This window comes from Acinetobacter soli (genome assembly GCF_000760595.1).
In the GTDB taxonomy this organism is placed as follows: domain Bacteria; phylum Pseudomonadota; class Gammaproteobacteria; order Pseudomonadales; family Moraxellaceae; genus Acinetobacter; species Acinetobacter soli.
Window position 1 is genome coordinate 57672 of sequence record NZ_BBNM01000010.1, and the last position, 57671, is coordinate 115342.

The 57671-nt window shown below is 40.4% G+C and carries 47 protein-coding genes and 2 pseudogenes (2 of these 49 cut by a window edge); 21 read left to right on the plus strand and 28 right to left on the minus strand.

Annotation, left to right across the window (positions count from 1 at the left end):
• The 4 genes in view from Aso01_RS12180 to Aso01_RS12195 are tightly spaced (at most 51 nt apart) and all read left to right on the plus strand, a layout consistent with a single transcriptional unit that may run on beyond the window.
• Positions 1-826, plus strand: partial view of a ThiF family adenylyltransferase gene (locus tag Aso01_RS12180; RefSeq protein ID WP_004637573.1) — the final stretch only. The gene continues 905 nt to the left of window position 1, outside the view; the window shows 826 of its 1731 coding nt (coding positions 906-1731); its start codon lies beyond the left edge, outside the window; it ends in the stop codon at positions 824-826.
• Entirely contained in the window at positions 819-1310 is a 492-nt protein-coding gene (locus Aso01_RS12185; protein WP_004637571.1) for a Mov34/MPN/PAD-1 family protein, read from the plus strand. The genes Aso01_RS12180 and Aso01_RS12185 overlap by 8 nt, the downstream gene beginning before the upstream one ends.
• A gap of 11 nt (positions 1311-1321) precedes the next feature.
• The gene (locus Aso01_RS12190; protein WP_004932205.1) at positions 1322-2923 is read left to right on the plus strand and encodes an SAVED domain-containing protein; all 1602 of its coding nucleotides are present in this window, start codon (positions 1322-1324) and stop codon (positions 2921-2923) included.
• A 51-nt stretch (positions 2924-2974) separates the two neighbouring features.
• On the plus strand, positions 2975-4780 hold the full coding sequence (locus tag Aso01_RS12195) for a hypothetical protein (protein ID WP_004932202.1): 1806 nt from the start codon (positions 2975-2977) through the stop codon (positions 4778-4780).
• A 112-nt stretch (positions 4781-4892) separates the two neighbouring features.
• Here Aso01_RS12195 and cadR read toward each other — a convergent pair whose 3' ends face one another.
• Complete coding sequence (gene cadR / locus Aso01_RS12200) at positions 4893-5285, minus strand: Cd(II)/Pb(II)-responsive transcriptional regulator (protein WP_000480873.1); 393 nt, start codon at positions 5283-5285, stop codon at positions 4893-4895.
• Between the two features lie 76 nt (positions 5286-5361).
• On the opposite strand from cadR, the gene Aso01_RS12205 reads away from it, so the two are divergent.
• The 3 genes from Aso01_RS12205 to feoB are packed head-to-tail and all read left to right on the plus strand — an operon-like array spanning position 5362 to position 8757.
• On the plus strand, positions 5362-6666 hold the full coding sequence (locus tag Aso01_RS12205; protein ID WP_004932199.1) for a cation diffusion facilitator family transporter: 1305 nt from the start codon (positions 5362-5364) through the stop codon (positions 6664-6666).
• A gap of 11 nt (positions 6667-6677) precedes the next feature.
• Positions 6678-6938: a FeoA family protein gene (locus Aso01_RS12210; protein WP_001048220.1), complete on the plus strand. Its 261-nt coding sequence runs from the start codon at positions 6678-6680 to the stop codon at positions 6936-6938.
• Entirely contained in the window at positions 6928-8757 is a 1830-nt protein-coding gene (gene feoB / locus Aso01_RS12215) for a ferrous iron transporter B (RefSeq protein ID WP_001086231.1), read from the plus strand. The genes Aso01_RS12210 and feoB overlap by 11 nt, the downstream gene beginning before the upstream one ends.
• A 71-nt stretch (positions 8758-8828) precedes the next feature.
• Here the strand turns inward: feoB and Aso01_RS12220 are convergent, their stop codons facing one another.
• From Aso01_RS12220 to Aso01_RS12255, 8 genes are all read right to left on the minus strand, one after another.
• The gene (locus tag Aso01_RS12220) at positions 8829-9191 is read right to left on the minus strand and encodes a copper-binding protein (protein ID WP_000911301.1); all 363 of its coding nucleotides are present in this window, start codon (positions 9189-9191) and stop codon (positions 8829-8831) included.
• Positions 9192-9224: 33 nt separating this feature from the next.
• Positions 9225-12371, minus strand: a complete 3147-nt coding sequence (locus Aso01_RS12225) for an efflux RND transporter permease subunit (RefSeq protein WP_000561669.1) — start codon at positions 12369-12371, stop codon at positions 9225-9227.
• Positions 12372-12384: 13 nt separating this feature from the next.
• Positions 12385-13884 (minus strand): efflux RND transporter periplasmic adaptor subunit, encoded by a 1500-nt coding sequence (locus Aso01_RS12230; RefSeq protein WP_004932191.1) that lies wholly within the window; start codon positions 13882-13884, stop codon positions 12385-12387.
• Positions 13884-15188, minus strand: a complete 1305-nt coding sequence (locus Aso01_RS12235) for a TolC family protein (protein WP_000675248.1) — start codon at positions 15186-15188, stop codon at positions 13884-13886. The genes Aso01_RS12230 and Aso01_RS12235 overlap by 1 nt, the downstream gene beginning before the upstream one ends.
• A gap of 80 nt (positions 15189-15268) precedes the next feature.
• A complete protein-coding gene (locus Aso01_RS12240; RefSeq protein ID WP_000771461.1) occupies positions 15269-15730 on the minus strand; it encodes a hypothetical protein in 462 nt (153 codons plus the stop codon).
• A gap of 45 nt (positions 15731-15775) precedes the next feature.
• Positions 15776-16696, minus strand: coding sequence for a copper resistance protein B (locus tag Aso01_RS12245; protein WP_000557535.1), 921 nt, complete (start codon positions 16694-16696; stop codon positions 15776-15778).
• A complete protein-coding gene (locus tag Aso01_RS12250) occupies positions 16683-18653 on the minus strand; it encodes a multicopper oxidase domain-containing protein (RefSeq protein ID WP_000038713.1) in 1971 nt (656 codons plus the stop codon). The genes Aso01_RS12245 and Aso01_RS12250 overlap by 14 nt, the downstream gene beginning before the upstream one ends.
• A gap of 81 nt (positions 18654-18734) precedes the next feature.
• Complete coding sequence (locus Aso01_RS12255) at positions 18735-19085, minus strand: hypothetical protein (RefSeq protein ID WP_000853615.1); 351 nt, start codon at positions 19083-19085, stop codon at positions 18735-18737.
• A gap of 148 nt (positions 19086-19233) precedes the next feature.
• On the opposite strand from Aso01_RS12255, the gene Aso01_RS12260 reads away from it, so the two are divergent.
• Complete coding sequence (locus tag Aso01_RS12260) at positions 19234-19917, plus strand: heavy metal response regulator transcription factor (protein ID WP_004932182.1); 684 nt, start codon at positions 19234-19236, stop codon at positions 19915-19917.
• Positions 19907-21280 carry a heavy metal sensor histidine kinase gene (locus Aso01_RS12265; protein WP_000149042.1) on the plus strand — a complete coding sequence of 458 codons (1374 nt, stop codon included), beginning with the start codon at positions 19907-19909 and terminating at the stop codon, positions 21278-21280. Before Aso01_RS12260 ends, Aso01_RS12265 begins: the two co-directional genes overlap by 11 nt.
• Before the next feature lie 73 nt (positions 21281-21353).
• Here the strand turns inward: Aso01_RS12265 and Aso01_RS12270 are convergent, their stop codons facing one another.
• Positions 21354-23711 (minus strand): heavy metal translocating P-type ATPase, encoded by a 2358-nt coding sequence (locus Aso01_RS12270; protein WP_004932179.1) that lies wholly within the window; start codon positions 23709-23711, stop codon positions 21354-21356.
• A 278-nt stretch (positions 23712-23989) separates the two neighbouring features.
• On the opposite strand from Aso01_RS12270, the gene Aso01_RS12275 reads away from it, so the two are divergent.
• From Aso01_RS12275 to Aso01_RS16095, 3 genes are all read left to right on the plus strand, one after another.
• A complete protein-coding gene (locus tag Aso01_RS12275) occupies positions 23990-24370 on the plus strand; it encodes a copper resistance CopC family protein (protein WP_000689223.1) in 381 nt (126 codons plus the stop codon).
• 67 nt (positions 24371-24437) lie between these two features.
• Positions 24438-25319, plus strand: coding sequence for a CopD family protein (locus Aso01_RS12280; protein WP_004932174.1), 882 nt, complete (start codon positions 24438-24440; stop codon positions 25317-25319).
• 16 nt (positions 25320-25335) lie between these two features.
• Positions 25336-25569, plus strand: coding sequence for a hypothetical protein (locus Aso01_RS16095; protein WP_004932169.1), 234 nt, complete (start codon positions 25336-25338; stop codon positions 25567-25569).
• A 124-nt stretch (positions 25570-25693) separates the two neighbouring features.
• On the opposite strand, the gene Aso01_RS12290 is transcribed toward Aso01_RS16095, so the two are convergent.
• Genes Aso01_RS12290 through Aso01_RS12310 form a run of 5 tightly spaced genes read right to left on the minus strand, consistent with a single transcriptional unit; the run spans position 25694 to position 31683 of the window.
• A complete protein-coding gene (locus Aso01_RS12290) occupies positions 25694-27136 on the minus strand; it encodes a hypothetical protein (protein WP_004932168.1) in 1443 nt (480 codons plus the stop codon).
• Between the two features lie 16 nt (positions 27137-27152).
• Complete coding sequence (locus tag Aso01_RS12295; protein ID WP_004932163.1) at positions 27153-28238, minus strand: TniQ family protein; 1086 nt, start codon at positions 28236-28238, stop codon at positions 27153-27155.
• Positions 28239-28254: 16 nt separating this feature from the next.
• Positions 28255-29106 carry a TniB family NTP-binding protein gene (locus tag Aso01_RS12300; RefSeq protein WP_004932160.1) on the minus strand — a complete coding sequence of 284 codons (852 nt, stop codon included), beginning with the start codon at positions 29104-29106 and terminating at the stop codon, positions 28255-28257.
• Positions 29103-30992: a TnsB C-terminal domain-containing protein gene (locus Aso01_RS12305; protein WP_000999880.1), complete on the minus strand. Its 1890-nt coding sequence runs from the start codon at positions 30990-30992 to the stop codon at positions 29103-29105. Before Aso01_RS12305 ends, Aso01_RS12300 begins: the two co-directional genes overlap by 4 nt.
• A 1-nt stretch (position 30993) precedes the next feature.
• Complete coding sequence (locus Aso01_RS12310; RefSeq protein ID WP_004932157.1) at positions 30994-31683, minus strand: heteromeric transposase endonuclease subunit TnsA; 690 nt, start codon at positions 31681-31683, stop codon at positions 30994-30996.
• A gap of 114 nt (positions 31684-31797) precedes the next feature.
• On the opposite strand from Aso01_RS12310, the pseudogene Aso01_RS12315 reads away from it, so the two are divergent.
• Positions 31798-32448: pseudogene (locus Aso01_RS12315) on the plus strand (ATP-binding protein); the annotation flags it as partial.
• 43 nt (positions 32449-32491) lie between these two features.
• Here the strand turns inward: Aso01_RS12315 and Aso01_RS12320 are convergent.
• Complete coding sequence (locus Aso01_RS12320) at positions 32492-33304, minus strand: TorF family putative porin (protein WP_004932151.1); 813 nt, start codon at positions 33302-33304, stop codon at positions 32492-32494.
• Positions 33305-33921: 617 nt separating this feature from the next.
• Between Aso01_RS12320 and Aso01_RS12325 the strand changes: the two genes are divergently transcribed.
• Complete coding sequence (locus Aso01_RS12325) at positions 33922-35223, plus strand: OprD family outer membrane porin (protein WP_004932148.1); 1302 nt, start codon at positions 33922-33924, stop codon at positions 35221-35223.
• A gap of 90 nt (positions 35224-35313) precedes the next feature.
• Here Aso01_RS12325 and ppa read toward each other — a convergent pair whose 3' ends face one another.
• Both ppa and Aso01_RS12335 read right to left on the minus strand, forming a co-directional pair.
• On the minus strand, positions 35314-35841 hold the full coding sequence (ppa, locus tag Aso01_RS12330) for an inorganic diphosphatase (RefSeq protein ID WP_004932145.1): 528 nt from the start codon (positions 35839-35841) through the stop codon (positions 35314-35316).
• Positions 35842-35960: 119 nt separating this feature from the next.
• The gene (locus Aso01_RS12335; RefSeq protein WP_004932141.1) at positions 35961-36359 is read right to left on the minus strand and encodes an MAPEG family protein; all 399 of its coding nucleotides are present in this window, start codon (positions 36357-36359) and stop codon (positions 35961-35963) included.
• Between the two features lie 109 nt (positions 36360-36468).
• Between Aso01_RS12335 and Aso01_RS12340 the strand changes: the two genes are divergently transcribed.
• Positions 36469-36855, plus strand: a complete 387-nt coding sequence (locus Aso01_RS12340; protein WP_004932138.1) for a hypothetical protein — start codon at positions 36469-36471, stop codon at positions 36853-36855.
• 44 nt (positions 36856-36899) lie between these two features.
• Here Aso01_RS12340 and Aso01_RS12345 read toward each other — a convergent pair whose 3' ends face one another.
• The 6 genes from Aso01_RS12345 to Aso01_RS12370 form a co-directional block, all read right to left on the minus strand.
• A complete protein-coding gene (locus Aso01_RS12345; protein ID WP_039909741.1) occupies positions 36900-38579 on the minus strand; it encodes an AMP-binding protein in 1680 nt (559 codons plus the stop codon).
• 147 nt (positions 38580-38726) lie between these two features.
• A complete protein-coding gene (gene parC / locus Aso01_RS12350; protein ID WP_004932131.1) occupies positions 38727-40943 on the minus strand; it encodes a DNA topoisomerase IV subunit A in 2217 nt (738 codons plus the stop codon).
• A 154-nt stretch (positions 40944-41097) separates the two neighbouring features.
• Positions 41098-42417, minus strand: coding sequence for a niacin transporter NiaP (gene niaP / locus Aso01_RS12355; protein WP_004932126.1), 1320 nt, complete (start codon positions 42415-42417; stop codon positions 41098-41100).
• 233 nt (positions 42418-42650) lie between these two features.
• The gene (locus Aso01_RS12360; protein ID WP_004932123.1) at positions 42651-43295 is read right to left on the minus strand and encodes a trimeric intracellular cation channel family protein; all 645 of its coding nucleotides are present in this window, start codon (positions 43293-43295) and stop codon (positions 42651-42653) included.
• Between the two features lie 46 nt (positions 43296-43341).
• Complete coding sequence (locus Aso01_RS12365) at positions 43342-43812, minus strand: YchJ family protein (RefSeq protein ID WP_004932120.1); 471 nt, start codon at positions 43810-43812, stop codon at positions 43342-43344.
• A 60-nt stretch (positions 43813-43872) separates the two neighbouring features.
• Entirely contained in the window at positions 43873-45468 is a 1596-nt protein-coding gene (locus Aso01_RS12370) for a TerC family protein (RefSeq protein WP_004932118.1), read from the minus strand.
• A gap of 340 nt (positions 45469-45808) precedes the next feature.
• Here Aso01_RS12370 and Aso01_RS12375 point away from each other — a divergent pair, with 340 nt between their 5' ends.
• The 6 genes and pseudogenes from Aso01_RS12375 to Aso01_RS12400 all read left to right on the plus strand — a co-directional run bounded on the left by Aso01_RS12375 (position 45809) and on the right by Aso01_RS12400 (position 51740).
• On the plus strand, positions 45809-46426 hold the full coding sequence (locus Aso01_RS12375; RefSeq protein ID WP_004932115.1) for an LOG family protein: 618 nt from the start codon (positions 45809-45811) through the stop codon (positions 46424-46426).
• Between the two features lie 127 nt (positions 46427-46553).
• On the plus strand, positions 46554-47945 hold the full coding sequence (gene mdtD, locus Aso01_RS12380; RefSeq protein ID WP_004932111.1) for a multidrug transporter subunit MdtD: 1392 nt from the start codon (positions 46554-46556) through the stop codon (positions 47943-47945).
• Positions 47946-48091: 146 nt separating this feature from the next.
• Positions 48092-48760: pseudogene (locus Aso01_RS12385) on the plus strand (glycoside hydrolase family 25 protein); the annotation flags it as partial.
• A gap of 10 nt (positions 48761-48770) precedes the next feature.
• On the plus strand, positions 48771-49826 hold the full coding sequence (gene dinB, locus Aso01_RS12390) for a DNA polymerase IV (protein ID WP_004932106.1): 1056 nt from the start codon (positions 48771-48773) through the stop codon (positions 49824-49826).
• 222 nt (positions 49827-50048) lie between these two features.
• Positions 50049-51386, plus strand: coding sequence for a shikimate transporter (gene shiA / locus Aso01_RS12395; RefSeq protein WP_004932103.1), 1338 nt, complete (start codon positions 50049-50051; stop codon positions 51384-51386).
• On the plus strand, positions 51387-51740 hold the full coding sequence (locus Aso01_RS12400; RefSeq protein WP_004932099.1) for a RidA family protein: 354 nt from the start codon (positions 51387-51389) through the stop codon (positions 51738-51740).
• Here the strand turns inward: Aso01_RS12400 and Aso01_RS12405 are convergent, their stop codons facing one another.
• The 4 genes from Aso01_RS12405 to Aso01_RS12420 form a co-directional block, all read right to left on the minus strand.
• Positions 51741-52259: a DUF2726 domain-containing protein gene (locus Aso01_RS12405; protein ID WP_004932097.1), complete on the minus strand. Its 519-nt coding sequence runs from the start codon at positions 52257-52259 to the stop codon at positions 51741-51743. It abuts the gene before it with no gap.
• A gap of 392 nt (positions 52260-52651) precedes the next feature.
• Positions 52652-55036, minus strand: a complete 2385-nt coding sequence (locus tag Aso01_RS12410) for a YgiQ family radical SAM protein (RefSeq protein WP_004932093.1) — start codon at positions 55034-55036, stop codon at positions 52652-52654.
• Between the two features lie 208 nt (positions 55037-55244).
• Positions 55245-56504: an esterase-like activity of phytase family protein gene (locus Aso01_RS12415; RefSeq protein WP_004932091.1), complete on the minus strand. Its 1260-nt coding sequence runs from the start codon at positions 56502-56504 to the stop codon at positions 55245-55247.
• A gap of 210 nt (positions 56505-56714) precedes the next feature.
• Positions 56715-57671, minus strand: the 3' portion of a protein-coding gene (locus Aso01_RS12420; protein ID WP_004932088.1) for a glycerophosphodiester phosphodiesterase. 183 nt of this gene lie beyond the right edge of the window; only the last 957 of its 1140 coding nucleotides appear in the window; its start codon lies off the right edge, out of view — the gene reads right to left on this strand; it ends in the stop codon at positions 56715-56717.

Below are 57671 nucleotides of genomic sequence, written 5' to 3' on the forward strand. Positions count from 1 at the left end.
CAATAAAGAACGAGTAATGCCAAGAAGTGGAGCTATTCAAGAACTACAAAACAAAAAAGTTTTGCTTATAGGTTGCGGTTCAGTTGGTAGCCAAATTGCTCATCAACTTGCATCAACAGGTATTGGTCATTTAACCCTTTCAGACTCTGACTCATTTTCCCTAGATAATTTATATCGTCATAGCCTCCCAGCTTCTTATATTAGCTGGCCGAAAACTTGGGGTCTAAAATCAGAATTGACCAAGAAGTATCCTTGGTTAAATGTCGAATTTATGTTTTCAGAACTCTTAAGTCTGAGATCTGAAAATATATTAAATACTTTTGATCTAATCATTATTGCAATCGGCTCACCTACACAAGAACGAATTTTCCATGATTACTGTGTTAAGAACTCAATTGAAACTGCAGTTATAAATACTTGGGTAGAGGGTTATGGGATTGGAGGACATGCTGTAGTAGATATTCCAGATTCAAAGGGATGTCTAAGATGTGCGTATGTTGATCCACTTAACTTTTCACGTGGTCTATCTTCTAATCTTAACTTTTTAAAACCAAATCAAAAACTTACAAAAAATCTAGCAGGTTGTGGAAATGCATTCTTACCTTATAGCAACTTAAGTGCATTACAAACTGCTCTTATTACTTCTAATTTAGCAATCAAGTTTTTAATGGGCCAATTACATAGCTCTTCAAAAATGAGCTGGAAAGGTAGTGATTTTGATGTCGTCCAAGCTGGTTTCCAGGTAACTGATCGATATACACAGTTTTCAAAATCATTAGAAATTCTCCCTCTTCTAAATAGCGGGTGTGATCTTTGCAATGATTGAAAATTATTATTTGCTCCACTCTAAACAGTTTGAACTCTATATTTCCCATGAAGTTATTCAAACATGGATGAGATATAAGCAACTTGATAGAAAAGATCTAGAAGCATGTGGTGTTCTAATTGGTAATCAGAGTTCCTCTAATCCTAATCAATACTGGATTGAAGACTTAACTGAGCCTATGCCAAAAGATTGCAGATCTACGCATAGGTTCACCTTAAAAGATCCGGGACATCAAAAGAAAGTGGATTCGGCATTTTCAAAATCAAACGGAACCTCGGTTTATTTAGGAACTTGGCATAGCCACCCGCAAGACATCCCAACTCCGTCACATATTGATTATGCAGACTGGAAAAGTTGCATTTTGAGGAATCCTGACCGCCAGCTTTTTTTTGCCATAGTGGGCATTCAAGCAATACGAATTTTCTTTTACTCCTCCCTTCAAGGGTGGAATCAAGCAGAAATCAATAATCATCAAGTACGGTAAGGACTATAAGAATGACTGAAGTTACTTTTACTGAAACACTTGTACAAACGGTAAATCCTCCATTTGATTCACTAAAGACTGCACAAGAGTTTACAACTACAATTCAAGATTTCATTACATGGGATACAGTCGGTCTACTTATTGATGAAAGTGGTCAAAACTTAGTTGTTTTATTATTAGAAAATGATGCTGTAATCAGTTCCCTAAGAGCTAACCTGTATGAGACTGATCTACTTCAATTCATATTAGAACTATCTAATAAACAAACCAAAAAAATTATTCTGCATGCTTGGCAAGGTCATACAGTAAATTGTTCTCATTTAAGCGATTTAAAAAAACTTGAGCATATTTGGCATAATAAAAGCGCTTATCAAGCTACAGAATTTATTAAAGTAATTGAAATTAAAAAATTCATCAAAAGCTATTTTAAGCCAGTAAAAAAAATTGGACGAGGTAATCCGTTTACTGCCGAGACAAAGCGACTGGTCATGCAAGATAGTCATGGACGCTGCATGTTCACTGGATGCGGTGATCGACTAGATATCGAACAACTTACAGGCATGAAGGGTAATATAGGATACCTGGCTCATAATGTAGCCTCTTCAGAAAGAGGTGAAAGAGGAATTCCGTACCTTTCCGACATACTTTCCGATGACCCGGCAAACGTACTACTCTTGTGTGATAAACATCACCGATTAATTGATAAAATTGCAGCAAGTGATTACTCAGCACAACAACTGAGCGAAATGAGAAAATCCTATTGTGATTTAGCTAATACTTTACTTGACGCCCTAGCATTCAGCCCAATTCCTGTATATTCAATTTTATGGTCTGTAAATAGTAATGCTGTTGGTCATCCAGAACCAAAAGAGATTGCTTCATGTTTATCACTCTTACAACATCGGATGGATGGCTACCTTCAAAGGTTATGTGATAGTAATACGTTATATATGAAAAATCCTGACCAGTTTTCAAAACAACTCGTCATGATTATCCAGAATGAAGCTGACAAGATTATCCAACAGACAAGTTTAAATGGACATTGTGCTGCAATCTTCGCATTTGGCCCAATGCCTGCATTAATTGGCTTAGGTGCTTTATTAGGTAATAAAGGAAAGTTTCTCCCAATGCTGCGCGATAGAGAAGCAAATAAATGGGGTTGGCCAAACGCTTCAGCTGCGGATCGATCTTATGAAACTATTGGAATTGAAACCCTTCAAAAAGGTCCCGATGTAGTTTTATGCGTAAATTTCACGGCTATTATTGATAAAATTAAAAATAAAGCTCTTGAGCTAAAAACTGAATTGAATGCTGATATTGTTGAAATTAATGCACTTGAAGCATATTTAGGAAGTAAGGCTGTTCCACATCCGCATAATATTTCAAAATTCACTACTGAACTTCAGAAGCTTTTTCATCTATTAAAAGATAAACATGGCGTAAAGAGAGTGCATCTTTTAATTGCAGCTCCAAATGCAGCCTGTATAGCTTTAGGGCAAGCCATTGATTTACATCACCCAGATATCATTATCTATGACTTCGCACAAGATACTATGCTCCCTAATCTAATTATTAGAAATGATTCCCGTGGTAATCATTTAGAACTTCCATAAATAATTATTTTACAAACTTATTTTTAATATTTTAAAAATGGGATAGACCTTATGCCTAATACTTCTACAGATCAAAATACAAATCCTTCTGATGAGAATAATGTAAATAAATTATGGGAAATTCTTAAACCATACAAAGATAAATATTTACAAGTTTGGTGGTATGGAGGGATGGCAAAAGGAAAAAGGCCTGGAGACCAGCCACAGGTCCATGTCTTATTCAGAGAGGTTTTAGAAGATTTCAGTCCCACTAATAACTTTATTCCAATTACAACCAATATCACGGATATTGTATCTTGGAGAGTTGATTCAATTTGGCATCAACAACGAAAGATTGATTCTTTAAACAAGGATATCTATGAATTTGTTATTGATCATACCGATTTCGAATTAAAATTTTTAAAAATATATGAGAATGCCGATGAGAAGAAGAAAATTAACTTTTTCAAAAATCGAGAAGAATGTGCAATAGTAGATTCAAAATCGAAAAAAAATTGTATATCTTTCAAATTGAATCACCCTGAATTTAATGAACTTTTAATACCATGTCTAGAATTTCTCACTAGAGCTTATGGCTTATCAACTGAGCTCATTCGAATACTTACTACTTATAATGAGAATGAACGCGAATCCCGATTATACACTCCCCACATAGGTGAGAAGGGTCTGTGGACTGTACTTCTCGGAGATGGTATTACCCGAGCAGACCATGTTTTTGTTGCATATTATAAATATACTGAAATCGCTAAGAAGGCTTCACGTATTTTATTTAGTAGTATTGTTAAAAATTCTGATTTTAAACAAGCGAATATCTTTCCAGAAGTTGTTCCTTGGCATACTGAAACCTTACCGATCAGGGTGTCGGGATTCCACTTAGCTGGAACAAAAACATTTGTTGTGACAAGAATCAGAGGTATGAAACCCCCAAAGAATGACCATATTAGAATAATTCCTAAAGTTACTGAACGCATTAATACCACCACAGACACTGATCACCCCAATCCACCTTTACCTCAATTAGGTAGTGGTGACATCAATGTTTCCACAAATCTAGGTGGTCGACGTCCACCATCAGACCATGAATTAATAGAAGATGATTTTGAATGGATAGATGGCGGTCCTGCTAATGAATTAAGCAAATACAAATATGTAAAGCAGGTTAAACGCCCAAAACGTAAAAAGAAATTCATAGAAACACAAACCATTGGGACGGGAGCTCCTGACAATTCACCCGAGGTATTAAATACCCAAATACTGCCATCGACAAATAATTCAAAAGAGTTTCAAGCCCCTGTAGATGGCAGAATCATTGGATTATGGAAAGCTTGTGTAAAAGCAATGGAAGTTAATCCACATTTAATTCAACAAGTGAGCTACTACACATTTGAAAAGGGATTTAATTATTCAGAACTCCCGATGTTGATCGGTTTTTTTACAGAATCTGAAGTACAAGTTCACAAAACCTGGTGCTATGCAAATTCATTAAAAACCCAGATAAGAGGAGCTTTAATTATCAGATTAACTTTATCTCAATTAGAACCTGTTTATATTTTTGATATACAGCCCGCCACATATACTTCTACTATACAAGGTGAAACTCTGACAAAAGAAAGAGGACATGCCGGTTTAGTTTTCCAAATGAAACAGGAAAAAGATCTTGAACAGTTTATTTCTGATTTAATGTATCTTCTGCCTCTTCATGAAGGTTCATACTCGCCCTCAGTGTTCCAAAGCTTGCTGGTCACTCAGATATTCTTATTTCGACATTCAAATACAAAAGGGCTCACTGAAGGTGAGTCAACTTTATTGAATGCTTTAAGAAAGATAGGAATTGATAAAATAACGTTTAAGAATTAACTGGAGTTTTTCAAACTGCCGTATGTATATGATAAATCAACTTAATTATGAGTACTTTCTAAAAAAATTCAATAAATTCTTTTAAGCACAGGAGATTTAATATGAATTAAAATCAAGCTAAATTTTTCAACACACCACACTTATCTACTGTACATAACCCATCACAAGTCTTTCTTATTTCTAATAGCTGCTGTATGAGTTTCTGCTGATTCCGAATATTTTCCTCTACATCGTTAATATGTGAATCGATAAGCTCATTAACATCAGAACAATTTAGATTAGGCAGATCCTTATAATTTAGTAATTTTTTAATTTCAGTTAAGTTCATATTCAAAGAACGGCAATTCACAATAAATTTCAACCGATCAATGTAATCTTCAGTATATAGTCTATAGTTACCTTGAGTTCGATCAGGTTTCGGGATTAAACCTTCTTTTTCATAAAACCGTATTGTCAGTACTGAGCACGACGTTTTTTCAGAGAGCTCGCCTATCTTCATAAACATTATGAAATACTCAAAATCCAACTTGACTCTATAGTAGCTATAGAGATTTTAATATGCAATAAGTAAAGATATGACTATGGGCACATCAATGAGTGGTTGCGGTTGTAATAAAGAAAGTTCTTGTGAAGACACTAATCAAAATGAATCAGAAACAAATTCTGGTAACAATAAAGATTTAACTACTGAAGAAAGTAAAAGCTCTTGTTTTGGTAATGAAGAAGTACCTAAACAATCTAAAACAGATGAAAAAGATTCTTGTGCTAGTACTCAGCCATGTTCTACGCAGTCAAACTCATGTTGTGGCCCAAATTCGATAAGTTCATCTGAGACAGTTAGTGATAATGAGGGTGTGGCGACTTTCATCAGTAACTATAACATCCCTAAAATGGATTGTTCCGCAGAGGAACAAATGGTTCGGATGGCTTTATCTTCTTTGGTAAATGTTAAGAGGCTAGTTTTTGATTTGCCGAATCGAAACCTAAAAGTTATACATAATGGTGAAAGTAATGAAATCACTGCAAGACTTGAAGCTCTTGGGTTTGGAGCAAAATTAAATAAAACTGAAGCCGATGTAAATAAAGAGCATGCAAAAGAAGTCAGTACGTTTCTGATTCCGAAAATGGATTGCTCTGCTGAGGAGCAAATGGTTCGAATGGCACTATCTTCAGTGAATGAAGTCAAAGGTCTGACATTTGATTTACCTAATAGGAAATTAAAAGTTTTTCATAATGATGGTCTTAATGAAATTACTAGCAAACTTGAGGCCCTTGGTTTTGGTGCCAAACTAGAAAGTACTGTTACATCTGTCGGTGAAATTCCGGAAAAAGCAGATACATCTGAACAAGCAAAAGTTTTAAAGATTCTTTTAGCAATTAATGCTGCACTTTTCGTTATTGAGTTTATTAGTGGCCTAATTGCAGCATCTACTGGGTTAATCGCAGACTCTCTTGATATGTTTGCAGATGCTGCTGTGTATGGTATTGCACTTTACGCTGTAGGGAAAGCTGCAAAGTACCAGGTTAAAGCAGCTCACTTTGCGGGTTGGATTCAATTATTCCTCGCTATAACTGTAATTGTCGATGTAATTAGACGTTTTATATTGGGTAGTGAGCCTGAATCTTTATTAATGATTGTAATTGGCTTTTTAGCATTGATAGCGAATGTCGCCTGTCTTTACCTAATCTCTGGACATAAAGATGGTGGAGCACATATGAAAGCAAGCTGGATTTTCTCAGCTAATGATGTGATTGTGAATCTAGGTGTAATTATTGCTGGCTTCCTTGTTGCTCTGACAGGTTCCGCATATCCAGATCTGGTTATAGGAATAATTGTTTCACTTTTCGTACTTAACGGTGCTCGAAAGATTTTGGCATTTAAATAAGAGTCGTAAAAATGAATTTATTCCAAGTTAAACCAAATGAATTTGTCAAAATTGTTGACCTAAAAAAAGGTAATCAATATTCAGATACAAATGATCCAGTTCTCGAACGACTTGAATTATTAGGTTTCAGAATTGGTGAAACTTTACAAGTTCTAGCTAAGGGGCTTTTCGGTGGTGATCCAGTATTGGTTCAAATTGAAACTTCTCGATTTGCGTTAAGAAAGAATGAAGCTGAACGAATTTTTGTAGAGATTGTTTCAAATGAACAGTAAAAATATTGCACTTATTGGTAACCCAAATTGTGGAAAAACATCTCTCTTTAATACTTTAACAGGTACTCGTCAAAAAGTAGCTAATTATGCGGGTGTTACTGTTGAGCGGAAAGAAGGTTTCTTTAAACTACCATCTGGTGAATCAGTTAGAGTTTTAGACTTGCCTGGCACATATAGTTTGAAACCTACGAGTCTAGATGAAGAGGTAACAAGAGCTGTATGCTTAGGTGAGCTGGAGGGTGAGGTTTTACCTGATATATATGTATGTGTGGTTGATGCCACAAATTTACATTTACATTTAAGCCTTGTACTTGAAATAAGGGCATTGAATCGACCAATGCTTCTTGTTTTAAATATGATGGATGAAGTCAAAAAACGTGGTATTTCGATAGATATTAATAAGCTATCAGAATTATTGGGTATCCCAGTTATTGAGGCTGTTGCTGTTAAAACTAAAGGCGTGCAGGATCTATTAAATCAATTAGATAAAAAAAATCTATTTGTAACTCCTTATCATTCTGATCTGAATCATTTTGATCAGATTAAAAATATTACTAAACAAGTAATTTTAAAAAATGATAACGGTGATGCAAGAACAGCCTTCTTGGATAAAATTTTCTTACACCCTGTACTTGGTTTAGTCATCCTAACGTTTACCATGTTTGTCATGTTCCAAGCTGTATTTATCTGGGCACAACCTTTTATCTCATTAATTGAGAATTCAATTACATGGTTAGGTGATACAATTGGGCCGCTCATTACTCATCCCTTACTTAGAAGTCTTATTGTTGATGGCGTGATCGCTGGATCAGGTAGTGTTTTGGCTTATATGCCGCAAATCCTTATTCTATTCTTCTTTATTTTAATTTTAGAAGAATCAGGTTATTTACCACGGGCAGCATTTCTTCTAGATAAGTTGATGTCTAAAGCCGGTTTAAGTGGACGTTCCTTTATTCCATTATTATCTAGTTTTGCCTGTGCAATTCCAGGTGTCATGGCAACACGAAGCATTAGTTCGGAAAGAGATCGTCTAGCAACTATTATGATTGCACCATTAATGACTTGTTCTGCAAGATTACCTGTTTATGCTTTACTTATTGCGGCATTCATTCCAAACAAATTAGTTTATGGTTGGTTGAGTCTACAAGGTTTAGTTCTTTTTGGACTATATATGGCTGGCATTGTTTCAGCACTATGTGTTTCTTTATTTTTGAAACTAGTTAGAAAAGATAAAACAGAAAGTATTTTTATCTTTGAGTTGCCTACTTACCGATTACCAGATATTCGAAATGTTGCATTAGGACTTTATGATCGAGCTACGATCTTTTTAAAAAGGGTTGGTGGCATTATCGTAGCATTATCAATACTGCTTTGGGTTTTAGTGACATTCCCTCAACCTCCTGAGCATGCAACAATGCCTGCTATCAACTATAGTTTAGCTGGGCAACTTGGACACTTTATTCATCCTATATTTGCCCCAATTGGCTTTACATGGGAAATCTGTATCGCGTTAATTCCTGCTATGGCAGCACGTGAAGTTGTAATTGCAGCTTTAGGTGTGATTTATGCAATGTCTGGTGATGAAGATACTGTAACTCAAACATTGCTTAGTCAAATTTCGGGACCTGATGGATGGGGGCTAGCAACAGGGATGTCGCTCTTGGTCTGGTATATTTTTGCCCCCCATTGTCTTGCGACACTAGCAACTATTCGACGTGAAACAGGTAGTTGGAAGCAACCAGTTATCATGGCGACATATTTATTCGCACTTGCATATTTCTTCTCATTCATCACATATCAGCTTATTAGTAGACTTTAATCAAAACAAGAATCTTTTATAAAGACAAATGGATGCCTTCGCATCCATTCGTCTTTTAAGTATCAAACCAATTATGAGCTTTTTTTCACAGCAACAATAATCTGATTCTCACTCTCTGTTTTTAATTCAAAGTCAACTTTATCCCCTACAGTTAAACCATTTAATAAGGATGGGTCAGCAACTTTAAAGCCCATCTTCATTGCTGGCCAATTAATCGCAGGAATTGCTTCATGGTCGAGTGTTAAAATATTTTCTTTCGTATCAATAGCAGTAATCACCCCAACGGCTTGAGCCGTTGTAGCGGTAGAAGACTCCTTATTCATCTGCTCCATAGGTGCGTCTGCTTTCTTCTGCTCTGATGCTTCATTTTTACTACATGCGCTTAATGCAGCAATAGTGGTAACAAGAGCAATAATTTTCATGAATTTCAACATAATAAAACCTCTTTAGACGAAATAATAAAACGATCAATGTGTTGATAGTTTTCTTTTGATTAAAAGCTGATATGCAGCTGGGATAACAAACATTGACAGTAGAGGAGCTGAAATCATACCCCCAACCATAGGTAAAGCAATACGGCTCATCAATTCAGAACCTGTCCCAGTCCCTAAAAGTATAGGAATTAAGCCTGCCAAAATGACGGCAACCGTCATGGCTTTAGGACGAACGCGTAGTACAGCTCCTGTTCGGATTGCCTCATTGAGTTGTTGCTCCGTTAAGGGTGCCGTTGAAGAAGATAGGTTTTGCTGTGCATGTTCAACTGCTTGCTTCAAATAGAACAACATGACTACACCAAACTCAGCAGCAACACCTGCAAGTGCGATAAAACCAACTGCAATCGCAACTGAAAAGTGAAAACCGCTCAAATACATGGCCCATATACCACCAATCAAAGCAAAAGGTAGCGTTGCCATAATCAGAACCGCATCTTGTACTTGTCTAAAAATCAAATAGAGCAGTAGAAAAATAATCATCAATGTAATTGGAATGACGACTTTTAAACGCGCATTAGCACGTTCCATAAACTCAAACTGCCCTGAATAGCTAATGCTCATGGCAGAGGAGCGTTTTACTTTTTGATCAATAGATTGCTTCAAATCTTGCACAACCGAAGCTAAGTCACGTCCCTGTACGTCTACATAAACCCAACCGCTTGGGCGAGCATTCTCACTTTTTAGCATTGGAGGGCCATCTGTAATTTGAATATTGGCAACACTACTTAATACAATTTGTTGTCCAGATTCAGTTACAATCGGTAAATTTCTCAAAGCTTCCAGTGAGTCTCGAATCTCTCGTGGATAACGTACATTAATAGGAAATCTTGCTAATGCCTCAACAGTTTCTCCAATATTTTCCCCACCAATCGCAGATGATACAATTTGCTGTACATCGTTGATATTGAGGCCATATCGTGCAGCCTGCATACGGTTAATATCGACATCAACATATCGACCACCTGTGAGTCGTTCAGCTAAAGCCGAGCTAACACCGGGTACCTGTTTAGCCACTTGTTCAATTTGCTGTGCTACCCGATCAATATCTTGCAGATCATTTGCTGAAATCTTAATCCCGATTGGGCTTTTCACCCCAGTTGCCAACATATCAATCCGGTTACGAATAGGTGGCACCCAAATATTCGTTAAACCCGGTACTTGAACAGCCTTATCCAATTCTTTGATCAACTTGTCAGGTGTCATACCTGAGCGCCATTCAGATCGTGGTTTGAACTGAATCGTGGTTTCAAACATTTCTAAAGGCGCAGGATCTGTTGCTGACTCAGCTCTCCCTGCTTTACCAAATACTGTCGCAACTTCTGGAACCGTTTTAATCATTCGATCTGTTTGCTGTAACAGTTCTGAGGCCTTGGCTGCGGACAATCCTGGTAAAGCTGAAGGCATATACAGTAAATCACCTTCATCCATATTCGGTAGAAACTCTCCACCTAATCGCGTTAAAGGAAAAAGACTAATAAGGAAAATTAGCAACGCACCAAATAAAGTGGTCTTTGGATGAGTTAAAACCTGATCCAACATAGGTCGGTATATTTTGATGAGGAAACGGTTCAATGGATTACGCTGTTCTGAAGGTAATTTCCCGCGGATCCAATAACCCATTAAAACAGGAATCAGGGTAATGGATAAACCAGCTGCCGCTGCCATGGCATAGGTTTTGGTAAACGCCAGAGGCGAGAACAAACGTCCTTCTTGTGCCTGTAAAGTAAAAATAGGAATAAAAGATAAGGTAATGATAAGTAAGCAAAAAAATAAAGCAGGACCAACTTCACTGGCGGAATGGGCAATAATATTCCAGCGTGCTTGAGTTTCTAATACTTGATTGGGATGTTCATGCTGCCAAGTCTCTATATGCTTATGTGCATTTTCAACCATCACAACCGCTGCATCAACCATAGCACCAATAGCAATGGCAATCCCCCCCAATGACATGATATTGGCATTTAGGCCCTGATAGTACATGACTAAGAAAGCCGACAAAATCCCAAGTGGTAAAGAAACAATAGCTACCATTGCTGATCGTAAATGCCAGAGGAAAAGTCCACAGACTAAAGCCACGACAATAAATTCTTCAATTAATTTATGACTGAGATTCTCGACTGCCCGATCAATCAGTTTACTGCGATCATATACAGGAACAACTTGCACTCCTTTAGGTAAACTTTGTTGCAATTCAGCCAGTTTTGCTTTCACAGCAGTAATCGTTTCACGTGCATTCTTACCGGCCCGTAAAATCACAACACCGCCAACAGTTTCACCTTGTCCATTCAGCTCAGTGATACCACGACGCATTTCCGGTCCGAGTTGAATAGTTGCAACATCGCCTAAAGTAACAGGAATCCCAAAACTATTTGTTTTTATCGGGATCTGTCGAAAATCTTCTAATGTCTTTAAATAACCAGAAGCTCGTACCATATATTCAGTTTCAGCCATCTCCAGAACTGAACCACCGGTTTCTTGATTGGCCTTTTGAATCGCTTCAATGACATTGTTTTGAGTAATTCCTAAGGCGGCCATTTTACTTGGATCTAAAACAACCTGATATTGCTTCACCATTCCCCCAATCGTAGCAACTTCAGCCACATTGGGTAATGTCTTTAGTTCATACTTTAAAAACCAGTCTTGTATGCTTCTCAGTTGTGAAAGGTCATGTTGTCCTGTTGGATCAACTAACGCATATTCATAAACCCAGCCAACGCCTGTGGCATCTGGCCCTAATGAAGATTTCGCATTTGCAGGCATTTTTCCCTGAATCTGGTTTAGATATTCCAATACACGCGAACGGGCCCAATAAAGATCGGTATGTTCATCAAAAATGACATATACAAATGAATCACCAAAAAAAGAATAACCACGAACCGTTTTAACACCGGGCACTGATAACATGGTTGTTGTTAAAGGGTACGTCACCTGATTTTCAACAATTTGTGGTGCCTGACCTGGGTAATTAGTTCTGACAATCACTTGTACATCAGATAAATCCGGTAAAGCATCAACCGGAGTATTTTTTACAGCCCAAACACCCCAAGCTGCCAGAATTAAAGCTGCCAATAAGACAAATACACGATTCAAAATTGAAAAACGAATAATACGGGCGATCATAATAGTTCTCCCGTTAGTTCTTCATAGATGCCATAGACATCTTTGAAATGTCAGAAATGACATAAGAATTTCCAACTTTTGTAAAACTAAAGTTGACCTGGTCACCTTGCTGAATTCGGATAAATGGTTGTACTGGCTGTTTAAAGATCATGGTCATAGCACCCCAGCCCAACTCAGGAATAGCTTGGTGTGAAATGGTAATATCTTGATTTGTGACTTTTTCAACTTTACCAAGACCTTGATATGTTGACCTCTTAATCGTTTGAGATGATGTAATTGGTTGCCCAGTGTTGAGCTTATCCAATATGCCTTGCAAATTTGCTTCAGAATCAATCAGAAATTGTCCTGAAATCACTACTCTCTGACCAGCTTTCAACCCTTGTAGGACTGCAATTTTATTGCCATCACTTTGCCCTAACTGTACAACAACTGGTTCAAAACGCCCTTGCTCACGCCCTACAATGACAACATTCCGAGTACCTGTCCGTATAACAGCTTGCTCTGGTACAACCAAACTGCTTTGGGGATTATTTATTATATTGACAGAAGCAAACATCCCTGGCTTAAGTTGACCACTAGGATTTGGTAATTCAATCCGAACTTTAATAGTTCTTGATGTTGTATCTAAGGTAGGCAAAATGTCGATAACTTTGCCAGTTACTTTTTGAGAAAAAGCAGCAAAATTGGCTTCTACACTCATACCTCGTTTGATTCCAGCAATTTGTTTTTCAGGAACGGCTGCCTCTAGCCAAATCGGGTTGATACCTTTAATTGTGGCCAAGGTTTGTCCCATAGCCAAAGCCATACCATTGCGGACTTCTAGTGAATCAATAAATCCACTAATGGGAGCTTGCAAAGTTATATTAGATTGCACTCGACGAGTTCGCTCAACTTGATGAATCACATTTTGTGGTATTCCTAAAAGCTGCAAACGTTGACGGCTTGCTTGAATAAGGGAACGATCTCCAGTACGGAGCACAGCTAAAAATTCAGTTTGCTCTCCAGTCCATTCGGGTATTGAAATATCAGCTATAGGGCTTCCTTCGGTCACCATATCTCCAACAGCATGCCCATACACTCGCTGAACAAAGCCACTTGCTCTAGTTTGTAAAATAGCTGTTTGCCGTTCATTTGCTTGTAATATGCCATTAGTAAACATGGCATTTCCAATTACAGCCTGTTCAACAGTGCCGTAACGGATGGCTAAATTTTGTTGAAGAGATGGATCTATTTTGACTGTAGGACGACTTTCATCCGTCATCGCAGTATTTTCGTCTGCATATTTAGGTACCAGTTGCATGTCCATAAATGGAGACTTACCTGGCTTATCAAAATGCTGTTCAGGCTTCATTGGGTCGTACCAATACAACACTTTGGCATCCTGTTGCTGACCCGCTAAAGTAGATTGAGGATTGTCTTTCTGATGTGCTATCCAATATCCAGCACCACCACCTGCAACCAAACTAATTGTGGCAACTCCTATGACAGTCACTGCCAATTTATTTCTTAACATTATGGCTGCTCCTCAACATAGTTTAAGGTTGGTTCTTCAAAGGCAAAATAAAGTTGGGCTTTAGTCACAGCCTGTTGTTGTTGGAGATCAATGAGACGCAAACGTTGTTCTAAAAGAGATTGTCGGGCAGTAATAACATCAGACAAATTGCTTTTACCAGCTTGGTAGCTTGCCAACTGTAAACCCACTTTTTGTTTAGCGAGTGGAATACTTATTTGCATTGCACGTCTAATTTGCTGATCAAGCGCATCAAGATCAGATAACCCATCATCCAGCATGGTGAGATGTTCACGGTATTGAACTTCTTGATCGGCAATGATCCGGTTTTGTTCGGCTAAAGCTGCCTGAACGAGCGGCCCACTACGTCTTTTTGAAAATACTGGAAGCTCTGTTGTGAGTTGAACCCCGATCATATCGCCAAATTCGCGTGCTCGATGCTGATAAGCAAGCTCAATCCCCCAATCTGGTTTCTGTAAAGCCTGAGCTTGCTTCAGTTTTGCTTCAGCAGTTTTCTTTTCTGCCTGAAATGCTTTTAATTCAGGATGTTGATGCAAATGATGATATAACTTTGATGAATCAAGATGGATGGATGGAGCTTGGTCAGGTAAGGTTTCAATTTGAGTAAGGTTTTCGGTAGGCTCTGCACTGATCAAGCGATGCAACTCTAGCTTGGCTTTATTTAAATCACGAAGCAAATCATCCTTCTGGTCAAGCAATACCGTGGCTTCTTGTTTTGGATCAAGTGCATCAGCAACCATTGTCCGACCAGAGGTGACCTGTGTTTGGGTCATCTGAGAAAGTAATCGATTCTCTGAAAACAGTTCATCGTATAGCGCCAATTTACGCTCAAGATAAAAACGTTTAAACCAAGCAGATGCAACTTTTTGACGTAACTCAATACGTAGAATCTCAGTTTGAGCAGTGACTGAACCCAATTCAGCTTTTGCTAACTCGACCTCGGCTTGTCTTTTGGCGCGGTTTGGAAAATCTTGCATAACGCCAATTTTCTGCATGGTCATGCCATCTTGTGTGACTGACCATGACGCATCACCAGATATAGGATAATTCTCCAAACCGACAAATAATTTAGGGTTGGGTAAAATACCTGAAGCTAAAACTACATTCTCAGCCCCTTCAATTTGGGCACTATTTACTCTTAAAGTTGGAGCATATTGCTCAGCAAGCTTCAAAGCTGTATCCAAAGTCAGTGGCTGGGCATAGACTTGACCATAGACTAGAGAAAAACAGATCACACCTATCGGCCATCTCACCCTGCGAGATAGCTTTTCTTTATAAAATTTCATATTTTTAGCTCTAAAATGATATACACGCGCACGCGCAGAACATCCATAAAAAATGCTATGAATGACGATGAATCATCAAATTAGTTAGAGCGTGGGGGTTTCCAGAGAACTGAAGGAAAAGGAGCAGGAAGGTTTTGATCCAGAGAATAAAAAGCCGATCGCTCTATAGGAGGGAACACCTTTGCGTACAGAAATTCTTGTGGAGAAGGGGTATACGCAATCTTGGCAAAAGACATAATGCACTCCTGCTCAGACATACAGGATGGATCATGTAAAGATTTTTTGGCCTTTGTCTCTATTTTCATACAATCAGTGTGCATTGTATCCTGATTTTGAGATGCTTCCATTGGTATAGGTTGCATCTGTTCAGATGGCATTAAACACCGCTTATGTACAGACGAAGCAACAGCAGCCGATCCGACGAACAGGATAGCAAACGATAAAAACAGCGATAGGCATGTCTTTAACCACTGCATAGATTTAGACCCAAATTTAAGCTTTTTTAGTTTTACAGATTCGAAATTAAATAGCAATAATTTCATGAATGATAGCCAAAGCTATCATTCATGATACTAAGTCATATCACCTTAAAAAACTAATTCGATACCTGCACCATATTTCCAACCTTTTTCAGACTCAGTAGCTTCTTGCATAGTGGTAGCTTTTTGTCCTTTTTCATATTGATAAGCCACATCAATAAAAGGCCTGATTCTTTTAGTTATCTCATACCGCGTTTTAATACCAGTTTTTAATTCTGATAAACCTGATTTTGCAGCATAGTTAGAATCATCACTAAATACAGCATCTACTTCTAGGTAAGGTTGGGTAATCAATTTCTGGGTTAACAAGAAATCACGTTCGACTTCAAAACTTGCTCCCCAAAAGTTATTTTCCCCACCATATAAATAAGCTTGGGTTTCAAAGAAATAAGGAGCTAGCCCTAATACCCCAATAACACCATCAACTCGATCGCTGTTGCTGTTATTTTTATCTTCACTGTATCTCACCCCAGCTTGTAAATCCCAAAAAGGTGCTACATTGCGGCTATAAAGTGCTGACACATCATATTTGGGGTCATGGCTTTCTGACTTATCCAAATTCGCTTCAATAAATAGGCGATTTTCATCTGTACCTATTAAAGTTTCAATTTTTGAACCTAAGGCACCTTTACCATCTTCATCCACAGTCCATTCATTCTCAAACTTTGTTGTTTGAAAAATTTGTCCACCATGTTCTTTAAGATGCTTATCATGATTCTGACCATTGGAAATTACAGTTTCAAACCCTGTACTATTATCTCCATCATTACCAGAAGTTGTTTTTTGATAAGTATTCCTTTCAGCATAACCTAACCCACCTGGTTCTTTTAACAGCACTCTCATACTTTCTGATTGAGAGCTATTTACTTGATTTCCGGTAGATGGATCATTGGCAAAGGCAACACTTGTTAATCCTAACAAGGCTAAAGATACAAGTGTTTTAGAATAGAGTTTTTTAGTGGTGTGCATGTTGATTTACCCCCTTATCATTATTAATAGGTTGAGCAACAACATCTTTTGAATCAGAACTATTGCTATCGACATTTGCAACAATAAGCTTATTCATCATCCCAGCAGACATGTGATAGAGTAAATGACAATGGATAGCCCATTCACCTAACTCATCTGCCGTTAATAAGGTTGTAACTGTTTTACCTGGTGGGACAATTACAGTATGTTTATTTGGCATATTACTAGCATCCTGGCCATTTTCTAGTTGCATAAACATGCCATGTAAGTGCATTGGATGAGCCATCATACTGTCGTTCACGAATTTCAAGCGTATACGCTCACCATATTTAACCTTGAATGGTTCAGTTTCATTAAACTTCTTCCCATTAATTGTCCAAATATAGCGCTCCATATTTCCACCTAAACGAATTTCAATTTCACGTTCTGGAGCACGAGTATCTTTTTGGGGCGTTAATGACTGTAAATCACTATATTGAAGTGCTTTTAGACCAGCTGGAGTTGATGCATTCGCCCAACCGTAAACATTTTCACCATTTTTCACTTGTGTTGGTGAGGTCATTGCAGTATTCATTTCCATATTATGTGTCATGCCTTGCATTGAAGACATGTCATGATTCATTCCGGACATTGACTGGTCTTTTGAATTGCCTCCCATTGAAGACATATCGTGATTCATACCTTCCATTGAAGACATGTCATGATTCATTCCGGACATTGACTGGTCTTTTGAATTGCTTCCCTTTGAAGGCATATCGTGATTCATACCTTCCATTGAAGACATGTCATGATTCATTCCGGACATTGACTGGTCTTTTGAATTGCTTCCCATAGAAGACATATCGTGGTTCATACCTTCCATTGAAGACATATCATGCCCCATACCCATATCCTCCATAGTCAATAAAGAACGTGGACGTGGTTTTGGCATCAAAATATTTTTTACAGGTAAGGTATTTTCATTATGTAATGTACCAATAGAAAAACCACTACGATCGATAGATTCAGCCTCTATCTGATAATTTGCCTGTTTTGGTTCTACGATAACATCGTACGTTTCGGCTGTTCCAATTCTAAACTCATCAACTGGTACAGGCTTCACTGGCTGGCCATCTGCACTAACTACTGTCATTTTTAGATTAGGAATTCTTACATCAAAAAAAGACATTGCAGATGCATTAATGAAGCGGAGACGAACTCTTTCTCCTTCTTTAAAATTTCCGGTCCAATTTTGTTCCGGGGTTTTACCATTCATCAAGAACGTATACTTTGTTACATCAGACATATCTGTCTTAAGCATTCGCATCTGATTCCACATAGAGCGATCTTGCCATGTTGCTTTTAAGCCATCTTTTTTAATCTGTTTAAAAACATCAAAAACCGTTTCTCTTCTATTTTGGTAATAATCAGCCTCTTTTTTGAGATTACTCATAATTTGACCACTAGTCGAATTATGAAAGTCAGATAGTAGGACTACGTAATCTCTATCAGCCTTTTCTCCAGCTGATAAAGGTACTTTATTTTTTGGATAAATCACGAGGGGGCCATATAGGCCATCCTGTTCTTGTCCTTTACTGTGTGAGTGATACCAATAAGTACCATTTTGACGGACTTTAAATTTGTATTCATAAGTTTTATTTGGTGCAATACCATCAAACTGATTAAATCCAGGAACACCATCCATGATGCCAGGTAAGATTAAACCATGCCAATGAATAGATGAATCTTGGTTCTTTAACTTGTTATGTACACGAATAACAGCATCATCACCTTCCTCAAACTCAAGAAGAGGTGCAACAAACTTACCATTTACCGTAATTCGCTTTAAAGGCTTACCTGTTATATTCACCGTCTGTTCAGCAATAGTTAAATCATATTCTTTAACCGCGGCCATAACCCAAGTCGACGAAAATAAACCGATTCCTATTAAAAAGACATGACTTAATTTTTTAGACATTTACTTCACCTATCGGATATCAAGATAAGGGATAAAACATGTTTAACTGCTTTACCCCCAATCTCTCATTTATCGTATTCTTTATTTATTTGATGTATTTGACATGTTCATTTTAGAGTGATCCATGTTCATCATATTTGAGTGATCCATATTTCCCATTTTAGAAGGGTCCATATTCATCATCTTAGAATGATCCATTTGGGACATATCGGACATTTTACTGTGGTCGTGCTGGCTATGATCCTGTTGAGTTGTTTTATCATTCTTCATATCACAGGGTTTTTGACACTTACCTTGTTCTTTGATATCTGCTTGAACAGCAGTACTTACTGTACTGGTCTGTTTAGCCTCTGCAGCCCAAGACTGAGTTCCAGCGAACAAAGACCCAACACATAAAAAAGTAGTTAAACTACGACGAAATAAAGTTTTCATTTTTTGCTCCAAGATTAGCTCATATGAATACATTAAAGGCCGGCACTAAACATCTATATGACATGAAAATGACATTTTTGTAATCTACGCCGAATCACGGATTTATAACGTTATTATGATCCTAATTAATGCAATCAGGTTTTTATAAATGAGAATCTTATTAGTTGAAGATGAACAAAAAACTGGTGATTATCTTAAACAAGGCCTTTCTGAAGCTGGCTATATTACTGACTGGGTTACAGATGGATTAACAGGAAAACACCAGGCTCTTTTTGAAGAGTATGACCTAATTATTCTAGATGTAATGTTACCTAAGTTGGACGGCTGGAATATCATTAATGACATTAGAAAAAGCGGTAAAAGCATGCCTATTCTTTTTCTTTCAGCCCGAGATCAAATTGATGATCGAGTGAAAGGGTTAGAATTAGGGGCTGATGATTATCTTGTCAAGCCTTTTGCTTTTGCAGAGCTACTGGCTCGAATTAAGAGCTTACTCCGTCGGGGACAACAAAAAGAAGATAGCAACCTAATCACTATTGCAGACCTTGAACTTGATTTACGTAAACGTCGTGTTACTCGTGCAGGGCAACGTATTGACCTAACAGCCAAAGAGTTTGCATTGATGGAATTATTTATGCGTAGACGTGGAGAAATTCTACCTCGTGCTTTAATTGCTTCTCAAATATGGGACATGAATTTTGATAGTGATACCAATGTAGTTGAAGTCGCTATTAAACGGTTAAGAAATAAAATAGATAGCAACTTCACCCCTAAGTTAATTCAAAACATCCGGGGGATGGGATATGTCTTAGAGGTAGAAGATGACTCATAAATTGTTTAATGCAATTAGCTTCCGTATTGCAATTATCTTTTCTCTATCAACTGTCATCATCTTATTGATTATGGGGCTGGTCATTCATCAACTTGTTATGCATCATTTTGAAACTCAGGACCGGACCCAGTTAGAAGGAAAAATTCAGCTTTTAGAAAATTTACTTGAACAGAACCCTACAAATACCCATGAATTAAATACATATTTAAAAGATGCTTTAGTAGGTCATCATGATCTGATTGTTCAAATAGAACGTCCAACAGGCCAAATCATTTTTAGTTCAGCACCAGCAGTCATAAAGACGCAAACGTTAGTCAAATCTAAACAAGCCCCTTGGATAGAATGGGAAATTCAAAAAAAAATCTATCGGGGCTTAGTTTATAAAAAGTCCTTTAATAATATTAGTATTCCATCAGCCCAAATTATTGTGGGGATCGATACATCTGAACATCAACACTTTTTAAATGATTTTAGACGACAGTTATTATATATCGGCGTTGTAGGCACAATTTGTTTAATGTTTTTAGGTTGGTTTGCCGCTTGGAGAGGATTACGACCAGTTCAAAAAATGGCGAAAGTTGCAGAAGGTATCTCGGCTCAGCATCTTTCTGAGCGATTAGAAGTAGACAGTACTCCAACTGAACTGAAATCATTAGCCATCGCATTCAACGATATGTTAGACCGGCTAGAAACAGCGGTAGGGAAACTCTCGGATTTTTCATCTGATCTAGCTCATGAGATCAGAACACCTATTAATAATTTGATGACGCAAACCCAAGTTTGTTTATCACGTAGTCGAGATATTAGTACCTATCAGGAAATTCTATTTTCCAATTTGGAAGAGTTTGAACGTTTAGCCCGAATGGTATCCGATATGCTCTTTCTTGCAAAAGCAGAACATGGCCTACATAAAGCGAATTTACAGCAAGTGAATTTAGTCAAGGAAGTCTCAGCATTATTTGATTTTTATGATGCAATTGCTGCTGAAAAAGGAATGTCACTCAAGCAAACTGGCCAAGGTTACGTTGAGGGCGATCCTTCAATGTTACGTCGTGCACTTAGTAATTTGCTATCAAACTCTATTAGGTATGGCAAACCAAATTCGGTAATCAAAATTCAGTTTCAAAAAAATATAGATACCACTATATTCACAATTGAGAATGAAAGTTCACCATTAACATCTGAGCAGTTGAACCGATTATTTGATCGTTTTTATCGTACAGATGCATCGAGACAACGAGTTGAGGAAGGCACCGGGCTAGGTTTAGCCATTACAAAGTCAATTCTTGATGTCCATGGCGCAACAATTCAAGCAGACTATAATAACGGACGTATAATTTTTAAAATTATTTTTAAAAATTAATTAATTATCCTATAAAAAACTGACTACTTATTACAAATAATTAAAATAATAAGTAGTCAGTTAATCATCTATTTTATTTACGTAGCCGTAAAGCATTACCAATAACCGAGGCTGAACTTAGACTCATCGCGAGCGCTGCAATCATAGGAGAAAGTAACCATCCAGTAAATGGGTATAAAATACCAGCAGCCAAAGGGATACCTAACGCATTATAAAGAAACGCAAACATCAGGTTTTGCTTCATATTCTTAATAGTTGCCTCCGACAAGGTACGGGCTATTTCAATACCGCGTAAATCACCCTTTACCAAAGTAACTTGAGCACTATTCATTGCGACATCTGTTCCTGTCCCCATTGCAATTCCGATGTCAGCCTGCGCTAAAGCCGGAGCATCGTTAATTCCGTCACCAGCCATTGCTACGATTCTTCCTTCTTTTTGTAATTTCTTAACTAATTCTAATTTATCTGCGGGTTTTACTTCTCCATAAACTTCATCGATACCTAAACGGCTACCAACTGATTTCGCTGTTGTTAAGCCATCGCCTGTAGCCATTACGATTCTTAAACCAGAATTTTTTAATGAATGCAAAGCTTCAGGTGTACTTGCTTTGATTGGATCTGAAACAGCTATCAAACCTATCAGTTTCCCATCCACAGCTAAATGCATAACACTTGCACCTTCAGCTCTTAACTTCTCAGCATCATTGATAAATGCATCAACAGATATACCAAGTTGTTCCATTAATGCGGTATTACCTAGAGATAACTGATGTCCATTTAACTCACCCTTAACGCCAATACCAGACCCTGACTCAAAAGATGTCGGTTTCGTTAGTGCAAGATCTCTTTCCCGGGCAGCACGTACAATTGCATCGGCTAAAGGATGTTCACTTCCTTGATCCAGACTAGCTGCTAATCGAAGAATCTCGTTATCTTCATATCCAGAAAGAGGGATAATCTTATCAAATGTAGGTTGGCCTTCGGTTAAGGTTCCTGTCTTATCAATAATTAACGTATCAATCTTCCGTAAATTTTCTATAGCTGCAGCATCACGAAAAAGTACACCATTTGATGCACCACGACCGGTTGCCACCATGATTGACATAGGCGTCGCTAATCCTAAAGCACATGGGCAAGCAATAATTAAAACTGCGACAGCATTGATTAGCCCATAGACCCAACTCGGCTCCGGTCCGAATATTCCCCAACCCAAAAATGTAAGTATAGAAATACCAATAACCACCATAACAAACCATCCTGCTACCTGATCTGCCATTCTTTGCATTGGAGCTTTAGAACGTTGAGCTTGCGACACCATTTGTACGATCTGAGAGAGTACAGTTGATGACCCAACCTTTTCTGAACGCATCACTAATGAACCATTCATATTCATAGTTGCGCCAATCACCTGGTCTCCCACACGTTTTGTAACTGGTACGGGTTCTCCAGTTAACATCGACTCATCAATAGAACTTGAACCTTCAGTAACTATTCCATCAACAGGTACCTTTTCACCTGGTCGTACTCTAAGCAAATCTCCAACGTGTACATGGGAAAGAGGAATATCTTCTTCTCTACCATCGTCATTTACTTTTCTGGCAGTTTTCGGCGCCAACCCAAGCAAAGATTTAATCGCGGCCGAAGTTTGCGAGCGAGCTTTTAACTCAAGCACTTGACCTAACAATGTTAGTGAAATGATAGCATCAGTAGCTTCAAAATATACTGCCACACGTCCCATAGATATAAAAGAGTCAGGGAATACTTGCGGTGCCAAAGTTCCAACGAGACTGTATATAAATGCTGCACCGGTCCCTATCCCAATTAAAGTCCACATATTCGGACTACGATTTAAAATTGATTGCCAACATCTAACAAAAAATGGCCATCCCGCCCAAAAAACTATTGGCAAGGTAAGAAGAAGTTCAATCCAGGTTTGTACTTTAATTTCAAACCAGTTTAATTTATGACCAAACATCGCCAAGGTTATTACGATAACGGTCAAAGGTAACGTGTACCAAAATCTTCTTTTAAAGTCCTTGAGTTCAGGATTTTCATCAGCCTCATCTAAATTTGGAAGTAAAGGCTCTAATGTCATACCGCAAATTGGACAGTTTCCAGGTTGATTCTGTCGAATCTCTGGATGCATGGGACATGTATAAATTGTGGAAGTATTTACATGAGCTGAATTAGTAATTTCATTTGAATCTACTTCAGCTCTATTCATTGATTTTTTAGTTGGAGAAGATTTACCCTCTTCATTAATATAAAACAAAGGATCATTTTCAAACTTTAACTTGCATTTTTCACTGCAAAAGTAAAATGTTTTACTGTCAATTTTTTCATAAAGTTTAGAAGCCTGCGTTACGGCCATTCCACAGACAGGGTCAATAAGTCTATTGCCAGTATTCTTATCTTCATGATGATGGTCCATAGAACCTCCTTCATATTAATTCTCAAAATAAAGAGCTCATTAGGATTAAACTAATTTTTCGTTATCCGGTCATTTAGTGACCATTATTTTCAATAAAGTCAGTGTAACACTTGTGTGTTTTCAATTTTAAAAATGACAAAAATGTAATTTTGGAGTCATCAAGACGTTTCTATCTGTCTTGAATAATAAGCATACGAAGAGTGATGATCAACTCAATCTATTCATGAACGTCAACGGGTCATTACTTAGCTATGTATCAGTTTTAGAAGGATGATGAAATGAAAATTTTCCAAAATAAAGTATCAGTTCTACGCAATGTATTAGTTGGTGCAACTATGGTTGTAGCTGCTTCAAGTGCGTTTGCACATGTAAAACTTGAAAGTGCAACACCTGCTATTAATGCTTCTGTAGCAAGTCAACCCCAAAACATAACTTTAAATTTTGGTGAAGAGGTTATGTTAATGAACGTCAAATTGCTTGATGCCCAACGTAAGGATATCCCATTAAATTATAAAATAACTCATGATATGAAAAAGTCATTTGAAGTGGCCGTACCTAAACTTAAGAAAGGTAAATATACCGTGGTATGGACCACAATGGGTGCAGATGGCCATAACATGAATGGCGAATATAATTTCACGCTTAAAGCAGCAAAATAAAATAAAAACGAAATTAGTAAACATGCCAGCAATTTGCTGGCATGTTGCTATAACGATGGAGAAAAATATGCTTCCTGAAACTTGGATATACGCAACATGGCTGGCTAAAATCGTTTTATATTTAGGTATTGCATTTGTTGTTGGTGGCGCTTTCTGTTATTTCTTACTTGGTCGTTATGTAGAAATTAAACAGACTATTCTGAAGTACATAACTATTGGTGCAGGATTGGGTTTAATATCCAGTATTCTTAGCTTCTTCCTTCTCATTGGAAGTTTTGCCAATACAGGTCTTTCTGGCATGTGGGATAGCAACTACATAAACATTTTAATAAATACTCCCACAGGGCACGTTCATATTATTCGATCAATTAGTTTTGCTCTTCTACTTCTATTGATGATCATAAAACTTAGTAAAGGAACTACTCAGGTTTCAAAAATTGAAGGAGTAATATTTCTCATACTTTTAACGCCTATTGTTTTTAGTTTTTCTCAACTTGGTCATGTTACAAATTTACCTTTATTCGCACAATTTTTATTATCAATCCATGTACTTGTAATGTCTTTATGGATGGGATCACTTTATCCTTTATGGAGAACAAGTAAAAAAATTACTGGTCTTCCCTTGAAAGAACGCATGCATCTGTTTGGAAGAATTGCTGCTTTTGTGGTAGGAATATTACTTGCATGTGGTGCCAGTATTGCTCTATTACTCATTAAAGATTTCAATATTCTACTGAATACTCCTTATGGGCATGGATTCATTATTAAAATAATATTTGTTTTAAGTATTTTATTATTGGCTGCCTTTAATAAATGGTATTTTACTCCTCGTTTACAGGATCCAAAATTTGCAAAACAATTGGGTTATGCCATTTTATTTGAAATGTCACTAGGTTTATCAATTCTTTTAACGACTGGGTATATTACAACAGTAGTCGGTATTGAGTAATAGGAGTAGCTAAGCAATGACTTCATGGATGAAAGTTAACTGTATCGTAATTATATCTCTTGTTGTAAATACTGTGAGTTGGGCAGAACCAGCATCAGCTAAACATATGCATGCGCTTGATGACAGTGAGCTGAGGAAAGTTTCGGATCATGACCACTCAGACGAGAGCTCACGTTCACATGCCCATCATGCAGATAAGAAAGAGGAACCACAAAATTTAAGACTAATACAAACGTCTTATCCAAAATAAATATGGATAAGTAGGCTTGATTTCGGGGATAGAAAGATTCTACTCCCTATCAATAACTAGTAATTAATTTTTTGATAAAGTTCTCAAATCTTCTTGTATCTAGCAAGACCTCTCGATAATGTATCTATGTTGATTCTTGGCTAATATCAAAAAAATTATTAATTTTAGGTATCCAAAAAATCTCATTCCTGAAACTAATCTCTAATCCATCTTCAATCTCATTGATCATATTTAGTTCTATTTGCTTAGAATGGGTAATCTCGAACTTATGAAAATACATTAAGCAAAGTCTTACCCACAATAATAATTCAAATCTATTCTTGGTTAATTTACTTAACTTAATAATTTCTTTTTCTAATTTCTGATTTTTTATTGCTTTTATAAAGTTAGAATTCTTTATAAATGAAAAATTTAAATTAGTATCATAATTCCGGTTTAAAAAAATTATAAAGCCAATGAGTTCAGCCGCTTGACCAGGATGATGCGACAAATAATGTTTGACATGCCATATCCGTGGCAAGTTAAATCTTGAATTACTCACCAGAAACATCAAGGCTGAAGCTGGTTTCATTGCTAGCCTGGCAGAGCGAATAGTTGTTGTACCATCGCTCACTCTATTCATTAACGTGTCAAAGTACTTTTGAAGAATTTGAGCGGGGAAAGTGGGCTCTAGACAAATATTTTTTAACCTATTCAATTGGTCCAATTCAGAACAAAATTCTTTTGCCTGTATATCTACTTGAAGATGATGTACTTGAGTTAACCATTGCATAGGTAATACAAACTTACGTAAACCACTTGTTCTTAATCTTCCCAAAAGCTCGGTATAAGCGGGAACTTGCTCTATCCAAAGATCATCAGTTTCTTCAAAGAATTTTATGTGTTTCGCAGTAAATAAGGCTGCTTTATGTGAACCTACTCGTTGTTCAAGCCATTTTATATAGTTTTTAAAGTGTTTTTGGAGATGTATATCTTCTAAATTATTTGCTAATTTCCCAACTCTTCTTTCAAGAATCTGGTGCCAGGAACAGCTTTCACAATAATTTCCGCGCCCAGCAGGAATCTTCAATTTACAGATCAAACAATAATGAGGTGGTGAATTCAAACATTTCTTGCAATACATCTGACCTGATTTAACATCTTCTTCAAGTAGCCGATACCTACGACAACTTGGGCAAGTTCTATAATCACGAGTTGCGCATTTAGGACATACTCTTAAATTATCTGAAAAGCGGCTGATTCTGGAGAGTTTCTGGGAAAAGCACCCACAACGCTCACAGGCTTGAAACTCCTTGAAATAAACAGAGCAGCTACAACAAACAGGACCATACTTTGTAATTTTTCCGATAGAGTAATCAACTCTTTGACAACGTATACATGGTCTATTATTTTCACATTTTTGGCAGATAGCTGAGTTATCATATTTATATAACCTGGCAAGCTTTCCACAGGATGAACATGCTCTTTTTTTGAAAACCCGTACATAACATGTATGGCAAAATTTAGTCGATTTATAATTCTTATGAATTTTTTCCACACTGCGACCACAGTCATCACATTGAGGCATCTTATCTTCCCCCAATTTACAAGATTTTTCGCTTCAATCTCCACATTTTTCGTAATATAGCTTTTTTACCTATTGGTCTTGGGGTACTTGAGACATTACCCTTTAATATATACCCCCGAGAAACCTTGTATAGTTGCTTTTCTAAGGGTATTAATATTTCTGGTATTTTACATCTCTTATCCCAAAATGAGGCTCTATTCATACTTAAAGAGTGAGCTGTTTCAATAAATTTTTTTTGGGAAACTTTTAACAGTTGAGAAATACAAGCAAATATTTTCTCCCTTTCTAATACTGAACTTTGACTAAGGACTAAACCCGTCAAGGAAATTTGAGGATGGGGAACTATAATATCCAGCGCATTTAAAAACGCCCAACCTTTACTATTTAAGGAACTTCTAAGAACTTTTCGAATAAATTGATTAAATAACTGAATGACACTCAACCACTCTGATATAGGAATTAAAGTATCATCATAAATTGCATATCCTTGCTTAAGAAAAAGATCAAAGTCTTTCTGTAATGCCAAAGCATTGCGATCTATGACATCGGCTTTCACATCAAAAAGTTTCTCTTTACATAGGGCACAGCAAGATAGTGTCTGATCAGGAGCTTCCAATAATCTTGGTTGAATAGCCTTCTGGCAATGGGGACATTGATCTAATAAACGCTGATTATGCTTAACACATCCCACGTGCAATACATACCGCCAATTCAGCCGAAAGTAAGCAACAGGATCACTTTCCAAACATTTGGGACAATATTGCCAACCACTTTTATGTTTACGATTCCGTGTACCTAAAGCTAATATCCATGGTTCAAGATTTATTGCACTATTTTGTAGAAATAATGTCTTAAAAGTTGAGGGATTGAAGTGATCCGGGCTGGTACCAACCTTACGGATTAATATATCTAAATATTCTTGATCAAGTCCTTTATCAATGTCTACAGTCCATGCTCTCCATTTGGGCCAAAGTAGCCCAGTTAAGCTCAGTGGATCACAACCACTCTCAAGGGAAATTCGTATCAGCCATGAGGATAAGGCTTCATCTTCATAGGGAAGTGTACGAATAACCCAATAATGAGTCCCTACAATCTTAACCATACTTGTATGCTACGGGTTACTTTACACTTTCTAATAATTGGTAATTAATGTGTTCCTGCCCAGTAATGATAGCCTTCTTGGCAGCTTCCCTTAAAAGACTACGTAAATTGCCTAAATTTCCCTCTGTAATGTCATGTAAATACTTTACAGTTGCTGGCTCAGCTAATCTTGAAGGCAGTTTAAGTGGAAGCACTTTTTCAAATTTATTTACCATAGCCTGAAACTCTTTATCAAGTTGCCATAAGGGAAGGTTAACAACACGAAAACGGCTTACATGCTGTGGATCGGTATATAGCACCCGAACAGCTTCTTCCGTCCCAAAACCAACAACAGGTATCTGAGTTTCATTACACAAATATTTGATCGCATTCATGACTGTTCTTTGTTTAATAGGAGTTCCACACAACAAAGAGTTCATTTCATCAATAATAAGTAACTTCACCTCATAAAGCTTGAGGCAATGAACAACCTGGTATCTTAATTTTGCAACAGGATCTCTTTCGCGGAAGGGTTCCCAAAATCTATCTAAGATAGCCATATATAAAGCTTTCTCATCAGGGGAAACAGGTGCTTGAACAACAATCACAGGTTTAACTGCATTATTAAGCTCATTAGTATACCCCTCTCCATAGAGCTTAAAAAATTGGTTAATAATTGAAGTCTTACCGTTATTAGGTTTACTTAACACCAGTAAATTAGGCATACGACTTCGTTTTGGAAGAGCGAGCATGCCCTTTAATTGATCCAGTAGATCATTCGCTGCTGGGTAACCTATCCAACGGTCCTCTTCGAGGAAAAAAAGTCTGTCCTCATTAGATTGGTCAACAATAGGTCGAAATTCCTGGAAAATATGTGGATAATTACTCATGAAATATCCTCATCATTTTCTACCTCATCTAAAGGTAATAACCCATATAAGCTTTCAAATTGTTGATCCATAACGGTACTCTCATATTGAGATTTTTTGTCCTGAATTGAAGCAGGGTTAATTCTCTGTTGATGTTGAGTATTACGCTGATATGTTCTGCGAGCACGACGAGTTTTAATACTCGCTTCTTGTACTCGTTCACGCAGTTTAGCTAAAGCCTGTCCAAGCTCATGATCTTTTAAATATTCACCAGTTTCTTTTTTCAATTCCTGAATTTTTTTATGTTCCCAAATACTAAAGGGTGGAATACTTTGATCTGCTAGAGGAACTTTAAAATAGTTTTTTATTTCAGGGTCAAAGAACCATATTTCACTAATATTCCTTGGATCTCTTCTAAAAATAAACTTGCGTTTCTCTTTATGGTTATCAGGGTCAATTGAATTGATCCAACTTCTCAATACATCCGCATAATATGACAGCCCATCAATAGTTACACCTGTAGTTTGGATTGTTCGTTCAAAACTCGGTAAAAAATCAAGGAAAAAATTATGATCATTTGCAGGTAATCTGGCTGCTCCAGAACCTAAAGTATTCTTATCACCAAAGATACCCTGTTCAAAAGCATGTAGAGGTGATGTACCTAAAGCTGAATGTTTTCGTTTATGGTAAACATTACAGATAAAATCAATCAGCCAATCCTCAAACTCTGTAAATGTAAAAACGGCTTGAGTATCAGAGTCATAATCTTTTCTCTGAAAAATATTAGAAAAAGTAGTACCTGGTACTGCATGAATATCTGTAGCAAAAGTACCCATCAAACGTTCAATATGTCCACCAAAGCGTGGTTTTTTAACAGGTCGATATTCCAGACGGATATCATGTGCCATACAAGCATTTCTGAAAGTTTCTGAATGGAATTCGGGACCATTATCTACATGGATCGTATTCATAATTCCCCAAACAGGCCATTCAGCCTGGATCTTGCGTAAAGCCAACCATTTCTCTTTGGGTAATACTGCTTGAGAAACACACATGGCAATAGACATTACCGAAGGTGCATCTAAAGACAGGTAATAGCCGACAATTACCCGCGAAAAGACATCAATTGCAAGAGTTAGATAAGGACGCCCAATAGGTTGTCGGTTAAAATCATCCACCAGAATTAGATCCACTGGGGTATGGTCAATCTGAACAACTGCAAGCGGGTAATCCGCATGAGGAAATTTTCCCGCGGCTGGGGTAAATTTATTATTAGCCTTTTCTTTATGTCCTCTTTTACGCAGAACTTCTCTTTGACTGATTGCTGCTATACGATTCCGTACGGTATTTGCATGAGGGACGTCAAGAATATGATATTCATGACATAAACGTTTCACTTCAAGTACAACTTTTTGAACACTTATTCTCTGATTAGTCAGATATAAATCTTTAATCGCTTTTTCAATAATTGCTTCAGCATGCTTATTAATCATCTTCTGACCTTGAGGCAACCCCTCTTTTTTAGGTCTCAGTCCATCAATCGTTCCGTATGCGTTATATATTTTTAACCATCTGTATAAAGTTGCTGGATTTATATCATGTTGCTTTGCACGTAACTCCACTTCCTTACGTCCACTCACCCCATCCTCAATAAAGGGGCGGATTATATTGAAGCGCCTTTCAGCTTCCTCCCAGTCTTTATCAGGAATGAGATCTATATCTTCATACTTTTCAGTAGGCAATGCTGGCTGTAATTCACTTATGGCAGCAATACCTTTTCTACCCGTATTCTTGTTTTCAACAAAGACAGATTTAAGGTCAATAATCTCAATAATTGTATGCGGTATACCTTTTACCTGAACTGACTCTCCAGCAGCAATCTTGATATTCACACGTCTATCATTCATCTTAATTCCCACTTATCCAAAGTTCAGTAGAAGGCAGTAAAGGTTGACTCAAATCGCATGCTAAAAAGCCATGAGCAACTAAATACCAAATTTGACTAATCCCATTTGCACGAGCCCATTTACCGGAAAAATGCCGAGCTAAAAGTGTGTCAAAAGTTACAACTTCTCTATCTCTTACATAGTCCATTAAAAATTTTGAATCGGCGAAAGAGAAGAACATTTTTCGGTATTTTTGCAGAAACATAGCATTTGACCATATTTGATCACGAATACGTCCTTCATGTGCAATGTGGAATTTCCAACCTTCTTCTTTGCAAATAGCCATAGCGGCACGGTATCTGGATTTCCATAGATTCAAATTAAGTTCTAACTCCGCTGCTGGCTTAACTTCAACTAATTTAGGATGGATAAAAGGGAGATAATTGTCATGTTTATATGTTACTAAAAAGTCTGGGGTATAAACCCGTTTCTTTCCATTATCAACATACTCAATAGTAAATGGTTGAGACTCAACAGCAAGAACATTGGGATCAACCTCTAAACGGATGAGAAAATCTCGTTCAAGTGTAGATTCAAAAGGAACTGCAGAATCTTTTTTAAAAGGGTACAGTCCGGATACACTGATACGTGTATTACCAATTTTTCTTCGAGCTGGTACGATCTTGACCGTGTCGCATAATTGATTGTACATTCTTGGTTCCGTCGCATAGTTCATTATAAGATTTGTCGCACAGTTCTTTGTAAAAAGCGTTCTAAGTTATTGACTCACGCTTAAATTGTCGCATAGTTCTTTGTAAATGACAGTGGATCAAACCCAAAGCCCGGCGAAATCACGCTGTCGCATTTGGGCGTACTCTTTTTGGATGAACTGCCCGAGTTTGATCGCAAGGTGCTGGAGGTTTTAAGGCAGCCGCTAGAAGCCAAAGCCATCACGATTTCAAGAGCTGCACGTCAAATTTCATTTCCGGCCAATTTTCAATTGATCGCTGCAATGAATCCATGTCCGTGCGGTTATGCCTTTAATCAGGATCAACGCTGTCAATGCACACCCGAAGCAATTAAGCGTTATCAAGGTCGAATTTCTGGCCCGTTACTCGACCGTATCGATTTACATATTGATGTACCGCCACTTCAAGCACACGAACTACAAAATACGGCGCCTGTTGAAGATTCAGCAAGTGTTCGCGCACGTGTGCAAAAGGCTTATCACTATCAGATCCAACGCCAGCAATGCTTAAATCAGGCGCTATCACCAAAACAGCTTGAAGCATTTGCTCAGCTTAGTCCTGCAACTGAAAAAATTATGTCTTTGGCGCAGCAAAAACTCAATTTATCGGCTCGGGCTTATCATCGGGTACTGCGCGTGGCACGAACCATTGCAGATTTGGAGCAAAGTCCACTCATTGAGCGGCACCATTTGAATGAAGCATTATCGTATCGTACCGATATGAGCTAAATAAAAAAGACCGCATAGCGCGGTCTTTTTTATATTTAACCCATTAGAAAGTTTTGGATAGAGTTAACACAGCACCCAAATCATACGGTTTTTTACCGGCATCGGTCATGCCAGAGGTGCTGATGTCGGTACCCACACCCGCCAATTCAGCCGTTACACCCAAAATGTTGTATTGCACACCAAATTTGTAATCAAGATAACTGTCGTCGGTACCTGGACCACCTGCCACCACGGCCAGTGCTTCTTTGTTTTTAAATTTGTTGTAGCCTAAAGATGCAATTCCGGTAAAACCTGTGTCTGCAATCGGTGCGCTATAACCGACATTGAAGTACCAGAAATCATCGGTGCGACCCCAGTAATCTGGCGTGTAATTGATTCCGGTGGTGATGCTGTCGCCCTTAAGTAGCGTATCTGCAAAAATTAATTTACCATATACTTCGGTGAAGGCCAAACCGGTTTTGTTGTTGTACGGGTTGGTAAAGTTAGATTTTGCGCCAATATAACCATAGTAAGTCACGCCGACGTCATAGCCGACTTTATAGTCTGGTGTAAGCATAAAAGAGCTGGCATAACCGAGCGATGCATCGGTTTCAGTCGAATTTCCTTTAATACCGAAATCGACACTTGACCCCCAAAGCGTCAGATAAGCACCAGATTCATGGTTAAGAGTAAAACCACCCTGAATTGCAGGATTATTCGAGCTCTGTGTTACCCCGCGAAAGCGATAGTCAGTTGTTGCAGCCACGTTCCCAGATACCGAAAAACCTGCCATTGTCGGCTTGTCTTCTGCCATCACCGCAGTTGTACTTGCTGCCAAGCTGGCTAGAACTGCGACTTGATATGCAAATTTTTTCATTGTAATTCTCCCCCGTGTTGGGCATGACCAACAGACTTTTGATTTTTTGACTTGGATCGATAAAGATTTAGCAAATGCTATGCCAAGTTTGAAAAAACTCGCGAAAATGCGGCTCGTAAAAGAGATTTTTTGAAGTTAAACAAGGCGTTATTTTTGATTTTTATTTTAACCCTGAATCAAAGCTTTCAATTGAATATCTGGTTGTACGATTTTTTACGTTGTACAAATTGTTACTTATGGTTCAGTCGGACACAGCATGGTGCATTTTTCACAAGATAGATATAAAAAAAATTGAGCGGTATTTAAAGCGTTAAATCCATTAGCTGTAACAAAATAATTTTGAATGCACCAAGATTGCTCACTTTATAAGCAATAAACTGCATTTGCGCACAAAAAATATGCAATAAAATTATTTGATGCGTATTTTTTAAGCAAAAATAATCTCGCCTACATGTAACTAAATATATAAATTGCAAGGATTATGTAGAAAACTGGAAAACAATGCGAAAAATATGTTGATAAAAAATGTATCTTTTCTATAGATTATCTATACAATTTTGTGATTTTCTAAGCCTTCTTAGAAACAAAAATTACAATTTATCTTCTCGAGGTATTCAATGCTAAAAGCACAAAAGCTTACGTTAGCAGTTGTGATCAACGCTGTACTTATTACTTCAGCATATGCAAGCGAACAAAGCGATGCAAAAGGATTTGTTGAAGGTGCTCAGGGTTCTGTTTTACTCCGCAACGGTTTTATCCAGCGCGATAAAAAGAAAGGACTGAAAGATACAAATTCTTGGGTTCAATCGGCGGTGCTGAATCTTGAGTCTGGTTTTACTCAAGGTCCGATTGGTTTTGCTGCTGGTGTAGTCGGCGATTTTTCATTTAAGTTGGGCGATAATTATCATTCTGGCAACAGCATGGTTGCACTGAAAAATAATGGTGCTCGTGATGCCAACGGTCGCGTTGATCCATACGATCAATGGACACGTGGTGGTGGCTTTGTAAAAGCACGTGCGTCGAATACCACCTTAACCTACGGTACTCAGGTGCTTGATTTACCTGTTTTGGCCAGCATGACCACTCGTAACACGCCAGAGTATTTTGAAGGGACTTTGATTACCAGCCATGAAATTAAAGATCTTGAGCTTGTTGCAGGTAAATTTACCAAGAACCAATTGCCGGAGCACATTGCAACTGATCAAAACCATCTTGATCGTGCGTATGTGTGGGGTGCAAAATACAAATTTAACGATCAGTTGAATGCTTCGTATTACGGCGCTGATATCAAAGATAAAATTGAGCGTCATTACGTAAGTGCTGCTTATAAGCAACCACTGGCAAATGACAGTTCTCTCAGTTACGAGTGGGCCGGTTATAGCACAAAATTTAAGCCAGGTGCAGACACTTATTTCTCAGGTGGACCAAATACACGTACAGAAGATCTCAATAACTATATCTGGGCCTTCTCTACAACATATAGTCAAGGTGCACACTCAGTGATGGGTGCTTACCAGCAAAATACCGGTGGTATTGGCTATGACTACGGTGCCAACCAAGACGGTGGTCAAAGTATTTATTTGCCAAACTCTTACCTTTCAGACTTTAACAGCAAAGGCGAGAAATCAGTTCAATTGCAATATAACCTCGATTTGGGCGCGTATAACGTACCAGGCTTGAAGTGGACCACTGCATTTGTTTATGGCTGGGATATCGATGTGATCGGCACTAACATTGACAATGCCAACGAGCGTGAGTTCTTTAACCAATTGAGCTATACCGTTCAAAGCGGTTTTGCCAAGGATTTAAAAATCCGTGCACGTTACTCGATTTTGCGTGAAAGCGATGTCGGAGCGAATGGTTATGGAGATACCAACGAAACGCGTATTTTCATTGATTTCCCAATCAAGTTCCTTTAAGTCATAAAAAGCCCTAGCCAGTTCGCTCGCTAGGGCCTTAGATATTTAAAAAATCAAACATCAACTGAATGATGTTTGATTTTTTTTATCTTATTTTTTTGCAGCTTCAATCGCTTTAAGCACTTCTGCTTTCGCAACGTCTGCACCTTCCCAACCACTGATCTTCACCCATTTGCCTGGCTCTAGATCTTTGTAGTGTGCGAAGAAATGTTCAACTTGATTGATCAACAGTTTTGGTAGATCAGTGTACTCTTGTACATCTTTGTACAATGGTGACAATTTCTCATGCGGAACTGCGATTAATTTTGCATCGATACCACCGTCGTCTTCCATATTGAGTTTACCTACAGGACGGCAACGAATTACTGAACCTGCGGCAACTGGATATGGTGTGACAACCAATACGTCTAATGGGTCACCATCTTCAGACAAGGTGTTTGGTACATAACCGTAGTTCGCTGGGTAGAACATTGCTGTTCCCATAAAACGATCCACAAACAATGCATCTGAATCTTTGTCAATTTCGTATTTGATTGGCGCAGCATTTGCCGGAATTTCAATAATAACGTAAATATCATTTGGCGCGTCTTTACCCGCCGGGATATTGTTGTAGCTCATAGCAACACTCTTTTAGGTTAACCAAATTTTTGTCGCGTCGATTATAACGGTTTCTGAAGCGAACTGCGTGGATTATACAAACTGCATCAAGAAAATCTTTAGTCCTGCTCTCAATCTACTTAAACCAGACGAATCACCAAGATCAGCAAGAAGATCGGACACAGCATCGACAGCAACCAGATAATCGAACGCAACATGGCCCAATTGGCCAAATAACACAGACCATACAGTACACGCAAAACCAGATAAGCCAAGCCAAAGGTCATGATGATGCTTTGCTGAACCACCATATATTCGGCCATCAGTACAGCAGCCAAAAACAAAGGCAAACTTTCAAAACTGTTTTGTTGCGCCGCATTGGCACGCGCAGCCAAGCCTGTTGTACTGGCCAAAAAAGCACGTGGATTTTGATTGTCTTTGGATTTAAATCCACCGGCAAGTTTGGCAATCATGGTAAATACATAAGGCAACAAGCACGCTGCCAAAATCAGGTAAACAATACCACTAATCCCCTGCATGATCGTTTCTCAAGACATATTTTTAGATGACCTTATCATAACATGGCGTTTTGTTTCTAAATTCGGTTAAATATAGTGTTTTTATAACTGAACCAGAACAGGACAGCCGATGAGCACATCAGATCAAGATGAAATCTTTGAGGTTTTGGAAAAACAGCGCCAGAATCAGCTCAAGGTTGATCGTATTTTAAAAATCGTCCTCCCGATTGTGGGTTTTTTGCTGTGTACCATTTGTGCCAACCTAAACTGGCAGTCGACCTTGGGCACTTTTATCATGCTGACACTGGCCATGTGGGCGGTCAGTATCTGGCGATTATCGCTCTGGATGTGGATGCTGATCGCAGCCCTATATTGTCTGGTCGACAACTATTTCAGTTATGGCACCCTACAATTGTCTTTTTTGCGTTTACAACTCGGATGTATGCTGTTTTTTATCGGTCTGGCAGGTATTGGACGTCCCTATATGGATCGTTGGTTACTGAGCAGTTCCAAATAAAAAACGCCTGATCGTTCAGGCGTTTTCAATTCACTGTTGAATGCTTAATTGGTTTTACGTAGATCTTTACGTAAAATTTTGCCGACATTCGATTTTGGCAATTCGTCCATAAACTCGACATAGCGTGGGCGTTTGTAGCCAGTTAAGTTTTCTTTGGCAAAACTTAATACTTCTTCTGTGGTTAAAGATGGATCTTTTTTCACCACGAAGAGTTTTGGTACTTCGCCGGATTTTTCATCTGGCACACCAATAGCAGCCACTTCGAGTACTTTTGGATGCTTGGCAATAATTTCTTCAATTTCGCTTGGATAGACATTAAATCCAGACACCAAAATCATGTCTTTCTTACGATCAACAATTTTGACATAGCCACGATCATTCATCACGCCGATATCACCAGTGCGGAAATAACCATCACTGGTCATGACCTTGGCTGTTTCATCCGGTCGGTTCCAATAGGCCTTCATGACCTGAGGGCCACGAATCGAGATTTCTCCCTGCTCGCCTAATGCCACTGCTTTACCGTCATCATCTAGAATCGCGACATCAGTGAGGGGTAACGGAATACCAATGGTTCCACTAAACTCAGTCGACGCAGGTGGGTTGACCGTTGCAACAGGTGAGGTTTCAGACAGCCCATAACCTTCAATAATGGTCACGCCAGTGATACGTTTCCATGCTTCGGCAGTCGACGGTAACACCGCCATACCACCGCCCATCGCAATTTTCAGTTTAGTGTGATCAAGCTGTTTAAATTCTTCATTGTGTACCAGCGCATTAAACAAGGTATTTACCGCTGGAAAAAAAGAAGGTTGGTATTTACGTAGTTCTTTAATGACCGCAGGCAAATCACGCGGATTTGGAATCAGAATATTGGCCTGACCCTTATACATGCCATACATGGCACACACCATAAACGCAAAAATGTGATACAGCGGCAAAGCGCAGAACATCTTGTCATCTTTTTGGCTATCGCCCGGCCCAAATTTACTTTGGAAGATTGCATCACATTGCAGCATATTGGCCACAAGATTGCGATGGGTCAGCTCAGCCCCTTTCGACACGCCTGTGGTTCCACCTGTGTACTGAAGGACCGCCGTATCGCTTAAGCTTAAATTTGGACGTTTATAATGGCTCGGGCTCACTTTATTAATGGCTGCATTAAATTTGATATGCCCCGGAATATCCCAAGCAGGAATTTGCTTACGCACATTGCGCAGCACAAAATTGACCAAGTTCCCTTTCAGGAAACCCAGCATATCGCCTACAGATGCAATCACAACATGCTTAACTGGCGTTTTACCCAAAATACTTTGATAAACGCTGGCAAAATTTTCAATAATCACCAGAACTTCGGCACCAGAGTCATTTAACTGATGTTCGAGTTCACGTGAGGTATATAGTGGATTGACATTGACCAGAATCAAGCCCGCACGAAAAACACCTAAGGCCACAATTGGATATTGCAGCACGTTTGGCATCATCACTGCAACGCGGCTTCCTTTAGGTAAATTCAGACTTTGCAAATAGGTTGCAAATTTGCGACTGGCCTCATCAAGTTCACTAAAGGTTAATGCCTTGTCCATAAAAATAAAGGCATCGCGTGAGCCAAATTTTTGAAAGTTGCGCTCAAAAATATCTACCAAAGATGTATTTTCTGGCGGTAAATCAACTGTTTCCGGAATTCCTGTTTTCTGGTATTCAGTGAACCAAATTCTTTCCATAATCCAAATATCTCCAATCGGTAATTTTTTAAATTTCGACTCGTTATTCAATGATCGCGCTTTTTTTAGTTGCTGTTGCCCGATCATGTCATCCCTAATACCTCTACATCAGCATATATAACGTATTCGGGATGACGGATGCGAGCATTATCTCTGAATCAACAGTCTATTTGCTTTTTGATATCCTCGTGGTAAGAGTTGACCTTTCGATGCACGCTTACCGATGTATTTCTGAAGATCATCACCTTTTATTTTTAAATGCTGTTGACCCGCATCCACCTGAATTATTTCATTTAAGTTGAGTAATGTCATGGACAAAATTTGTTCTTTGTCTTCAAGTTGTATCAACTTATTACCCTTGCCTTTATTTAAAGTTGGTAATTCTGACAGATCAATAATCAGTAATCGGCCCGCCGAACTCAAAATTGCCACATGGGTAGAGGCCTGCAATGAAAGCAAAGGCAAGGCCGTCGCTTTTTCGGGAAGGCTCAAAAAGGCTTTACCGGCTTTGGCACTGGTATCGAGGTGTTTGGCTTGCGTTTTAAACCCGTATCCTGCGCTACTGACAGCCAGCAACTCGCTGTCATCGTCACCGATCAGTACCTGAATAAACGACACGCCATTGGCTGGCGAAAGCTTCGAACTCAGTGGCTCGCCAAGCCCTCGTGCCGATGGTAATGCATTGATTGCCAATGCATAACTTCTGCCCGTTTCGTCCAGCACATATACACGCTGGTTGGTTTTACCTACTGCATGACTCTGGTACTGATCTCCCGCACGATAATTAAGGTTCTCTGCATCGACTTCGCCTTTGGCAGCGCGAATCCATCCCGCTTCGGACAACACCACCGTCACGGTTTCCGCTGGAATTAAATCATGTTCTTTGATCTGTACCGCTTCTTCACGCTCAACAATTGGAGCACGACGATCATCACCAAATTTTTTGGCATCTTCTTTTAGTTCATTAATGATCAGTGTTTTTAACGATTCAGGATTCTCAAGTTGTTCACGAATAATTGCAGCACGTGCAGCCAGCTCATCTTGCTCACGGCGAATTTCCATCTCCTCAAGCTTGGCCAAATGGCGAAGTTTAAGTTCTAAAATGGCTTCAGCCTGAATCTCATCGATATTAAAGTGCTGCATCAACACCGGCTTAGGCTGATCTTCTTCACGAATGATCTTGATCACGGTATCGATATCCAAATACGCAATCAATAGCCCGGCTAAAATGTGTAACCGCTTTTCAATTTTATTTAAATGATACTGTAAACGGCGAGTGACCGTCGCTTTACGAATGTCGATCCATTCAAGCAAGATGCGTCGAATCGATTTCACCTGCGGTCGCCCGTCGGCACCAATCATGTTGAGATTGACCCGATAACTGCTTTCAAGATCGGTGGTCGCAAATAAATGACTCATTACTGCGGCAGCATCTACACGATTTGAGCGCAGCACAATCACCAAGCGCGTCGGGTTACGATGATCTGATTCATCACGGACATCACTGACCAGTGGCAGTTTTTTGGCCTGCATTTGATCGGCAATTTGCGTGATCACTTTTGACCCTGACACCTGATATGGCAGCTCGGTAATAATAATCTCATTTTTATCGACACTGTACACCGCACGTACACGATAACTGCCACGACCGGTACTCTGGATTTTAAGCAGCTCGTCTTTTGGCGTAATAATTTCTGCTTTGGTCGGTAAATCTGGCCCCGGAATGAACTCCGCCAGTTTTTGCTCAGACAGTTCAGGATTACGAATCAGCGCAATCGTACCTTTTACTACTTCACGCAAATTATGCGGTGGAATATCGGTGGCCATACCGACCGCAATGCCTGTGGTGCCATTGAGTAAAATATTGGGAACACGCGCTGGCAAGTTAATCGGTTCTTTGAGTGATCCGTCAAAGTTATCTTGCCAATCGACCGTTCCCTGACCCAGTTCACTCAGTAGCAATTCGCTATACGCCGACAGTTTGGCTTCGGTATATCGCATCGCAGCAAATGATTTCGGATCGTCTGGTGAGCCCCAGTTACCCTGACCTTCGACCAGCGGATAACGATAGCTAAATGGCTGAGCCATCAACACCATCGCTTCATAGCAGGCAGAGTCACCATGCGGATGATACTTACCCAGTACATCCCCTACGGTACGGGCCGATTTTTTGGGTTTCCCGGTCGATTTTAAGCCCAGTTCGCTCATGGCGTACACAATACGACGCTGTACAGGTTTTAGACCATCACTGATGTGGGGCAATGCACGATCCATAATCACGTACATGGCATAGTTCAGATATGCCTGTTCGGTAAACTCGGCAACGGAACGGTTCTCAGTCGCATGATGCGCAAGGCTGGTCATAACAACGAATCATCCTAAATAATAGTTTTGTCTTGTTTGTTATCCTATGTCGCCAGTCTTGGAGACACAAGGGTATGTCTCCAAGCAGTGCGTCAAATTATGTCTTATGATGTAAAACTAGCCAGTTTTCTAAATGAAAGCAATGCTTTTATGATTAAAGTCCAATTGACTCCAGTGTTTTTCCTTGGGTCTCTTCACCGAGCACCACAATCACCAAAGCCACAGCCAGCAATACCAGCGTGAACATCATAAAGACTTGATGAAATCCGTCGTGTCCAACCATCATATGTGTGACCACAATAGGCGCCGCAATACCGCCAATGCGGCCAATCGCAGATGCCCAGCCTGCGCCAAAGGCACGAATATTGGCTGGATATTGCTCAGGCGTATAGGTATACAAAACGCCCCAAGCGCCCAAATTGAAAAAAGACATTAAACAGCCCCAGACCATCACACTGAACATACTGTCGGCTTGACCAAACAGATAGGCCGAGATAGCACAGGCCGTGATAAAACTGGCAAGCGTCGCCTTGCGGCCTAGGCGCTCAATCAACCATGCCGCACACACATAGCCCGGTAACTGCGCCAAAATCATAATCAGCACATATTCAAAAGATTGCACCACGGTATAGCCCTGCTTAACCAACAGGCTCGGTAACCAAGTAAAAATGCCATAGTATGAAAACACGATGCCAAACCAGATCAGCCAAAGCATCAAACTTCGTCGGGCAAAGGCGCCCGACCAAAGCTGCTTAAACGAAACACGCTGCTTTTCGGCCACGGGTTTCACCACTAAATGCTCAATCACAGGTACGCCAGCTTGGCGTTCGATCTCTTGTACCAGCTCATGGGCTTCATCAATGCGTCCGCGATTGATCAGGTAAGGAATGGATTCTGGAATTTTTTTAATAATCACATAAACATAGAGTGCTGGAAGTCCACCCATTAAAAAGGCAATTTGCCAGCCAAATTTTGGAATAACGAAATATGAAACCAGTGCCGCGACCAACCAACCCAAGCCCCAGAAACTTTCCAACAATACAATAAATCGCCCACGCACATGCGAGGGAATATATTCACTGACTAAAGTCACCGCAACCGGAAGCTGTCCCCCCAAACCGACTCCCACAATAAAACGAAATACCAATAACCATGTCAGATTGGGTGCAAAAGCGCAGGCCGCAGTGGCCAGACTATAGATCAACAATGTGGTTGCAAACATGGTTTTTCGGCCAAAACGATCTGCCAATCCACCAGAGCAGACTGCACCAATCGCCATTCCGATAAAGCCAATGCTTACAATCCAGCCACTTTCGGCTGGCGTTAGTGCCCAGTCCTTGACCAAAGTGGTTAGGATAAATGCAATGATGCCGGTATCTAGTGCATCAAACATCCAGCCTAATCCGACCACCCATAACAAAGTATAGTGGAACTTTCCAACCGGCAAATTTTCTATTCGTGATACTAAATCCATGATCCAAACTCAATCAGTCGCGATGCGAGACATCAGGGGAAGAAACCAGTAACTTTATTTGTGTCACTTCTTGTTGCTTTTAAGTATACCGATGTTAACAAGAGGAATGCTGAAGTTTTAAAAATTAATTTTTATTGTGATATTAATCACATTATTCTGAGTGTAATTTACTGATGACAGTAAGTTCTAGATCAAGATAGGCACACGTGGGCACGGTGTGCCAAATGCTATGGTTAATGCTTGTCGGTCGATGAAGCGGAGTCAGCGTCGTCGTCCTGATAAATAAATTTGGGCATTTCCAGTCCAAAATAAATCGCAATCACACGCAGTACAAAACCAAAAATCAGCGTAAAGATCACCGTTAGCTCAAGTGACATCCCAATTTGCAGGCATAGCCAATAACAAATTACGGCCACAAACGAAATACTGGCATATAACTCACGGCGGAATACCAGCGGTACGTCATTACATAAAATGTCACGCAAAATACCACCCGAAACACCCGTTAAGACACCCGCCACAGCCGATACCACAAAGCCATGCCCCATTTGTAGGGCAATCTGACAGCCAATAATAGTAAAGCCAATCAGGCCCAAGGCATCTAACAGCAGGAAAATATTGCGTAGATGGCGCATCCATTTGGCAATTAAAATGGTAACTAAGGCAGCACAGCAGGTCAGTACCAAATACTCAGGATGCTTCACCCATGTGAGCGGATAATGGCCCAGCAAGACATCTCGCACCGAGCCTCCCCCTAGTGCAGTTACACAGGCAATCAGGATGACACCGAACCAATCCATACTACGCCGACCAGCAGAAAGCGCACCAGTCATGGCTTCTGCGGTAATTGCAACAATATAAATAATCGTCAGTAACATCGCCTTCATCCGCTCAGGCTAAGAGATGGCGGTTATTCTAAGTCAGTTATAGAAATTTGGCACAACATTGTTTAAATTTTTTCTGCGAGCCACATACACATGGCTGTTTCATTGTGATGGGCATATCGAGTGTTGGATCAAGAAAATACCAGCGCCCAGCAAAATACACAAAATGCGAGATTTCATGATGCACCTGAGCCTGCTGACCATCATGATAATGCGCTTTAAACTCGACCTGCGCATGGCATTTGTCAAGTTTGGCAAGATGATGAATCACCTCAAGTTGAAGCCATGTATTGCACTGACTCCAGTCTGCAATCGCGTCACGGTCTAAATAAGACTGCTGCCCCAAGGCAGTGGTCTGAATCAGATAATCAATCTGTTGTAATGCAAATGCACTATAGCGCGAGCGCATGAGCTGCTCTGCACTGCTTGCGTGTTGCTGCCCTTGGTGTAATGGCGCGCAACAACTCATGTAAGCGCCCTGCCCACATGGACATGCCTGTATTGAACTCATGACAATTCTCTGGATAAAAATAGCCCGATAACGGGCTATGCTTTAGGGAATGAAGCGGATTTAATCGTTACTAGAATGATGCGCAGGATCTGCCACGATATGTACTTTTTCAATTTTGTGTCCGTCCATGGTCACCACTTCAAAAATATAACCATCTGCAGCAACCTTTTGCCCGTTTTCTGGCAAACGCCCCAAATGAAACAACAAATAACCCGAAAGCGTCGAGTATTGTTCCGTTTCATCCACCAGATCGCGGTTTAACAGTAAAGACACATGGCGAATATCGGTTGAACCTTCAAGAATCAACGATCCATCATCTAGACTTTCTGCTGCGGCTTCCAGCTCATCTTCGTCAGGAAACTCCCCTGCAATCGCCTCCAAGATATCGATCGGCGTCACAATACCTTCAATCGAACCGTATTCGTTGAGTACGATGGCCATTTGTAAAGGTGCTTGGCGTAGCTGTTCCATCACCATCAGTACCTGTGCATTTTCATGCACAATCATTGGCTCACGTACGTGATGGCTAAAATTCAGTACACCCGTTTCCACATACTCGTTTAATACTTTATGTGTCAGGCAAATACCTTCAATGTTGTCGAGTTCACCTCGGGCTGCGATCAGGCGCGAATGCGTCATCGAGAGCAGACGTTCTTTGAGTAACGCAGGCTCGACATCCAGATCGATCCACTCGATTTCCGGGCGCGGCGTCATCACCGACTTCACCGGACGCTCTGACAACCCCAATACACCTTGTACCATCACGCTATGATACGCGCTGTTTTCTTCATCGAACATTTCGTCGGCAAAGGCTTGTGTAGCCAATACATTTTCGTTTTCTTGCTGCTGAGTGTCATTACTGGTGCTGGCTGCTTTACCGCCAAGCATTTTCATGACAGCCGAAGCAGTGCGATAACGTAGATCTGTGGTCGTGACCAGCTTTTCCTGATTACGGCGCATGGTCTGGTTCATCATTTCAATCAGTACTGCAAAGCCGATCGCGGCATATAAGTAACCTTTTGGAATATGGAAACCGAAGCCTTCAACCACCAAAGAGAACCCGATCATCATCAAGAATGACAGACACAAGATCACCACAGTTGGATGTTTGTTGACAAAATCCATGAGCGGCTTAGACGCCCACAGCATAATTCCCACTGCAATAATGACGGCAATCATCATCACCGATAAATGCTTGACCATACCAACCGCAGTAATCACGCTGTCAAGCGAGAAGACGGCATCCAGCACCACAATCTGCACAATCACCATCCAGAACGTCGCGTGAACTGGGTTTTCCTCTTTCTGAAACTGCTTGCCTTCCAAGCGCTCATGCAATTCCATGGTGCCTTTAAACAGCAAAAACACCCCACCAAAGAGCAGAATAAGATCCCGGCCGGAAAAAGGATGGTCGAAAATATGAAATAAGGGTGCGGTAAGGGTAACAACCCAGGCAATTGAAGCCAGCAGGATCAGGCGCATGCCCAAAGCCAGAATCAGCCCGACAATTCGGGCAGTATTACGCTGCTCTGGCGGAAGTTTTTCTGCAAGAATGGCAATAAAAACCAGGTTATCGATACCCAGTACAATTTCAAGCACAACCAGCGTAGCCAGACCCACCCATGCAGAAGGATCAGACATCCATTCAAAAATCATTGATGCTTCTCCCCAAACGTCAATATTGGATGGATATAGTCAGGCCAAATGGCAGATCTTGCCAGACAAGATGAATGATAAAAATTGCTGAAAAAAACGAAAGCGTCAAAGCGACGACAACCACTACCCATGTTCATATATATGTTGTTAAACCGTTTTTCAGTATAGGCAAGATCAGTTGGAAATTCACCATTTTTATTGAACGGATATTGTTACCTGTTGCGGGCAATTACATGGTCATTTTGCGATCGTGTCGGGTTTTTGTGAGCCCGCGATAATTTGTCATAGTTCTTGCTTAATATTAAGCAATGCAATAACGTGATAAGGTAAAAATGAAAAGATGAATAGCGTAGTAGAAATGACCTTAGAGTTAAACAGCACAGCCAAAACAAGCCAACCCCTCATTGCCCTTTACTGCGGATCACGCGTCGGAAATAAACCCATTTACAAAGAAACTGCCATCGAACTGGCACAAGGTATTGCAGAACACGGATTTGGTATTGTCTACGGTGGTGCCAGCATTGGTCTAATGGGCCAAGTGGCAGATACCGTCCTTGAACACGGCGGAGAGGTCGTCGGCGTGATTCCAGAATTTATGCTAGATTATGAAGTCGCCCACTCTAAACTGACTGAATTACATGTGGTGCAAACCATGCATGAACGTAAAGCCATGATGGCCGAGCGTGCCGGTGCTTTTGTTGCCCTTCCGGGCGGACTGGGTACCTTTGAAGAAATCCTAGAAATTGCCACTTGGGGGCAACTCAATCAACATCAAAAGCCCATGATTTTATTTAATGTGAATGGCTTCTACGACGCCCTGATCGCACAGCTCGATCATGCAGTTGCAGAAGGTTTTCTTCCTCCCCAACATCGTGCCAAACTAATTGTCTGCGACACTTTTGACGAAATTTATGGCGCTGTTAAAAATCTCAATTCACCTCACCGTTTTATGGCATAAGCGCTTTGCGGCATGTGTTGCTTGATGGCTAACTACCATTACGCAATACATGGCTTGCAGTAAGACTATAGGCGTGTCTTGCATTTCATGCTAATTTTCACCTGACTTCTTTGCAATTCTTCATCTCATGAATGCCACCCCAACGCATCAACGCTTACAGCCCGAATACAAACTTCTGGTTTTGTTGGTTTCGATTGGTTTTTTTATGCAGGCGCTTGACACCACCATTGTCAACACAGCCCTTCCCGCCATGGCTCGCAGTCTCCATGAAGATCCACTTCGTATGCATGGTGTGGTGGTCGGCTATGTCTTATCTGTTGCTGCGTGTATTCCGCTCAGTGGCTGGCTGGCCGATCGTTTTGGTGTACGTAATACCTATTTTGCGGCCATTATTATTTTTACACTGGCCTCACTGGGCTGTGGTCTGTCGCAAAGCTTAAATGAGCTGATTGTTTTCCGGATCATTCAAGGGATTGGTGGGGCATTATTATTGCCGGTAGGCCGATTGGCGATGCTAAAACTGATTCCACGGACACAGTTTTTATCCGCCATGAGCCTGATGAGTCTGGCTGGATTGGTTGGTCCTTTAATCGGACCGACACTCGGCGGATGGCTAGTTGAGGTCACCACGTGGCACTGGGTATTTTTAATTAATATTCCCATGGGGCTTTTGGGGCTTTTAATCACCCTCAAGGCCATGCCAAACATTAAGGAAAAAACCGTTAAATCTTTTGATTTAAGTGGTTTTATCTTGCTGCTCGTGGCGATGGTCGGTTTATCTTTAGGAATTGAACAACTCGCCAGCAAAGAATATCCGCAATGGGTCAGCCTCAGTTTACTCGGCGCTGGCATTAGCTCGGCACTTATCTATGCTTACCATGCACATATGCATGAGAACGCGTTATTTCGTAGCACACTCTTTCATAACAAAATTTACGCCATTGGTATTTTAGGGAACTTCTTTGCCCGTTTTGGCGGTAACGCCGTCCCCTTTGTACTGCCCTTGATGTTACAGGTGGCGTTTGGTTTTGAACCTTTTTATACCGGTCTGATGATGATTCCGCTGGTTTTGGGTTCATTGTTTTCAAAACCGATTGTGCGCCCAATTATTCAGCGTCTTGGGTATCGGCGTGTATTGATCATCAATACGTTATTGGTCGGAAGCTGTATCGCAAGCTTTTCCCTGACCACGGCAGAAACACCTGAATGGCTGCGTGCCATTCACTTTTTTGTATTCGGCACGCTCAATTCTATCCAGTTTGTTTCGATGAATACGCTTACGCTCAAAGACTTATCTCAGCAACATGCCAGTAGCGGCAATAGCTTTTTATCGATGATCATGATGCTGTCTATGAGTATCGGCGTAGCCTTGGCAGGTACACTGGTCAATATTTTCAGTCAGCAGTTTGGTACACAAGATATGACCCGTACCTTTCATGCAACCTTAATCTGCCTTGGCTGTATTAATATTATTACCGCAGTGATTTTTTCTAAAATTCCGCGTAATACGCCAGTTTAACGATTCGACATGGTACAGCGTTTAACTTCTGGTTATGATGAAGCAGAGGATCGAGCCAAGATACACGCATGAAATCACGTCATATTTTTAAATCTATTTCTCCAGCTCACTGGTTAGGGCTGGGTTTTTCTGTGCTGTTGTTGATCTTGCTCTATTTTGGTTTTTTTTATAATCAGAAAGCTTCTGCACAAGATTATCCGGTAAAAGGGTTTGATGTCTCACATCATCAAGGTGAGATTAACTGGTCCAAAATTCCCGCTGATCAATTTCGTTTTGTTTATTTAAAAGCCACTGAAGGTGGCGATTACCAAGATCCCAAATTTCAAGATCATTGGTTAAAAGCGCGTGAACAACGGCTGCATGTTGGGGCCTATCATTTTTACCGGCTTTGCCGAGACGGTACGGTACAAGCAGAGAATTTTATTAAAACTGTCCCCACTAAAGCAGACGCACTTCCACCAGTGATTGACCTTGAGTATGACACGGCTTGTATCGATACATATACGCAAGAACAGTTGCTAAAGGAAATCCAGATCATGCACGATCGGCTTAAGGCCCACTACGGTAAACAGCCAATCTTTTATGTCTCAACCCGTTTTTATCATATTGTGCTGATGGGACATTTTAAAGAAACGCCACTATGGATTCGCGAGTATGATCAAAAGCCCGAGCTTAAAGACCAGCGTGAATGGGTGTTCTGGCAATACAGCCGCAAAGGCAAAATCAAGGGCATTGAAAAACCAGTCGATCTGAATGTCTATGCAGGCTCCTTAAAAGAATGGCGTGATTTTGTCGCGCCTACCGTAAAGCAGTAGGCAGACCAGCATGCGAAAAATTATTCACATCGATATGGATGCCTTTTATGCGTCGGTAGAACTGCGTGAGCGACCAGAACTGCAACATTTACCTGTGGTGATTTCCTCACATCATCCGCGCGCAGTAATTGCCGCAGCCTCGTATCCTGCACGACGTTACGGATTACGCTCGGCCATGCCAATGGGTCAGGCTCGTAAACTCTGTCCAGATCTGATCGTGATTGAGCCAAACTTTGAAAAGTATCGAGCGGTTTCACAACAGATTCATCATGTTTTTCAGCAATATACTTCGCTCATCGAACCCCTTTCCCTAGATGAAGCCTATCTGGATGTAACCGAAAATCTCAAGCAATTGCCCAGCGCCACCGATGTCGCCATTCACATTCGTCAGGATATCTGGAATCTGACGCATCTTACTGCATCTGCCGGTGTCGCACCGAATAAGTTTTTGGCCAAAATTGCATCTGACTGGAATAAACCGAATGGCTTATGTGTGATCAAACCCCATCAGGTTATGGACTTTATTCGCGATCTACCACTAAAAAAAATTCCGGGTGTTGGCCGCGTTACCCAAGCCAAATTACAGCAATTAAAACTCGAAACACTGGGTGATTTACAGCATATCGATGAAGCCGTACTGATTCATCATTTTGGAAAATATGGCAAGCAACTCTACCTGTATGCGCAGGGAATAGACCATCGTGTGGTTCAAAGCGAGCGTGTGCGCCAGCAAATTTCCAAGGAAACCACCTTCGATCAAAATTTGTACCTCAGTGAATGTGACATCTACTGGCGACTATTGGCTGAAAAAGTCTGGCTATCGTTGCAACACAAACAATTACAGGCACGTGGTATCAGTATCAAACTCAAAACACCAGATTTTCAGATCTTCCAGCACAGTAAAAGCTTTAAACGCGCCTTGGCGTCGCTTGAAGAATTTCAGCATGCTCTGGGTGTGTTATTGACCGAAATGCAGCTACAGCCCGCTGCACAATATCGCCTGATTGGAGTGGGCGTGTATCAGCTTGGACCTCGTGAGAGCGATTCACAGCTTTCATTTTGGTAAGCAGTCAAATTTGATCAAAAAAATAAAACGGTCTTTGAAAAGTTGTTTCACTTTCTGGCTATTTTGGAGTACTCTTAGGCTCGCAAATGCATTTACCCATGTATCTGCTGCAATGTATACGGGACACCTTTACCCTATACATTATGTCCTGCGATTGGCGTGACGACCAAATCCGAATGTTGCAGGGCATCCGTTCTGAACGCATGGGATTCTCAAGTATCAATGGCTTCAAATCTAGCATCTTCTTCTTCCCACGAAAAACGCGCACGCAAAGCCGCTCTGAGTAGTTTTATCGGTGCCGTTGTCGATTGGTATGATTTCTTATTGTATGGCATTGTTGCCGCACTGATTTTCAATCAGCAATTTTTTCCAAGTATTAGCCCTGCAATGGGTACCCTCGCTGCTTTTGCAACGTTTGGGGTGGGTTTCTTGTTTCGTCCGTTAGGTGGTGTGGTGTTTGGCCATTTTGGCGACCGCATCGGGCGTAAAAAAATGCTGTTTTTAACCGTTTTCCTGATGGGCACCGCCACAGTACTAATTGGATTATTACCCAACTTTGAGGCCATCGGCTGGTGGGCACCCGTTCTTCTGGTGCTACTACGTGCAATTCAAGGTTTTGCTGTTGGTGGTGAATGGGGTGGCGCAGCCTTGATGGCTGTTGAAAATGCACCGCAGGATCGAAAGGCATTTTACAGCAGTGGTGTTCAAATCGGATATGGCGTCGGCTTAATGCTCGCCACTGGTAGTGTTTCGGGCATTATTTATGTATTCGGACAAGAAGCTTTTGCCGACTGGGCATGGCGTATTCCCTTTATCGCCAGTGTGGTCTTGGTTCTCTGTGCCTTATGGGTTCGCGGCGGACAAGAAGAATCACAAGAATTTATTCAAGAAGTTGCAAAAACCAAGACCCAAACAACCAAAATTCCGCTATTTGAAGCGGTGCGTCAAAATCCTAAAGCGTTCTTTTATATTATTGCACTGCGTTTGGCCGAGCTACTGACCATGTATTTGGTCACAACCTTCGCGCTCAACTACTCCACTAAAAATCTAGGGATGTCTTCAAGCTTATTTCTAAATATTGGCTTGATGGTCGGTGCGATTAGCTGTCTGACCATTCCCTTTTTCGCACATATTTCCGACCGCTTTGGCCGTCGCCGGATGTGTGTGATAGGCGGTTTAATCGGGGCAATCTGTGCATTTCCTTTCTTTTTGGCACTTGAAAGTGGCTCTACGCTCTGGATCGTGATTTTCGCGATTTTGCTGGCCAATCTTTCACACGATATGGTGGTCAGTGTTCATCAGCCTATTTTTACCGAGCTCTTTGGCGCATCATATCGTTATAGCGGTGCAGGTGTAGGCTATCAGGTCGCCAGTATTGTAGGGGGCGGATTCACCCCATTCATCGCAACAGGATTGATTACGCTGGGTAACGGGCATTGGCACTATGTGGCATTTTATTTAACCCTGGGATGTTTATTAACTGCGTGTGTTGCAGCACGAATGAAAGCACAAGTACAATCGGCAGATCTTTCTTCTGGTTATCCCCATACAGGAAAATAAATGACCGTACAACGATTGCACGTCGAAAAGCGCTTCTCAGAAATCGCGATTGCTGGAAATCTGGTTCATCTTGCAGGTCAGTTGGCTAGCGATACGAATCTTGATATCACAGGTCAAACCCAGCAAACGCTGGATATTATCGATCGCTTTTTGGCAGATGCAGGTACAGACAAGCGCCATATTCTCTCTGTGATGATTTTCTTAAAAGATATTGAGCGCGACTATGCTGCAATGAACGCTGTCTGGGACGCTTGGTGTGCAGACATGCAAGCCCTACCGCGCACGTGTGTAGAAGCCAAAATGTATCATCCTGACGTATTGGTCGAAATGACCGTAACTGCCGTTAAGCCTTAATCAGCTTTTTGCAAAGATGCTGTATTTGACCAGTCGTTCACTGGGTTCACTGGTCATCACATAGCTCATTTCATTTGCTGCCTTGGCTGGATACACATCGCGACGCAGTGCTGCCAATTGCGGCACTTGCGTGTAATGTAAAATCCGATAACCTGCCGATTGCAGCAGTTGCTCTTTATAACTGTCGTGCTGAGTGCGGCGGACGTGCAAAGGGTCGGAAAAATCAATCACCGCCAACACATGATACTGATGATCTAAAATCACAAAGTCGGCCACCATATTTTGGTATTTATAACGTGTCCGCGGTAATTTCGTGGTGATCAGGGCATCGAAAGACACTCGAGCCAAGACGGTCAGTTCTGGCAATGCCTCTTTAAGACGATTGAAAAATAGTTGTTCATGCGCACTAAATACGGCACGCTGTTTCAGTACACTGTCATTTTTTTGTTTCCGCTGTAGCCCCTTCAGACTGGCAAAAACAAACAGGGCAAAAATACCCACAATCAAGAACCAATACATGTATCTCATTCCTTTTATCTATTTTTATAGTTTCGGTTTACAGCCGAATTTTAAATCTTGACCCAATTTTTTATCATCATGGTCAAACGCTTCCATCGCATGTGTTTAACTTAAAGTGTTCTCCTGCCTTTGGCAAGTACGACCTTCGGACAAATGCTGCTTTATCAGGCCAATGTTTGAATCACTTTCATGTGATGCGTGGCATATCTCACTTTAATTCATCTCATAAAAACTGTTATCTTCAAATCAGTTAACGCTTACGGTTACATCTATGACATGATCAATTGCTGGGCCAAAGTGCAATGGGAATATCTTCCTTTTTTTATGTATAAGTTTTGCGACTTTAGTCGGATAAAAAAGCGCCTCTCTCAGGAAGCGCTTTTTTATAGGTCTTATCGGTGTGATTTACTACGTGGCTTGGAGCGCTGTGACTTCGAATCGGATGACTGCCGATCTTTGGTTTCACGTGGAGGCAAGCCCGTGTGCTGCGTCAGGATTTGACCTTTTTGCGGTCGCTTCTGGCCTTGAGAGGCAGATTGCTGAGCACTTCGTTTAACCGAATCACCTGCTGCAGTCGAGTTTTTCTTACGCGCTGATTTGTATTCACCTTCTGTGCCCTTCGGCTGATAGGTTGGAATCAAATGCTGCTTAGAGTTACCAATCAAGTCGGCACGGCCCATTTCTTTTAATGCTTCACGCAGCATTGGCCAGTTATTTGGATCATGGTAACGCAAGAATGCTTTATGCAAACGACGACGTTTTTCACCTTTCACGATATCGACATTTTCAGTATAGCGTGCCACTTTGGCCAACGGGTTTTTACCCGAATAGTACATGGTGGTGGCGGTGGCCATTGGCGATGGATAGAAAGTCTGCACCTGATCGGCACGGAAACCATTTTTCTTCAGCCAGATTGCCAAATGCATCATGTCGTAATCCGAAGTACCCGGATGCGCCGCAATAAAATACGGAATCAGGTATTGTTCTTTGCCTGCTTCTTTACTAAAGCGCTCAAACATTTGCTTAAAGCGGTCATAGGTTCCGATGCCCGGCTTCATCATTTTTGATAAAGGCCCTTGCTCGGTATGCTCTGGCGCAATTTTTAAGTAGCCGCCCACATGATGCTGTACCAATTCTTTGACGTATTCAGGATTCAAAACCGCCAAGTCATATCGCAGGCCTGATCCAATCAGAATTTTTTTCACGCCCTTGATCTGGCGGGCTTTACGGTATAACTGTACCAAAGGTGCATGATCAGTATGCAAATTCTGACAAACGCCCGGATAAACACACGACGGTTTACGGCAGTTCTTTTCAATTTCAGGATCTTTACAATGCAAACGGTACATGTTTGCCGTTGGGCCACCCAAATCCGAAATGATCCCGGTAAACTGCGGCGCAGTATCCCGAATTTTTTCAATTTCACGTAAGATCGAGTCTTCAGAACGGTTCTGGATAATCCGTCCCTCATGCTCAGTAATCGAACAGAAGGTACAACCACCAAAGCAGCCACGCATGATATTGACCGAAAATTTGATCATATCAAACGCTGGAAAACGTGCATTTCCATAAGATGGATGCGGTAAGCGAGCATACGGCAAGTCAAACACATAATCCATTTCTTCCGTAGTAAGCGGAATTGGCGGTGGATTAATCCACACATCACGCTCGCCATGACGTTGCACCAAGGCACGGGCATTCCCCGGATTGGTTTCTAAATGCAAGATACGGTTGGCATGCGCATACAGCACCTGATCGTTGGCGACTTCTTCAAAAGAAGGCAGACGAATTACGGCCAGTTCACGTGGCGGCAATTTATGCTTGATTGCTTTCGATGCAGCAGGCTGGAGCTGCACAATTTGCGTATCTGGGTCGAGTTGATCACCTTCACGAATAATCGGATTCGCAACAATTTCTTTTTGAAAATTCTGATACTGGGCCAGTGAATTGCCTTTTTCTTTTTCGACTTCACAGCCGTCGATATCTTCCGTCATCACATAAGGGTTGATAATCGGATCGACTCGGCCAATGGTGTCGACATCGTTACTGGCAATCTCAACAAATTTTGCTTTCGCAGCTTTATTGTGTTTATTGATAATAAATGCAGTACCACGCACATCATTGATGTCATGAACTTTTTCACCTTTTGCCAAACGGTGCATCACTTCAATCACTGCACGTTCACCATTCCCATACATCAGTAAATCGGCTTTAGAGTCCATGAGAATGGAGCGACGAACTTTGTCCGACCAGTAATCATAATGCGCGATACGACGTAAGCTTCCTTCAATTCCGCCAAGTAAAACCGGAACATCCGGAAAGGCTTCACGGCAGCGCTGACAGTAGACCGTTGCCGCACGATCTGGACGCTTATTCGGCGCATTATCCGGTGAATAAGCATCATCCGAGCGGATTTTTCGATCTGCCGTATAACGGTTGATCATCGAATCCATATTACCGGCAGTCACGCCCCAAGCAATGGTCGGCTTACCCAAAACACGAAAGCTCTCGACATTGGTCCAATCGGGTTGTGCGATAATCCCCACACGAAACCCTTGTGCTTCGAGTACACGACCGATCACACCCGATACAAATGACGGATGGTCGATATAGGCATCGCCACAGACCAAAATAAAATCGCAGGCATCCCAGCCAAGTTGGTCCATTTCCTCGCGTGACATCGGCAAAAATGGCGCAGGTTCAAAACACGACGCCCAATATTTGTCGTAATCAAACAGCGCTTTTGGCGCGGTCTGCATGGTATAGGCTGTAGACATAGCTTGCGATTCTCGGCTTGCTGAAGTGATGGGATAACATCAAAGATGAAAGCCGAGCATTTTAACATGAATACCCTTCACTTTTCAGAATTATAAAAATTGTGGAAACAATGACATAACAATTAAATTGTATAAAGTTTAGACAGTTTTCACTTATGTTGCCAACTCGTGTGGCAACATACGATTCTTCTCGATACTGACTCTGTATTTAAAACAGTGCTTTGGGTAGTTTGATCTGAATGATTTCATTATCATCGGCAAGTTTGGCATTGCGACCAGATGATCCCGGAAAATTATTGTCATTAATGACGGTAAGTGTATTGCCATTTTCAATCACAATATCTTCAATGGTTTCAAACGGAAACGCAAAATTTTGTCCCGTGCCGAGATCACCGTTTCGTGCAGTGGCATACAATAGATCAGGATTAGCAATCTGCATTAAATCGACTAAATCCTCACGATTAACCAGTTGGCCCGATGCATTGAGTTGAATGCGGATCAATTTTTTATAACCGCCTAAATTATTCTGGGTGGCATCGCGCTCGATAATAATACCTTGTTTGTCATTAAACAGTTGAAAGTCACCGATATTGGTGGCTTTGCTATCCAGTGCAAACCAGTAATACTGACCCGTATAAGCTTTTTTCTTGAGATCAAATTGTGAAATCAACAGATGGCGCTCGCTGTCATGCAAAGATTTGATCGGTTTTTCGATCAATGGATACAAATACTGCCCATCAGGTGAAATGGCCATGCCTTCAAAGCCGCCACTTTGCTGAACCAATGGTTCGACATAATTGATTTGAGCTTTATTCCATTGGTTTTGAGGCGAGCGTAATTCTTGCGCTGGATTTAAAGGATGAGGTAATGGAATAGGTGCATCTAGCAACACCCCTTCTGCTGAAAAATGCAGTAAATATGGACCAAACTCATCACCGATCCAATACGTTCCATCAGGCGCGCGCTGCATCGATTCTGGATCGAAATCTGCACCTGTCAATAATCGTTCAGCACTATTGGCATTAACAATATCAAACGGAACGCGCTTGTTTGGATCGCGCAGCTGAATGAAGCTTTGTACCGTTACAGTGCCAGAGCCTTGGCTTTTGGTTTTAAAATCAGGGCTCAGTTTATAAATTCTAAGTAGAAAATCGGCAGAATTATCTTGCGTCCCGAAACCGTTATCCGCCATAACCATATAGCTGCCATCTTTGTTTTTTAAGGCTGCGGAAAACCCTTGTACAGGCTGTCCTTTAAAAGGCGGATAAATACCATTGGCACCTTTTACGGCCTTGCCCGAATCTGGCCCGCTGGCATAGGTGTCTACAGGAAGTTTAGCAAAGGCCACCAAGGTGGGTTGACTGATCGAATCACTCAAGCTGGGCTGCGATGCATCATGCTCATCGTTACATCCAGCTAAACCCATCAATGCGCCACACAGCATCGCCAATACCGTTTTATTTTTCATGAAATGAGATCTAGAATTAAAATTTAGCTCATTAAATCAGCTGAATGTGAAGTTTTGACTTCAACGGTATGACATCTTGATGTTCAATCTACCTAAACCAGTGTGATAAAGAACCAGAGCGGGTTTCAGCTCCCTTCTCTCTGGTTATTTGCACTAAATAAAACGATTGTATTGTTATATTGAGCTACACATAGTTCGCTTTTAACATCATTATTTTGACTGGACTGCTGTATATTCTGTAATGGCTTGTCGACCAATAGCAGGGTCGTCCGTAAAAATACCATCTACGCCAGCTTGAAAATAAAGCTTCATTTCCTTGATCGATCCAGATGCACATCGCTCATCTAAACGCGCACTGCATCGTAAAGATTGTGGTAAGAAATTGTTTTCAGGACGAAAGGTATAGGGATGCACTTTTAGTCCAGCCAAATGCGCATCGGTTACAAAGGCTGTGGTTTGTGTCATATCGGTATTTTTAAAGATATAGGATTTCGCTGGGCCTACACCATTGGCATATTGGGCGACATCTTTTAAACCCTGAGCCGTTGCCATGTCGGCATAAGTGGTTTTCGCTCCCTTTGCGACGGCATCGGCAGGTTGACTCGAAGATGAATCATAGAGTTGAATCAATTGTGCACGTTGCACACTTTTCAGTGCGGCCAACTGCTGTTTAAGATATTTTAAATTTTCAACTTCAAAAGACTGTAAATATATCGGTGCGATTTTTTGCGAATACTCATACTTTGCTAAAGTCTTGAGAAGAGGATCTTCAAGAGATAAATTTAACGTCTTAAAGTAAGTCGGATGCTTGGTTTCAATATATAAACCAATCACTTTGCCTGTTTTTTTATAATGCTGATTGGCCAGATCAATAATTTCATCTAAAGTCGGTATGCTGTACAAATCATTGAACTGTGTATTGGCAGGGCGATACTGTGGAATACGTTCGCGCGCTTTGAGTTGCTGCAATTCTTTTAAGGTGAAATCTTCAGTAAACCAACCGGTTATTGATACACCATCGATCACTTTAGTGGTTTTTCGATTAGCAAATTCAGGTAGGGTCGCTACATTGGTCGTGCCGCTGATTTCATTTTCATGACGTGCAACCAGTACCCCATCTTTGGTAGAAACCAAATCTGGTTCAATAAAGTCAGCGCCATCATCAAT

Bases quoted from the DNA above. Each gene is read 5' to 3' on its own strand.
- Aso01_RS12345 (WP_039909741.1), bottom strand. From the start codon at position 38,579: ATGGAAAGAATTTGGTTCACTGAATACCAGAAAACAGGAATTCCGGAA.
- Aso01_RS12275 (WP_000689223.1), top strand. From the start codon at position 23,990: ATGAAAATTTTCCAAAATAAAGTATCAGTTCTACGCAATGTATTAGTT.
- Aso01_RS12325 (WP_004932148.1), top strand. From the start codon at position 33,922: ATGCTAAAAGCACAAAAGCTTACGTTAGCAGTTGTGATCAACGCTGTA.
- Aso01_RS12225 (WP_000561669.1), bottom strand. From the start codon at position 12,371: ATGATCGCCCGTATTATTCGTTTTTCAATTTTGAATCGTGTATTTGTC.
- Aso01_RS12235 (WP_000675248.1), bottom strand. From the start codon at position 15,188: ATGAAATTTTATAAAGAAAAGCTATCTCGCAGGGTGAGATGGCCGATA.
- shiA (WP_004932103.1), top strand. From the start codon at position 50,049: ATGGCTTCAAATCTAGCATCTTCTTCTTCCCACGAAAAACGCGCACGC.
- Aso01_RS12360 (WP_004932123.1), bottom strand. From the start codon at position 43,295: ATGTTACTGACGATTATTTATATTGTTGCAATTACCGCAGAAGCCATG.
- Aso01_RS12250 (WP_000038713.1), bottom strand. From the start codon at position 18,653: ATGTCTAAAAAATTAAGTCATGTCTTTTTAATAGGAATCGGTTTATTT.
- Aso01_RS12310 (WP_004932157.1), bottom strand. From the start codon at position 31,683: ATGTACAATCAATTATGCGACACGGTCAAGATCGTACCAGCTCGAAGA.
- Aso01_RS12340 (WP_004932138.1), top strand. From the start codon at position 36,469: ATGAGCACATCAGATCAAGATGAAATCTTTGAGGTTTTGGAAAAACAG.
- Aso01_RS12280 (WP_004932174.1), top strand. From the start codon at position 24,438: ATGCTTCCTGAAACTTGGATATACGCAACATGGCTGGCTAAAATCGTT.
- Aso01_RS12410 (WP_004932093.1), bottom strand. From the start codon at position 55,036: ATGTCTACAGCCTATACCATGCAGACCGCGCCAAAAGCGCTGTTTGAT.
- Aso01_RS12270 (WP_004932179.1), bottom strand. From the start codon at position 23,711: ATGGACCATCATCATGAAGATAAGAATACTGGCAATAGACTTATTGAC.
- Aso01_RS12210 (WP_001048220.1), top strand. From the start codon at position 6,678: ATGAATTTATTCCAAGTTAAACCAAATGAATTTGTCAAAATTGTTGAC.
- dinB (WP_004932106.1), top strand. From the start codon at position 48,771: ATGCGAAAAATTATTCACATCGATATGGATGCCTTTTATGCGTCGGTA.
- Aso01_RS12195 (WP_004932202.1), top strand. From the start codon at position 2,975: ATGCCTAATACTTCTACAGATCAAAATACAAATCCTTCTGATGAGAAT.
- Aso01_RS12320 (WP_004932151.1), bottom strand. From the start codon at position 33,304: ATGAAAAAATTTGCATATCAAGTCGCAGTTCTAGCCAGCTTGGCAGCA.
- Aso01_RS12370 (WP_004932118.1), bottom strand. From the start codon at position 45,468: ATGATTTTTGAATGGATGTCTGATCCTTCTGCATGGGTGGGTCTGGCT.
- Aso01_RS12265 (WP_000149042.1), top strand. From the start codon at position 19,907: ATGACTCATAAATTGTTTAATGCAATTAGCTTCCGTATTGCAATTATC.
- Aso01_RS12240 (WP_000771461.1), bottom strand. From the start codon at position 15,730: ATGAAATTATTGCTATTTAATTTCGAATCTGTAAAACTAAAAAAGCTT.
- Aso01_RS12190 (WP_004932205.1), top strand. From the start codon at position 1,322: ATGACTGAAGTTACTTTTACTGAAACACTTGTACAAACGGTAAATCCT.
- feoB (WP_001086231.1), top strand. From the start codon at position 6,928: ATGAACAGTAAAAATATTGCACTTATTGGTAACCCAAATTGTGGAAAA.
- parC (WP_004932131.1), bottom strand. From the start codon at position 40,943: ATGACCAGCCTTGCGCATCATGCGACTGAGAACCGTTCCGTTGCCGAG.
- Aso01_RS12415 (WP_004932091.1), bottom strand. From the start codon at position 56,504: ATGAAAAATAAAACGGTATTGGCGATGCTGTGTGGCGCATTGATGGGT.
- Aso01_RS12365 (WP_004932120.1), bottom strand. From the start codon at position 43,812: ATGAGTTCAATACAGGCATGTCCATGTGGGCAGGGCGCTTACATGAGT.
- Aso01_RS16095 (WP_004932169.1), top strand. From the start codon at position 25,336: ATGACTTCATGGATGAAAGTTAACTGTATCGTAATTATATCTCTTGTT.
- Aso01_RS12290 (WP_004932168.1), bottom strand. From the start codon at position 27,136: ATGCCTCAATGTGATGACTGTGGTCGCAGTGTGGAAAAAATTCATAAG.
- Aso01_RS12245 (WP_000557535.1), bottom strand. From the start codon at position 16,696: ATGCACACCACTAAAAAACTCTATTCTAAAACACTTGTATCTTTAGCC.
- niaP (WP_004932126.1), bottom strand. From the start codon at position 42,417: ATGGATTTAGTATCACGAATAGAAAATTTGCCGGTTGGAAAGTTCCAC.
- Aso01_RS12185 (WP_004637571.1), top strand. From the start codon at position 819: ATGATTGAAAATTATTATTTGCTCCACTCTAAACAGTTTGAACTCTAT.
- Aso01_RS12295 (WP_004932163.1), bottom strand. From the start codon at position 28,238: ATGGTTAAGATTGTAGGGACTCATTATTGGGTTATTCGTACACTTCCC.
- ppa (WP_004932145.1), bottom strand. From the start codon at position 35,841: ATGAGCTACAACAATATCCCGGCGGGTAAAGACGCGCCAAATGATATT.
- Aso01_RS12260 (WP_004932182.1), top strand. From the start codon at position 19,234: ATGAGAATCTTATTAGTTGAAGATGAACAAAAAACTGGTGATTATCTT.
- Aso01_RS12400 (WP_004932099.1), top strand. From the start codon at position 51,387: ATGACCGTACAACGATTGCACGTCGAAAAGCGCTTCTCAGAAATCGCG.
- Aso01_RS12375 (WP_004932115.1), top strand. From the start codon at position 45,809: ATGAATAGCGTAGTAGAAATGACCTTAGAGTTAAACAGCACAGCCAAA.
- Aso01_RS12335 (WP_004932141.1), bottom strand. From the start codon at position 36,359: ATGCAGGGGATTAGTGGTATTGTTTACCTGATTTTGGCAGCGTGCTTG.
- Aso01_RS12205 (WP_004932199.1), top strand. From the start codon at position 5,362: ATGGGCACATCAATGAGTGGTTGCGGTTGTAATAAAGAAAGTTCTTGT.
- cadR (WP_000480873.1), bottom strand. From the start codon at position 5,285: ATGTTTATGAAGATAGGCGAGCTCTCTGAAAAAACGTCGTGCTCAGTA.
- Aso01_RS12220 (WP_000911301.1), bottom strand. From the start codon at position 9,191: ATGTTGAAATTCATGAAAATTATTGCTCTTGTTACCACTATTGCTGCA.
- Aso01_RS12255 (WP_000853615.1), bottom strand. From the start codon at position 19,085: ATGAAAACTTTATTTCGTCGTAGTTTAACTACTTTTTTATGTGTTGGG.
- Aso01_RS12300 (WP_004932160.1), bottom strand. From the start codon at position 29,106: ATGAGTAATTATCCACATATTTTCCAGGAATTTCGACCTATTGTTGAC.
- Aso01_RS12230 (WP_004932191.1), bottom strand. From the start codon at position 13,884: ATGTTAAGAAATAAATTGGCAGTGACTGTCATAGGAGTTGCCACAATT.
- Aso01_RS12405 (WP_004932097.1), bottom strand. From the start codon at position 52,259: ATGTATTGGTTCTTGATTGTGGGTATTTTTGCCCTGTTTGTTTTTGCC.
- Aso01_RS12305 (WP_000999880.1), bottom strand. From the start codon at position 30,992: ATGAATGATAGACGTGTGAATATCAAGATTGCTGCTGGAGAGTCAGTT.
- mdtD (WP_004932111.1), top strand. From the start codon at position 46,554: ATGAATGCCACCCCAACGCATCAACGCTTACAGCCCGAATACAAACTT.